This is a genomic window from Gluconobacter sp. GP1 (genome assembly GCF_032913585.1).
Classification (GTDB): domain Bacteria; phylum Pseudomonadota; class Alphaproteobacteria; order Acetobacterales; family Acetobacteraceae; genus Gluconobacter; species Gluconobacter cerinus.
The window spans coordinates 5,416-61,788 of sequence record NZ_JASGXC010000007.1 but is presented as its reverse complement, the minus strand read 5'-3'; the positions used below and the strand labels follow the sequence as shown (position 1 = coordinate 61,788).

Annotated in this window: 57 protein-coding genes, 1 tRNA gene and 1 pseudogene (1 of these 59 only partly in view); 38 read left to right on the top strand and 21 right to left on the bottom strand. The window is 57.0% G+C overall.

Going from position 1 to position 56,373, the window contains the following annotated elements:
- Nucleotides 1-1,252 carry the 5' end (the start) of a Hint domain-containing protein gene (locus tag R5H23_RS14200; RefSeq protein ID WP_317215840.1) on the bottom strand. 4,028 nt of this gene lie to the left of the window's left edge, so only the first 1,252 of its 5,280 coding nucleotides appear in the window; the start codon lies at nucleotides 1,250-1,252; its stop codon lies beyond the left edge, outside the window.
- Between the two features lie 240 nt (nucleotides 1,253-1,492).
- On the opposite strand from R5H23_RS14200, the gene tsaE reads away from it, so the two are divergent.
- The 6 genes from tsaE (at nucleotide 1,493) to R5H23_RS14170 (ending at nucleotide 11,008) form a co-directional block, all read left to right on the top strand.
- Entirely contained in the window at nucleotides 1,493-1,942 is a 450-nt protein-coding gene (gene tsaE / locus R5H23_RS14195) for a tRNA (adenosine(37)-N6)-threonylcarbamoyltransferase complex ATPase subunit type 1 TsaE (RefSeq protein WP_317215874.1), read from the top strand.
- Nucleotides 1,939-4,974 (top strand): double-strand break repair protein AddB, encoded by a 3,036-nt coding sequence (gene addB, locus R5H23_RS14190; protein WP_317215839.1) that lies wholly within the window; start codon nucleotides 1,939-1,941, stop codon nucleotides 4,972-4,974. Before tsaE ends, addB begins: the two co-directional genes overlap by 4 nt.
- On the top strand, nucleotides 4,971-8,528 hold the full coding sequence (gene addA, locus R5H23_RS14185) for a double-strand break repair helicase AddA (protein ID WP_317215838.1): 3,558 nt from the start codon (nucleotides 4,971-4,973) through the stop codon (nucleotides 8,526-8,528). Before addB ends, addA begins: the two co-directional genes overlap by 4 nt.
- 83 nt (nucleotides 8,529-8,611) lie before the next feature.
- Nucleotides 8,612-8,938, top strand: a complete 327-nt coding sequence (gene trxA / locus R5H23_RS14180) for a thioredoxin TrxA (protein WP_007283421.1) — start codon at nucleotides 8,612-8,614, stop codon at nucleotides 8,936-8,938.
- A gap of 86 nt (nucleotides 8,939-9,024) precedes the next feature.
- Nucleotides 9,025-10,227 carry a ribonuclease D gene (gene rnd / locus R5H23_RS14175; protein ID WP_202206233.1) on the top strand — a complete coding sequence of 401 codons (1,203 nt, stop codon included), beginning with the start codon at nucleotides 9,025-9,027 and terminating at the stop codon, nucleotides 10,225-10,227.
- Nucleotides 10,228-10,360: 133 nt separating this feature from the next.
- Nucleotides 10,361-11,008 (top strand): GcrA family cell cycle regulator, encoded by a 648-nt coding sequence (locus R5H23_RS14170; protein ID WP_211495828.1) that lies wholly within the window; start codon nucleotides 10,361-10,363, stop codon nucleotides 11,006-11,008.
- Between the two features lie 57 nt (nucleotides 11,009-11,065).
- Here the strand turns inward: R5H23_RS14170 and R5H23_RS14165 are convergent, their stop codons facing one another.
- From R5H23_RS14165 to R5H23_RS14150, 4 genes are all read right to left on the bottom strand, one after another.
- The gene (locus R5H23_RS14165; RefSeq protein WP_099210985.1) at nucleotides 11,066-12,694 is read right to left on the bottom strand and encodes an efflux transporter outer membrane subunit; all 1,629 of its coding nucleotides are present in this window, start codon (nucleotides 12,692-12,694) and stop codon (nucleotides 11,066-11,068) included.
- The gene (locus R5H23_RS14160; RefSeq protein ID WP_099210983.1) at nucleotides 12,691-13,872 is read right to left on the bottom strand and encodes an efflux RND transporter periplasmic adaptor subunit; all 1,182 of its coding nucleotides are present in this window, start codon (nucleotides 13,870-13,872) and stop codon (nucleotides 12,691-12,693) included. The genes R5H23_RS14165 and R5H23_RS14160 overlap by 4 nt, the downstream gene beginning before the upstream one ends.
- On the bottom strand, nucleotides 13,872-17,045 hold the full coding sequence (locus R5H23_RS14155; protein WP_317215837.1) for an efflux RND transporter permease subunit: 3,174 nt from the start codon (nucleotides 17,043-17,045) through the stop codon (nucleotides 13,872-13,874). The genes R5H23_RS14160 and R5H23_RS14155 overlap by 1 nt, the downstream gene beginning before the upstream one ends.
- A gap of 302 nt (nucleotides 17,046-17,347) precedes the next feature.
- Nucleotides 17,348-18,031: a polymer-forming cytoskeletal protein gene (locus R5H23_RS14150; protein WP_249211332.1), complete on the bottom strand. Its 684-nt coding sequence runs from the start codon at nucleotides 18,029-18,031 to the stop codon at nucleotides 17,348-17,350.
- On the opposite strand from R5H23_RS14150, the gene R5H23_RS14145 reads away from it, so the two are divergent.
- Both R5H23_RS14145 and R5H23_RS14140 read left to right on the top strand, forming a co-directional pair.
- Nucleotides 17,925-18,191: a hypothetical protein gene (locus tag R5H23_RS14145; protein ID WP_167386095.1), complete on the top strand. Its 267-nt coding sequence runs from the start codon at nucleotides 17,925-17,927 to the stop codon at nucleotides 18,189-18,191. The genes R5H23_RS14150 and R5H23_RS14145 overlap by 107 nt on opposite strands.
- Nucleotides 18,192-18,325: 134 nt before the next feature.
- Complete coding sequence (locus tag R5H23_RS14140) at nucleotides 18,326-19,306, top strand: adenosine kinase (protein ID WP_317215836.1); 981 nt, start codon at nucleotides 18,326-18,328, stop codon at nucleotides 19,304-19,306.
- Between the two features lie 54 nt (nucleotides 19,307-19,360).
- Here the strand turns inward: R5H23_RS14140 and R5H23_RS14135 are convergent, their stop codons facing one another.
- From R5H23_RS14135 to R5H23_RS14115, 5 genes are all read right to left on the bottom strand, one after another.
- Nucleotides 19,361-20,173 carry a cytochrome c gene (locus R5H23_RS14135; RefSeq protein ID WP_211499834.1) on the bottom strand — a complete coding sequence of 271 codons (813 nt, stop codon included), beginning with the start codon at nucleotides 20,171-20,173 and terminating at the stop codon, nucleotides 19,361-19,363.
- A 101-nt stretch (nucleotides 20,174-20,274) separates the two neighbouring features.
- A complete protein-coding gene (hpnK, locus tag R5H23_RS14130) occupies nucleotides 20,275-21,099 on the bottom strand; it encodes a hopanoid biosynthesis-associated protein HpnK (RefSeq protein WP_317215835.1) in 825 nt (274 codons plus the stop codon).
- A 97-nt stretch (nucleotides 21,100-21,196) separates the two neighbouring features.
- The gene (gene hpnJ, locus R5H23_RS14125; protein WP_317215834.1) at nucleotides 21,197-22,621 is read right to left on the bottom strand and encodes a hopanoid biosynthesis associated radical SAM protein HpnJ; all 1,425 of its coding nucleotides are present in this window, start codon (nucleotides 22,619-22,621) and stop codon (nucleotides 21,197-21,199) included.
- Nucleotides 22,618-23,832, bottom strand: coding sequence for a bacteriohopanetetrol glucosamine biosynthesis glycosyltransferase HpnI (hpnI, locus tag R5H23_RS14120; protein ID WP_317215833.1), 1,215 nt, complete (start codon nucleotides 23,830-23,832; stop codon nucleotides 22,618-22,620). Before hpnI ends, hpnJ begins: the two co-directional genes overlap by 4 nt.
- 58 nt (nucleotides 23,833-23,890) lie before the next feature.
- Nucleotides 23,891-24,547, bottom strand: coding sequence for an ABC transporter substrate-binding protein (locus R5H23_RS14115; RefSeq protein WP_086634240.1), 657 nt, complete (start codon nucleotides 24,545-24,547; stop codon nucleotides 23,891-23,893).
- Nucleotides 24,548-24,849: 302 nt separating this feature from the next.
- Here R5H23_RS14115 and hpnH point away from each other — a divergent pair, with 302 nt between their 5' ends.
- The gene (hpnH, locus tag R5H23_RS14110; protein ID WP_099210969.1) at nucleotides 24,850-26,046 is read left to right on the top strand and encodes an adenosyl-hopene transferase HpnH; all 1,197 of its coding nucleotides are present in this window, start codon (nucleotides 24,850-24,852) and stop codon (nucleotides 26,044-26,046) included.
- 154 nt (nucleotides 26,047-26,200) lie between these two features.
- Complete coding sequence (locus R5H23_RS14105) at nucleotides 26,201-27,493, top strand: hemolysin family protein (protein WP_064273570.1); 1,293 nt, start codon at nucleotides 26,201-26,203, stop codon at nucleotides 27,491-27,493.
- Between the two features lie 12 nt (nucleotides 27,494-27,505).
- Here R5H23_RS14105 and R5H23_RS14100 read toward each other — a convergent pair whose 3' ends face one another.
- From R5H23_RS14100 to R5H23_RS14090, 3 genes are read right to left on the bottom strand one after another with little or no spacing between them, the layout of a single operon-like run.
- On the bottom strand, nucleotides 27,506-27,913 hold the full coding sequence (locus R5H23_RS14100) for a flagellar protein FlgN (protein ID WP_317215832.1): 408 nt from the start codon (nucleotides 27,911-27,913) through the stop codon (nucleotides 27,506-27,508).
- Complete coding sequence (locus tag R5H23_RS14095) at nucleotides 27,910-28,209, bottom strand: rod-binding protein (RefSeq protein WP_211499838.1); 300 nt, start codon at nucleotides 28,207-28,209, stop codon at nucleotides 27,910-27,912. Before R5H23_RS14095 ends, R5H23_RS14100 begins: the two co-directional genes overlap by 4 nt.
- The gene (locus tag R5H23_RS14090) at nucleotides 28,209-29,339 is read right to left on the bottom strand and encodes a flagellar basal body P-ring protein FlgI (protein WP_211498773.1); all 1,131 of its coding nucleotides are present in this window, start codon (nucleotides 29,337-29,339) and stop codon (nucleotides 28,209-28,211) included. The genes R5H23_RS14095 and R5H23_RS14090 overlap by 1 nt, the downstream gene beginning before the upstream one ends.
- 231 nt (nucleotides 29,340-29,570) lie before the next feature.
- On the opposite strand from R5H23_RS14090, the gene dksA reads away from it, so the two are divergent.
- From dksA to R5H23_RS14075, 3 genes are all read left to right on the top strand, one after another.
- Nucleotides 29,571-29,984 (top strand): RNA polymerase-binding protein DksA, encoded by a 414-nt coding sequence (gene dksA / locus R5H23_RS14085; protein ID WP_046900902.1) that lies wholly within the window; start codon nucleotides 29,571-29,573, stop codon nucleotides 29,982-29,984.
- Between the two features lie 55 nt (nucleotides 29,985-30,039).
- Nucleotides 30,040-30,114 (top strand) — tRNA-Thr (locus tag R5H23_RS14080).
- Between the two features lie 689 nt (nucleotides 30,115-30,803).
- Nucleotides 30,804-31,442 (top strand): hypothetical protein, encoded by a 639-nt coding sequence (locus R5H23_RS14075; RefSeq protein WP_317215830.1) that lies wholly within the window; start codon nucleotides 30,804-30,806, stop codon nucleotides 31,440-31,442.
- Between the two features lie 23 nt (nucleotides 31,443-31,465).
- Here R5H23_RS14075 and R5H23_RS14070 read toward each other — a convergent pair whose 3' ends face one another.
- From R5H23_RS14070 to R5H23_RS14045, 7 genes and pseudogenes are all read right to left on the bottom strand, one after another.
- Nucleotides 31,466-32,503, bottom strand: a complete 1,038-nt coding sequence (locus tag R5H23_RS14070) for a tyrosine-type recombinase/integrase (RefSeq protein ID WP_317215829.1) — start codon at nucleotides 32,501-32,503, stop codon at nucleotides 31,466-31,468.
- Nucleotides 32,504-32,520: 17 nt separating this feature from the next.
- A pseudogene (locus R5H23_RS17120) lies at nucleotides 32,521-32,664 on the bottom strand (helix-turn-helix domain-containing protein); the annotation flags it as partial.
- Nucleotides 32,665-32,681: 17 nt separating this feature from the next.
- Nucleotides 32,682-33,239 (bottom strand): hypothetical protein, encoded by a 558-nt coding sequence (locus R5H23_RS14065; protein ID WP_317215828.1) that lies wholly within the window; start codon nucleotides 33,237-33,239, stop codon nucleotides 32,682-32,684.
- The gene (locus tag R5H23_RS14060; RefSeq protein WP_317215827.1) at nucleotides 33,236-33,928 is read right to left on the bottom strand and encodes a hypothetical protein; all 693 of its coding nucleotides are present in this window, start codon (nucleotides 33,926-33,928) and stop codon (nucleotides 33,236-33,238) included. Before R5H23_RS14060 ends, R5H23_RS14065 begins: the two co-directional genes overlap by 4 nt.
- The gene (locus R5H23_RS14055) at nucleotides 33,921-34,136 is read right to left on the bottom strand and encodes an Lrp/AsnC family transcriptional regulator (protein ID WP_211508591.1); all 216 of its coding nucleotides are present in this window, start codon (nucleotides 34,134-34,136) and stop codon (nucleotides 33,921-33,923) included. Before R5H23_RS14055 ends, R5H23_RS14060 begins: the two co-directional genes overlap by 8 nt.
- On the bottom strand, nucleotides 34,133-34,360 hold the full coding sequence (locus tag R5H23_RS14050) for a hypothetical protein (protein ID WP_211508592.1): 228 nt from the start codon (nucleotides 34,358-34,360) through the stop codon (nucleotides 34,133-34,135). Before R5H23_RS14050 ends, R5H23_RS14055 begins: the two co-directional genes overlap by 4 nt.
- Complete coding sequence (locus R5H23_RS14045; RefSeq protein ID WP_317215826.1) at nucleotides 34,357-34,770, bottom strand: hypothetical protein; 414 nt, start codon at nucleotides 34,768-34,770, stop codon at nucleotides 34,357-34,359. Before R5H23_RS14045 ends, R5H23_RS14050 begins: the two co-directional genes overlap by 4 nt.
- Before the next feature lie 206 nt (nucleotides 34,771-34,976).
- On the opposite strand from R5H23_RS14045, the gene R5H23_RS14040 reads away from it, so the two are divergent.
- Nucleotides 34,977-35,351 (top strand): hypothetical protein, encoded by a 375-nt coding sequence (locus R5H23_RS14040; RefSeq protein WP_317215825.1) that lies wholly within the window; start codon nucleotides 34,977-34,979, stop codon nucleotides 35,349-35,351.
- Here the strand turns inward: R5H23_RS14040 and R5H23_RS14035 are convergent, their stop codons facing one another.
- Nucleotides 35,352-36,050, bottom strand: a complete 699-nt coding sequence (locus R5H23_RS14035; protein WP_317215824.1) for a LexA family transcriptional regulator — start codon at nucleotides 36,048-36,050, stop codon at nucleotides 35,352-35,354.
- An 18-nt stretch (nucleotides 36,051-36,068) separates the two neighbouring features.
- On the opposite strand from R5H23_RS14035, the gene R5H23_RS14030 reads away from it, so the two are divergent.
- The 24 genes from R5H23_RS14030 to R5H23_RS13915 all read left to right on the top strand — a co-directional run.
- On the top strand, nucleotides 36,069-36,371 hold the full coding sequence (locus R5H23_RS14030; RefSeq protein WP_317215823.1) for a helix-turn-helix transcriptional regulator: 303 nt from the start codon (nucleotides 36,069-36,071) through the stop codon (nucleotides 36,369-36,371).
- A 64-nt stretch (nucleotides 36,372-36,435) separates the two neighbouring features.
- Nucleotides 36,436-36,879 carry a hypothetical protein gene (locus tag R5H23_RS14025; RefSeq protein WP_211497084.1) on the top strand — a complete coding sequence of 148 codons (444 nt, stop codon included), beginning with the start codon at nucleotides 36,436-36,438 and terminating at the stop codon, nucleotides 36,877-36,879.
- Nucleotides 36,879-37,112 (top strand): hypothetical protein, encoded by a 234-nt coding sequence (locus R5H23_RS14020; protein ID WP_317215822.1) that lies wholly within the window; start codon nucleotides 36,879-36,881, stop codon nucleotides 37,110-37,112. Before R5H23_RS14025 ends, R5H23_RS14020 begins: the two co-directional genes overlap by 1 nt.
- A complete protein-coding gene (locus tag R5H23_RS14015) occupies nucleotides 37,105-37,542 on the top strand; it encodes a hypothetical protein (protein ID WP_317215821.1) in 438 nt (145 codons plus the stop codon). Before R5H23_RS14020 ends, R5H23_RS14015 begins: the two co-directional genes overlap by 8 nt.
- Nucleotides 37,539-39,083, top strand: a complete 1,545-nt coding sequence (locus tag R5H23_RS14010) for a DnaB-like helicase C-terminal domain-containing protein (protein WP_317215820.1) — start codon at nucleotides 37,539-37,541, stop codon at nucleotides 39,081-39,083. The genes R5H23_RS14015 and R5H23_RS14010 overlap by 4 nt, the downstream gene beginning before the upstream one ends.
- Nucleotides 39,083-39,364 carry a hypothetical protein gene (locus tag R5H23_RS14005; protein WP_247648795.1) on the top strand — a complete coding sequence of 94 codons (282 nt, stop codon included), beginning with the start codon at nucleotides 39,083-39,085 and terminating at the stop codon, nucleotides 39,362-39,364. The genes R5H23_RS14010 and R5H23_RS14005 overlap by 1 nt, the downstream gene beginning before the upstream one ends.
- A 50-nt stretch (nucleotides 39,365-39,414) precedes the next feature.
- Nucleotides 39,415-40,356, top strand: a complete 942-nt coding sequence (locus R5H23_RS14000; RefSeq protein WP_317215819.1) for a hypothetical protein — start codon at nucleotides 39,415-39,417, stop codon at nucleotides 40,354-40,356.
- Nucleotides 40,353-40,847 (top strand): DUF6362 family protein, encoded by a 495-nt coding sequence (locus tag R5H23_RS13995; protein ID WP_317215818.1) that lies wholly within the window; start codon nucleotides 40,353-40,355, stop codon nucleotides 40,845-40,847. The genes R5H23_RS14000 and R5H23_RS13995 overlap by 4 nt, the downstream gene beginning before the upstream one ends.
- 62 nt (nucleotides 40,848-40,909) lie before the next feature.
- Nucleotides 40,910-41,239 carry an HNH endonuclease signature motif containing protein gene (locus R5H23_RS13990; protein ID WP_317215817.1) on the top strand — a complete coding sequence of 110 codons (330 nt, stop codon included), beginning with the start codon at nucleotides 40,910-40,912 and terminating at the stop codon, nucleotides 41,237-41,239.
- Between the two features lie 203 nt (nucleotides 41,240-41,442).
- Nucleotides 41,443-41,919: a phage terminase small subunit P27 family gene (locus tag R5H23_RS13985; RefSeq protein WP_211508602.1), complete on the top strand. Its 477-nt coding sequence runs from the start codon at nucleotides 41,443-41,445 to the stop codon at nucleotides 41,917-41,919.
- Between the two features lie 2 nt (nucleotides 41,920-41,921).
- Entirely contained in the window at nucleotides 41,922-43,646 is a 1,725-nt protein-coding gene (locus R5H23_RS13980; RefSeq protein ID WP_211508603.1) for a terminase TerL endonuclease subunit, read from the top strand.
- Between the two features lie 4 nt (nucleotides 43,647-43,650).
- Nucleotides 43,651-44,940 carry a phage portal protein gene (locus R5H23_RS13975; RefSeq protein WP_211508604.1) on the top strand — a complete coding sequence of 430 codons (1,290 nt, stop codon included), beginning with the start codon at nucleotides 43,651-43,653 and terminating at the stop codon, nucleotides 44,938-44,940.
- A gap of 1 nt (nucleotide 44,941) precedes the next feature.
- Complete coding sequence (locus tag R5H23_RS13970) at nucleotides 44,942-45,895, top strand: S49 family peptidase (protein ID WP_317215816.1); 954 nt, start codon at nucleotides 44,942-44,944, stop codon at nucleotides 45,893-45,895.
- Between the two features lie 2 nt (nucleotides 45,896-45,897).
- Nucleotides 45,898-47,241, top strand: a complete 1,344-nt coding sequence (locus tag R5H23_RS13965; RefSeq protein ID WP_317215815.1) for a phage major capsid protein — start codon at nucleotides 45,898-45,900, stop codon at nucleotides 47,239-47,241.
- 2 nt (nucleotides 47,242-47,243) lie between these two features.
- Complete coding sequence (locus R5H23_RS13960) at nucleotides 47,244-47,468, top strand: hypothetical protein (RefSeq protein WP_317215814.1); 225 nt, start codon at nucleotides 47,244-47,246, stop codon at nucleotides 47,466-47,468.
- 40 nt (nucleotides 47,469-47,508) lie between these two features.
- Nucleotides 47,509-48,183 (top strand): phage head-tail connector protein, encoded by a 675-nt coding sequence (locus R5H23_RS13955; RefSeq protein WP_317215813.1) that lies wholly within the window; start codon nucleotides 47,509-47,511, stop codon nucleotides 48,181-48,183.
- Nucleotides 48,183-48,509: a hypothetical protein gene (locus R5H23_RS13950; RefSeq protein WP_317215811.1), complete on the top strand. Its 327-nt coding sequence runs from the start codon at nucleotides 48,183-48,185 to the stop codon at nucleotides 48,507-48,509. The genes R5H23_RS13955 and R5H23_RS13950 overlap by 1 nt, the downstream gene beginning before the upstream one ends.
- Nucleotides 48,506-48,928 carry a hypothetical protein gene (locus R5H23_RS13945; protein ID WP_317215810.1) on the top strand — a complete coding sequence of 141 codons (423 nt, stop codon included), beginning with the start codon at nucleotides 48,506-48,508 and terminating at the stop codon, nucleotides 48,926-48,928. Before R5H23_RS13950 ends, R5H23_RS13945 begins: the two co-directional genes overlap by 4 nt.
- 11 nt (nucleotides 48,929-48,939) lie before the next feature.
- A complete protein-coding gene (locus R5H23_RS13940) occupies nucleotides 48,940-49,425 on the top strand; it encodes a hypothetical protein (protein WP_317215809.1) in 486 nt (161 codons plus the stop codon).
- Between the two features lie 61 nt (nucleotides 49,426-49,486).
- Nucleotides 49,487-50,734, top strand: coding sequence for a phage tail tube protein (locus R5H23_RS13935; protein ID WP_317215808.1), 1,248 nt, complete (start codon nucleotides 49,487-49,489; stop codon nucleotides 50,732-50,734).
- A 99-nt stretch (nucleotides 50,735-50,833) separates the two neighbouring features.
- Complete coding sequence (locus tag R5H23_RS13930; RefSeq protein ID WP_317215807.1) at nucleotides 50,834-51,271, top strand: hypothetical protein; 438 nt, start codon at nucleotides 50,834-50,836, stop codon at nucleotides 51,269-51,271.
- Between the two features lie 89 nt (nucleotides 51,272-51,360).
- Nucleotides 51,361-51,648, top strand: a complete 288-nt coding sequence (locus R5H23_RS13925) for a hypothetical protein (protein WP_317215806.1) — start codon at nucleotides 51,361-51,363, stop codon at nucleotides 51,646-51,648.
- 3 nt (nucleotides 51,649-51,651) lie between these two features.
- The gene (locus tag R5H23_RS13920) at nucleotides 51,652-52,293 is read left to right on the top strand and encodes a hypothetical protein (protein WP_317215805.1); all 642 of its coding nucleotides are present in this window, start codon (nucleotides 51,652-51,654) and stop codon (nucleotides 52,291-52,293) included.
- Nucleotides 52,294-52,302: 9 nt separating this feature from the next.
- A partial coding sequence (locus tag R5H23_RS13915) for a phage tail length tape measure family protein (protein WP_317215804.1) occupies nucleotides 52,303-56,373 on the top strand: 4,071 nt, incomplete at its 3' end.

The window sequence follows — 56,373 nt, the reverse complement described above, 5'->3', positions numbered from 1 at the left end:
TGGACGCGGTGGCGCCGGTCGCCACGACATCATGCAGGGTAATGACCTGACCGATGAGGTTACGATAGAAATCAAGAGCGTTCGTATCGGGGCTTAGAGACGCCGTGCTCTTGTTAAGATCGATCGCCTGCTCAAGGTCTCCGAGGTAAGATGCGGCTGGAACCGTCAGGCCACCCTGACCAATGACCGTCGGAGCAATCTCTGCGTAGGTCGCGCCCGTATCGGTGTAAGAGACCAGATTGATCTCCGGCAGCGTGAGGGACTTGCTCCAAGAGGTACCGGAGTAGTTCGTGACGGTGCCGGTAATGGTAACGGTTTCACCCACGGTCGGAAGGGTGGCTGTCTTACCCGCATAGACAAAGATGCCTGTGCTACCGATGCTGTCCTTGTCTTTGCTAGCCTGCTGAACCCAGAAGCCGATGCTGCCATTCGTATCGATTGCCGTGACGACGCCAGTGGTTGTGACGCTGGCACCCGCATACGGGCTGTAATAGCCGACGCCATTGATCTGCTGGATTGTCAGGGTCTGGGGCGTGGTGCTGGTTCCGCCAGACGAGCTTCCGCCTGTTTCCGATCCGGTGCCAGTACCCGTTCCACTCCCGGTATCGGAGCCCGAAGAGCCTCCCGTGCCGGTATCAGAGCCACCTGTGTTGGTGCCTGTTCCTGAACCGCCTGTAGCGCTCCCGTCATTGGCGGCTCCCGGTGTGACCAGAACCGTTCCCGCAGCGGCAGTGGTTCCGTAGCCTTCGATACCAGCCAGTGAGGGGTCATCAATTGCCCAGTCGGAGGCGCTGTTTGTGTCCGTTCCATCCGGAATGCGGGAGGCGCCGGCAATCAGCTTACCCGTCAGAACCGGAGCGCCAGCATAGGTCGGATCACCGCTGCCACCGTCTGAAACGGCAATGGTATCTCCAATCTCAGACCAGGGCGTGGAGGTGAACGTCCCACCATTGGCTGTATCGAGATCATCGCCAGCCTTGCCGGTGAAATTCTTGACCAAAAGGACAGTTTGCGTGCCGTTCTGCAAAGCATTCGTCTGGTATGGCGTCACCCAGTAGCCAGCGCTGTTTGTTGTTCCAAGCTGAAAAACGTTGTCAATTTTGCCCGCGACGCTGCCGTCACCATCAACAATGATCAGTGACCATTCACTGTAATCTGTGTCGGCATCCCCTTTGACTTCAATAAATTCGTTCGGATCTCCCGATGCACTTGGATTGAACATGAATTCATTGATCAGAAGGTTGGACGTCATCGGTAAATACCCTGATTGGAATGGTCTTGTTCAGAATGGTTACTGAAAAGTTAAAAACCATTTCTCTGTGTATGTAATAAAGAGTCAATAAGGATTGTTTGAATTTTTCAAATAATCACAAAACGTTCACTTTATTTCGTTTTGTGTCATGTTTTATGCTTGTGACGAGCAATGCCCTGTTGTCAGAAAGCAGAACATCCACCGCTTGATGGATGAGACGTGCGGCGTCACATTGTGGGGATGCAGATACGTCTTCTCGATCAGTCCTCGACCGAACATCTTGCCGCCCGAATCGCCGGGCTGTGCGCTCCGGGCGATTGCATTGCCCTGTCAGGCGGTCTGGGGGCCGGGAAAACTACCTTTGCGCGGGCATTTCTGCGGGTTCTGGCCCGTGATCCGCAGATGGAAGTTCCAAGCCCGAGCTTTGCACTGGTTCAGCCCTATGACACGTCTGCCGGGCCGGTTTTCCATTATGACCTATGGCGGCTGGATGGGCCGGATGCGCTGTATGAACTGGCTTGGGATGAAGCCTGTGAAGGCATCATGCTGGTGGAATGGCCAGAGCGCGCTGAAGATCTTCTCCCTACCAATGCCCTGCATCTGACGCTGACCTCTGGCGCGACAGAGGATGAACGGTTTGCAGAGCTGACCGGTTGGCCGGACGAGCGCCTGAGCGGGATTGCGCCATGACCGTTGTGACGATTGCCGGTACCGAACCGTTTCTGGATCGGGTCGCTCATGAATGGCTGAAGCAGGATCCTGCCGCAGGAACGGACGGTCCGGGCCTGCTGCTCGTGCCGAGCCGTCGTGCCGGCCGTGCGTTGATGGAAGCGTTCCTGCGCGTGCTGGATGGAAAGGCATCCCTTCTGCCGCGCATCGTTGCGATCAATGACGTAGATGAAGAGGCGCTGGCGTCCATCGGGATTGATGTCTCGTTGCCCCCGGCTGTTGAACCACAAAGACGGCTGGCTGTTCTGTCCATGCTGATTCTGCAAACGCCCATTGTCAGTGTCGGAGTGGACAAAACCAAAGGCATTGATCGGGCATGGCCTCTCGCCAAGGCGCTGGCGGACCTGATGGATGAGGCCGAGCGCAGTGGTATCGATCTGGCGAAAAGCCTGCCGGACGCTGTGGAGGAACGCTTTTCAGAACACTGGCAGCAGACGCTGAAATTTCTGGAAATCGTCACGACGATCTGGCCGAAATGGCTGGAAGAAGAAGGTCTGTCGAACCCCGTAGCCCGTCAGGTCGCACGTCTGAAAGCGCAGGCGGCGGCGTGGCAGCATGTCCCACCCCACACGCCCGTTTGGGCGGTCGGGTTCGCAGATGGGTCTGCAGCGGTTTCAGATGTGCTGGCGGCGGTTGCGACGTTACCCGCCGGGCTGGTGATCCTGCCGGGTGTTGATCTGGACCTGCCTCAGGCGATGTGGGACGCGCTTCCTGCGTCACACCCACAGGCTGGTCTTAAGGAAATTCTTACGGATCTGGGGCTGACACGCGACGATCTGACGGATTGGGACGGCGGCAGGGATCGGGCCAGAGAGCGCCTGATGCGTGGCGTCATGCTGCCGGAACAGGGGATTACGGCCTGGGGGCGGGATCTGAACCCGCGTAATATTTCCGGCCTGTCTCTGCTTCCCGCACAGGATCAGCAGCAGGAAGCGCAGTCCATCGCGCTGATCCTTCGGAATGTGGTGTCTGTTCCCGGCCAGACCTGCGCGCTTGTGACGCCGGATCGCAGTCTGGCTCAGCGTGTTGGGACCGAGCTTTTGCGGTTCGGGATTTATGCTGATGACAGTGCCGGTGAGCCTCTGGCGCAGACGCCAGCCGCCGTGTTCCTGCGCCTGATCGCCACGGCAGCCGAGGCCCAGCTTTCCCCGGTGGCTCTGCTTTCCGTTCTGAAACACCCTTTGGCGTCTCTTGGTCGGACACCGGGTAGCTGTCATGCCTCGGCCCGTCGGCTGGAGCGTCTGTTGTTGCGTGGACCTGCACCTGCACCTGGGATCGCGGGCCTCAAAGCGGCGCTTGAGACGTATATCCAGAACCAGCGTGACCCGGACAATGGTGCCAGCGCAGATGCTCCTGATGAGCCGGAAGGACCAGCGGCATTCATCGCCCGGATTGAAGCCGCTTTCGAGCCTTTGCTTGGCCTGTCTGGCGCGGTTCCACTCCCTGAATTGCTGGAAGCCTTGATTCATACCGCCGAAGCCTTGGCCGCGACCGAAACAGAACTGACCGCAGAGCCTGAAGAAGGCCTGCATCCGGGCGGGCGTCTCTGGATGGGAGATGATGGTGAGGCGCTATCCCGCCATTTGGCCGCTTTGATTCAGCACACTGGCATCCTGCCACCGCAAAGGTTGGCGCATCTGGATTCCTTTTTGAATACATCCATGGCAGGGCAGATGCTGACGGGCTTGCGCGCGCATCGGGGCGGTGTGGAACTGGCCCATCCGCGTGTCACCATTCTAGGTGTGCTCGAAGCGCGTCTGCTGGCGTTCGATGTGGTGGTTCTGGGTGGATTAAACGAAACGGTCTGGCCGCCTGCGACTGATCCGGGGCCATGGTTGAGCCGACCTATGCGAACGCGTGTTGGTCTGCCGTCTCCTGAGCGGCAGATCGGCATCAGCGCTCATGATTTCGTCTCAACGGCTCTGGCCGCTGGGGAGGTCGTGTTCTCCAGTTCCGCCCGGCGTGACGGTGCACCGGGTGTGCCCGCGCGCTGGATGGTGCGAATGGAAGCGTTTCTGGGTGGCCGTGGGCAGAAACTGCCTGTGCATCCCGCGCTCGAATGGCAAAAGGCGATGGATCAGCCGCTGGATGGTGCAGAAACCGTGGCTCCCCCAGAGCCAAGGCCTCCTGTGGCACTCCGGCCGCGTCGTCTGAGCATCACGGAGATCGAGACGTGGATGCAGGACCCGTATGCCATTTACGCCAAGCATGTCCTGAAGCTGAAGGCGCTTAAGCCGCTTGAAGAAGGTGCGGAACACGCGGATTTCGGCATGATTGTGCATGAGGCCATGGATCGCGTTCTCAAAGATTATCCGGATCGCTGGCCGCAGAATGTGGCCGCATCCCTAAAGCGCGCGTTCGCAGAAGAACTGGCCAAGGCCAATATGCGACCTGCGCTGGTCAGTTGGTGGGCCCCAAGGCTGGAGCGTATTGCGGACTGGGTCGCCATACAGGAGCGGACCCGGCGAGAACAGGAACACGCCGTCGCGCGGCATATGGAAGTGTCTGCGTCGTTCAAGATCGAAGCTGCACGTGCACCGTTCGAACTGCGCGGTAGGGCGGACCGCATTGATGTTGATGAAGACGGCAAGGCGACGATCTTCGATTACAAGACCGGCTCTCCGCCAACAGGCAAAGCGGTAGAGGGCGGATGGTCCGTTCAGCTTGTTCTGGAAGGGGCATTGCTGGCTAAGGGCGCTTTCGAAGGCGTTCCGGCTGCCGAAACGAAACAGCTTCTGTACTGGCATCTGACAGGCGGCGATGATCCGGGGAAAGAAAGCGAAGTCCCAAGCCGGAAGTCCAGCCTTGATGCGGCGGCCCTGATTGGTGAGGCCATGGAAAAACTGCGTAGCCTCATCGACGAGTACGACCAGCCCGATCAACCCTATCGCTCCCAGCCCTGGGCCGGACATGTGCCGCGCTACACGGATTACGCGCAGTTGGCGCGGGTGGATGAATGGCGCGCGGCCTATGCGGAAGGAGACGATTCATGAGCGAGATCCGCAACCGCGCTGACGTTATTGCTGAAGCTGATCGCACGCAGCTTGCCGCGTCTGACCCGATGGCGTCCGTCTTCGTGTCCGCGTCTGCCGGATCGGGCAAGACCAAGCTGCTGATTGATCGTCTGCTTCGTCTGATGCTGCCACTTGAAGTGGACGCGGATGATGGATCGATTGTGTTGACCGAAGGGGCAAACCCGTCCCGCATCCTGTGCCTGACCTACACAAAGGCCGCCGCCGCCGAGATGGCCAACCGTCTCCAGTCCCGGCTTGGTGAATGGGTGTCGCTCCCGGATGAGCGTCTGGGCCGGGAACTTGAGAAACTGCGTGTCCCCAATACGGATGAGACACGTCGTGCGGCCCGTGCGCTGTTCCTGAAGGTTCTGGACCTGCCGGGCGGTCTGCGGATCGAAACGATCCATGCGTTCTGTCAGTCGCTTCTGCGCCGTTTCCCACTTGAAGCCTCAGTCGATCCGCATTTCACCCTGATGGAAGATACGGACACGACGCTCGCTTTGCGGGAAGCCATGGAAGACGAGCTCGCCAAAGCTCCGAAAATCGTGGCGGAAGTGGCGGGGACCATCGGGATCGACCGGTTCTTCCAGAGGATTCGCGCTCTGAACATGGAAGAAAGCCGCGTCCGTCCCCTGCTGGATCGTTGGCAGATGCTGCCGGACGCTGTGCTGAGCGCCTATCGGGGTGCTCTGAAGGCAGGGCAGGAGGCCGCGTCTGATCTGGAAGGGTTGATCTGTAAGCCTCGCAAGGAAGCGGAATTGCGGGCCGGACTTCAGGCGGCGCTCGGCGTTGTCACGGCTGCTGCGAAGCCCACTGTGGAGCAGATGCTTCTGTGGCTTGGGACACAGTTGGAAGACCGTTCGGCCCCCGTCTGGAGCAAATGTCTGCTGACGGACAAGGGCACCGTGCGGCAGATGAACCGCATCATCAGCAAAAAAGCACAGGACGTCGTTCCTGAAATCGTGCCGCTGCTGGAAGAGGAAGGCCAGCGCCTCCTCGATCTGACAGAAAGCATCAAGCGTGCCGTGCTTCTCTCACTGAATCGCGCACTTCTGTCCCTTGCCGCGCCGATGCTATCCAGCTTCCGTGAGGGCAAGGCCGCGCGTGGACTGGTAGACTACAACGATCTCATTCAGGAAACGCGGAATCTGCTGGAAGATCCAGGGGCGGCCTGGGTGCTCTACAAACTGGATGGCGGTATCGACCATCTTCTGCTGGATGAGGTGCAGGATAATTCCGGCCTTCAGTGGGAGATTGCCGGGGCTCTGACATCCGAGTTCTTTTCCGGTGAGGGCGCATGGGAGCAGGGACCGAGACCCCGCACCGTGTTCGCGGTCGGTGACTACAAACAGTCCATTTACGGATTTCAGGGCGCTGATCCTGAACAGTTTCATAGCTGGAGAGCCGAATTTGCCCGCCGCGTTCAGAATGCGGGTCTGCCGTGGCGTGATCCGGATCTGAACGTTTCGTTCCGCTCCGTCACACCTGTTCTGTCTTTCGTAGATGCGGTCTTTTCCCAGCCGAATGCGGCACACGGACTGTTAGAACAGGGGCAGGAGGCACTGCTTTCCCATGTCTCCGCGCGTCCGGGGCAGGGTGGGCGCGTTGAACTCTGGCCGCTCGTTCCGGTGCTGGAAGGCGAGGACGACGATGAAGGTCTGACGCCCTGGCAGGCTCCAAAAGCCAATACTGGCCAGCGCAGTGCACCACAGCGTCTGGCGGAGGCCCTTGCCGGGTGGATCGATCAACAGATTGGCCGTTCGCCGCAACCGGGTCAGGCGCCGTTGAAAGCCGGTGATGTCCTGATTCTCGTCCCGCGTCGTTCGTCATTCCTGCGCTCCCTGATCCGGGCGTTGAAGTCGCGGAATGTGCCGGTGGCAACACTGGTGCGCGTTGGTCTGACACAGCAGGTCGCTGTGCGCGACCTCATGACGCTCTGTGCGGCACTGCTTTTGCCACAAGACGATCTGACACTGGCGGCGGTTCTGACCTCACCCCTCGGTGGACTGAGCGATGACTCCCTGATGGCGCTGGCGACAAAAGACGGCCGCGCCCACGCCCTTGGCCCGAAAGGTCAGCCGCTCTGGACTGTCCTGCGGGAACGTCATCGGGAGCGTGCGGAGTGGCAGGCGGCATGGACGATGCTGTCCGCGCTTTATGCACGGGTGGATTATGCCACGCCGTATCGTCTGCTGGCCGAAGCCCTTGGCCCGCATGGCGGGCGCACAAGACTGCTGCGTCGTCTAGGGCCGGAAGCGGCTGAACCGGTGGACGAATTGCTGACGGCCGCCTTGCGCTATGAGGGACTGCACCCCCCTTCGCTTCAGGGGTTCCTGCATTGGCTGGAAGCCAGCGAAATCACCAGTAAGCGTGAAGCGGAAAGCGAGACCGGGGCTGTCCGCGTCATGACTGTGCATGGATCGAAGGGATTGCAGGCCCGTTTGGTCGTGATGCCGGATACGTTGTCCCGTGCGCCAGCCAGTGGAGACTTCCTGTGGGAAGAAGCCGCCGGGCTGGACCTTCCGATCTGGGTCCCGAAGAAAGATGCTGGCACGGATGTCACGACCGCTTTGTCTGCCCGGGATGCAGAGAAGGCGCGGGCGGAAAACAACCGTTTGCTCTATGTGGCCCTGACGCGCGCCAGTGACTGGCTGGTGATTTGCGGAGCATCCACGAAACGCCAGCCGGAAGACACAAGCTGGTATCGTCAATGTCAAGCAGGGTTTGAAACGCTCATCAATGCACGATCCGAACCGCTGGGACTGGGGTGGGACGGAGACCGTCTGGTTCTGGAAGAAGAGCGAAGTGTGGCTCCTGCGCCCGATGCCGCGCCGCAGATCGTCACGCCCATGCTGGACTTGCCGGTCTGGCTAGGCCGTGCGCCCGAGTGGCGCGCGGATGTTGCGCCAATAGAAGACGCCATGACCCGGCCTCTGGCGCCAAGCCGGCCGGATGGCGCGGAGTTTGGCGAAGTGCCCGCAGCCCGCTCCCCGCTGGAACTTCTGGCGGGGAGGCCAAAGCCAGTTCGGGAACAGGCCATGCGGCGCGGCACGATGATCCATCGCCTGCTTCAGCTTCTGCCGGAAACGCCTTCCGAAGATCGGCTGGCACTCGCAACCCGTTGGCTTTCCAGACCTGCGCTTGGGCTAACAGAGAACGAGGTCGGGCGTCTGACGGATCAGGTCATGGGCGTCCTGCATCATCCGGATCTCGCACCTCTGTTTCAGGCAGGTAGTCGGGCCGAGCAGCCAATATCGGGCATCAGTGAGGGGCGCGTGGTTCTGGGGCAGGTGGACCGTCTCTGGATCGGGGACGGAGAAATCTGGATCTGCGATTACAAAACGAACCGTACTCCACCGATTCGCGTTGAGCGTACACCCGTGGCCTATGTGCGGCAGATGGCGGCCTATCGGGCTGTTCTCCAGCAACTGCACCCCGATTTTGCCATTCACTGCTCGCTGGTCTGGACGGAGGGGCCCTCTGTGATGGTTCTTCCAGATGAGCTTCTGGATCGTGTACTGGAGGGGTCTTGATTTAATGGGCAGGCTCTTGCAGTCCTGACCAGAGAAGCCGATATCGGTTTACAGAAACACGTTTCATCACAAGGAACACGTCCATGAGCGCAAATACGGTTGCCGTTACGGATAGCAGCTTTGAAACAGACGTCCTGAAGTCTGACGGACCGGTTCTGGTCGATTTCTGGGCAGAATGGTGCGGTCCGTGCAAGATGATTGCCCCGGCGCTCGAGGAAATCGGCGCTGAGTATCAGGGTCGCCTGAAGGTCGCCAAGGTCAACATCGACTCCAACCCGGAAGCCCCGACGCAGTATGGCGTTCGCAGCATCCCGACGCTGATCGTCTTCAAGGACGGCAAGCCGGTTGCACAGCAGATGGGTGCGATGCCAAAGAGCCAGCTCAAGGCTTGGATCGAGAAGTCCATCTGATCTGACAGCGATGCGCTGTTCACTGTCCTTCATTCGAGGGCAGTGGGGGCGTGGTCAGAGGCGATTCCTTTGTGTAGGATCGGGCCATGCGTCCGAAAGCCTCTGATTTCCCGTCCCCCGTCATCGTAACCTCCAGTGAGGAGGTTGCACGGCTCTGCAACAAGCTGAAGCAGGAGCCGTTCGTTACCATCGATACGGAATTCGTTCGGGAAAAAACCTACTGGCCCGAGCTCTGCCTCGTGCAGCTTGCTGGCGCCGAAGACGTCGCCGTTATCGATACGCTGGCACCGGGCATTGATCTGGCACCACTGGGCGAACTCCTGGATGAGCCCGGATGCATAAAGGTTTTCCATGCCGCACGGCAGGACCTTGAAATCTTCCTTCATATTTTCGACCGGCTCCCGCAGTCCCTGTTCGATACACAGGTCGCAGCAATGGTGGCCGGATTTGGCGATCAGGTCGGCTATGACAGCCTCGTAGGGGCTATCACTGGCAATGCGATCGACAAAGCTCATCGGTTCAGTGACTGGTCAGCCCGTCCGCTGACGAAGGCCCAGATCGCTTACGCAGCAGCGGATGTGACGCATCTTCGCACAGTCTATCTTGCGCTTCGCAAGCAGCTTGAAGATGAAGGTCGCCTACGCTGGGCTGATGCGGAACAGGCTGTTCTGACGTCCGAAGAGACATTCCGCCCTGATCCGCGCCGTCTTTGGGAAAAGCTGAAAGCCCGCACGAATAATCGCAGAATGCTAGGTATCCTGCGTGAGATAGCAGCATGGCGTGAAAAAGAGGCGCAGAACGCCGATATTCCCCGGCAGCGGGTTATTCGGGATGAAAGTCTGCTCGAAATTGCTGCGATCAAGCCGGAAAACGTTGAGACGCTAGCGCGTGTCCGTGGTGTAACGCGTGGCTTTGCCGAAGGGCGCATGGGGCAGGGACTTCTGGAAGTCGTTCGTGTCGGTGAAAACCTTCCGGAGTCCGAACTGCCCAAGCCACCGTCCAAGTCTGATCGTGGACGGCCATCAGCGGCACTGGTTGCGCTTCTTCGGGTGCTTCAGACAGCCAAGTGTGAAATGCACAAAGTTGCGCCGCGTCTGGTGGCGTCTTCTGAAGATCTGGACCGGATTGCACTTGGTGAGACAGATGTCGGTGCTCTCAAGGGCTGGCGTCGTGAAGTTTTTGGGCTGGATGCGCTGGCGCTCGTACGTGGTGAGATCGCACTGGCTGTCGTAAAGGGATGTGTTGAGCTTCAGCGGGTTGCACCAGACGGTGAACCTGCGGACGCGTGACAAGCACCTTCGACGCGGGCATGACTTTCTGGTAAGGAACGTCACCCAAAAGATTCCGGTCCTGTAAAAAGGGTCGGCGGGTAACAGGATAGTGGGCCAAGACAGGCCCGGATGCGCGACAGAGGAACGATATATGGACTGGACGGACGAGACGATCGCCAGACTTCGCGAGTTGTGGAGTCAGGGACTTTCGACCGCCGAAATCGGCCGCCAGCTTTCCATCACGAAGAATGCTGTTGTTGGCAAGGCGCATCGCCTTGGCCTGCCGCCCCGCCCGTCACCCATCCGGAACCGCAAGGTCAAGGATGGCGAAACGCCGTCAACGGAAGTGCCACGGCGCAAGCCCCCCACCCGGAAGGCTGCGGCACCTGCCGAAGCAACTGCTGACCTTTTGGGTGACAAGGTAGACGCCAAGGCCACCCCAGCCAAGGTGGATGCGCCCAAGGCCGCTCCTGCAAAAGCGGCAGAGACTGTGGCGGCCCGTCCTGTGGTTGCACCAGTTGCACGCGCAGCTGCGGTTCCACCTCTGAAGGCTGAAGCGCCCGCCAAGCCTCCTGCTCCGGAACCTCGTGTGGCTCCGCCGGTCCGTCCGGCTCCGCCGCCGCGTTTTACGGCCAGCATTGATCGTCCGACGCGCCGTGGGCCGTCCTGCTGTTGGCCGATCGGTGATCCAGGCACCCCGGGGTTCCATTTCTGTGGTGCAACCCCTCTGCCGGGTAAGCCCTACTGTGCGGAACATGCGGCCATCGCCTACGTCAAAATCCGCGACCGTCGCGATTAAAAAAAAGCCGTCCATTTGGACGGCTTTTTTATTGGCTATTTCTGGCCATTTGTCTGTTCAGGGATGGTTTGCCAGATCTCCCATTGGCAGGGAGGGGAGTTGCCTGTCATGGCCGAGGCCAGGCGTCGAAGGTGCGGTGCCCGTGAGGTTCTCGAACTGCTCCGGATGCTGTGATGCCGTGACATCCCCAACAGCCTTCGGGTGGTGCAGATTGTCATACTGGAGCGGCGCGATAGACAGCGTCTGGTCCATGGTTGGAAGGGCCTTGACGGACCATCCGCCACCCAGACTGCGGATCAGGTCCACATCTGCCGTATAAAGGCGCGTGGCGACTTCCACCTGATGGATGCGGCTTTCCAGTGTGTTTTCCTGACTGAAAATCGCTTCCAGGTATGTGCCAACGCCACCTTGATAAAGGGTCATGGTCATATTCTGGGTGTCGAGATTGGCTTTGACGGCCTGCTCCAGGGCTGTGTTTTCTTTGGAGAGGCGCTCAGTCCGGGACAAGCCATCTTCGACTTCGCGGAAGGCATCAAGAACCTTCATGCGGTATTCGTCGCGCGTTTCCCGGTATGCAGACCACGTTCTCTGGAGTTCCGCCCGACGCAGGCCACCATCAAAGAGCGGCATGTCGAGGCTGGCACCATACGTCCAGAGTGAATTGGCCAGATTGGCCAGATCGAAGCCATTGGATGCGAAGCCGCCGCCGAGCTTCAAAGCGATATGTGGGTAGAATGCCGCACGGGCAATGCCGATTTCCCGGTTGGCCTGCGCCATTTCGCGTTCGGCCGACGCAATGTCGGGCCGACGTTGCAGCAGTTCGGAAGGCACGGTGGTTGGGATGCTTGGCTGGATGAAGCTGAACGTTTGAACCTGCGGAATATGGAACGCCGATGGAGACGAGTTGGTCAGAACGGCAATGGCATGCTCCGTGACCTGACGGGCCGCCTGAATATCCAGCTGAGCGGCCTGTGTGGTGTAGAGCTGTGCCTGAGCACGGGCCAGATCCAGACGTGGGGCTGCCTGGTTCTGAACCTGATTTTCAGTTATGGTGACAGCCCGCTTATAGAAGGCGATGGACTGTGAGTAGATCGCATCCTGTGCGTCATAACCGCGCAGTTCAATATAATCGCGCGCCAGTTCAGCCTGGGTGCTCAGGCGCGCCATGGCGAAGTCTGCCGCGCGTTGCTGGGCAAACTGCTTCTGGGACCGTACGCGGTTCCGGATCGACGACCAGAAATCCGGCTCCCAGGACACGAGCCCGCCGTAATCCTCTTCCGTTTGCGTGAGGGTGGCACCATTGCGGAACAGGCGGTCAGCAGACTGTTTATTGTCTGACGCACCGGCTTCCAGGCTGGCATGGGGAAGCAGTTCGGACCGCGCCGCGGCTACGAGGGACCGTGCCTGAATGAAGCGTTCTGCTGCTGCCTGAATGTCTCCGTTGTCTGCCGTTGCGCGCTCTTCCAGCTCGTTCAGGAGTGGATCATGCAGCATGATCCACCAGTTTTCCGGAAGGAGCGTATCAGCAGGCGTGGCGACAGCGAACGGTGCCTGACCCTGCCAGCTCGCCGGGACAACGAAGCTGGGGGCCTTGTAGGTCGGGGCGAGATCGCAGGCTGACAGTCCCAGAAGAGAGAGAGCTGAACCGCAGGCGAGTGAAAAACGGCGAAGGATGGGGCTGATCATTGGTCTTTCCCATAGCCTGACTGGTTATAGCCGCGCTGACCTTCCACGATATTGACCTTGTCGCCTTCCAGCACATCGGCTGGCGGGTTGGAGATGATGCGGTCTGTCGGGGAAATGCCATTCTGGATTTCGGTCGACGTGTCGGCCATGCGACCGACGGTGACGTTCCGATAATGGACGCGGCTGTTTTCATCGACGACGGCGACCTGCATGCCCTTTTCTTCGAAGACGAGAGCACTGGTCGGGATTTCGTAGAGATGTGCGTCTTCATTGTGGGATTTCAGCGCTGCAGAGGCGAAGGTGCCCGGCCACAGCACTTCATCCTTGTTTTCAAGCGTAAACTCGGCAACGGCCGTACGGGTGGTCGGATCGAAGCCGCGTGATGTCGTCAGGTAATGGGCTTCAAACGTGCGGCCACGATACTGGGGCACACTGATGGTTGCGGTCAGATCTGGTTGCAGAACATAGGAGAATGTTTCTGGCACGGACACGAACAGACGCAGCTTCTGTACATCGGCAACCGTGAAGAGTTCGGATGCGCCACCCGTTGAGTTCAGGCCGCCGCCGCCATTGTTGACGTAATCACCGACGTTGATGTTACGCGCGGTCACGACGCCATCAAACGGTGCAACGATGGTCTTGAACTTCTCAAGAGCTTCGAAGTGATCGACGTTACGTTGTGCTGCATCCACTTCTGCATGGGCAGACTGTTCGTTTGCGTTGGACACCGAGACGGACTGCCCGGAAACGGACTGAGACCGCCCCATGGCGCGCCAGCGCTCGGCCGTCACGGTGGCGAGGTGGTACTTCGCCATCACAGAGTCCAGATCTGCCTTGGCCTGCGCATACTGTGCATCAAGGGCAGGGGCATTGATCTCGGCCAGAGCATCGCCAGCCTTCACGTGTGCACCGTAGTCCTTGTACCACATCTTCACGTAGCCAGAGACCTGCGGGTAGATCGGCGCCTGATACCAGGCATCAATCGTGCCGGGGAGCGTCAGGGCGACCTTCTCAGGGGATTGCTTGGGCGTGACGACCGCAACGTTCTGGATCGCGCCAGCTTCAGTGTCAGCCTTCAGTTCCGTTGCCGCATGGGTTTTTTCGACAACGATGAAGCCCACGTAAAGCGCGAGAACGCAGCTTCCCGCAATGGCGAAGATTTTCGGAGAGCTGGCCATTAGACAGTTTCCTTCTGACGCGAAGAACGATTGTGGAGGATGGCGTAAACGCAGGGGACAAAAAGCAGCGTAGAGATCGTTGCGACCAGCAGACCGCCGATGACAGCCTTGCCCAGTGGCGCGTTCGTGGAGTTCGATATAGCCATCGGGATCATGCCAACAATCATGGCGAGTGCGGTCATGAGCACGGGGCGGATACGGCCAAAGCCGGCTTCCAGTGCGGCCTTGAGGGCGTCACCATGGATTTCGAGGCGTTCACGGGCGAACGAGACCACGAGGATGGAGTTGGCCGTGGCCGTTCCCATGCACATGATGGCGCCCGTGAGAGCCGGAACGGACAGACGCGTATTTGTCAGGAACAGAGCCCAGGCAATACCGCCCAGAGCACCCGGCAGAGCCGTGATGATGATGAACGGGTCCAGCCAGGACTGGAAGTTCACAACGATCAGCAGATAGATCAGCACCACGGAAACGCAGAGCCCGAAGACAAGCTGTGAATAGGCACCATGCATGGTGGTGGCTTGTCCGTGGACGTCGATTTCAGCCGAGCGCGGGACGTTATGTGCGTCGGCCGCCAGTACCTTTTTCACGCCGTCCAGAACGGAACCCATGTCCGTGCCCTCAACGTTTACGTAAATGTCCATCTCGGACATCGAGTTGTAGTGAGACACTTCGCCCGGTGTTCCGGCTGCGATCACGTTGGCAACGGCACCCAGAAGCTGCGGGTCGATGTTCTCCGTGTTGCCTTCACCCTTGTCCACCGGAATGGTCAGCAGATCGCTCAGATGCGTCATCTGATCCTGTGAGGTGTAAAGGTTCAGCGGGAAGGTGACGTTGTCTTCCGGGTCAAGCCAGAACTGCGGGTCCACAACGGCTGAACCCGAGAGCGTATACAGTTCGTTCTGGGCAATATCGGCTTCCGTCACACCTGTTGCCTGACCGAAGGTCCGATCCCCGTTAACCATTAGCGTCGGCGTGGACATGGTTTGCTGGATGGTGACGTCCGCAGCACCTGGAACCTGACGGATCTTGCCGATGATGTGACGGGCATAATCGTAGTTCAGCAGGGCATCCGGACCGGAGATCTGAACGTCAATCGGAGCAGAAGATCCAAAGTTCAGGATTTTCTGGGTCAGATCAGCAGGCTGGAATGTGAAGACCGTGCCGGGGAAACGCTGTGACAGATCCTTGCGGAGCAGCTTGCGATAGTCCCAGACAGGGGAGGCATCATTTTTCAGGGCAATCGTCAGGTCGCAGTCCTGCGTTCCGACGCTTGGTGTCGGCATGAACGCCTGATTGTGAGGGCCTTCTGGCAGGCCGCAATCAGAAATGATGCTTTCAACCTTGCCTGCCAGATCCTGATGAATGCGATCATCCACGAGGGCAGCGATACGGCCAGCAACCTCGATACGCGTTCCCAAAGGTGCACGCATATGCATCTGGAGAGTGCCGGATTTTACTTCAGGGAAGAAGTCTCGCCCTGCAAAGGCATAGAGTCCGGTTGAGGCAATGGAGATCAGCATGAAGATGCCGACGAAAGCGCCACGGCGGCTGATGCAGCGCTCCAGCAGGCTACCATAGCCATCGCGGAACCGATTGAAGCGGGTTTCAAATCCGGCCTGGAACCGGCCAAAGAAGCCTTTGGGTTCAGGGTGGCCATGATCGGTTTCACCATGCGCGCCATGGTGAACCTGTCCTGCGAGAAGATACTTGGCCATGGTGGGCACGAGCGTACGGGACAGGATGAAGGACGCGATCATCGCGAAGATGATGGCTTCTGCCATTGGCATGAAGAGGTAGCCTGACACGCCATCCAGTTCGAAGAGTGGCAGCCAGACAATGCAGATGCAGGTTGTGGAAACGAAGGTCGGGATGACGATCTGGTTTGCCGCATCAATGATGGCGAGTTCCAGATCCTTGCCCATTTCAAGATGGGTATCGATGTTCTCGATCATGACGGTAGCGTCATCCACGAGAATACCGACAGCCAGCGCGAGGCCACCCAGCGTCATCACGTTGATGGACTGACCCGCCCAGCCCAACCCGATAAGCGCGCAAAGAATGGCCAGCGGGATGGAGGTTGCGATAATGACGGTTGAGCGCCAGGAGCCAAGGAACAGCAGGACCACGATTCCTGTCAGGAACGCGGCAGTGATCATTTCCTGCACGACGTCCTTGATCTGGTCTTTCACCATCACGGAGGCGTCTTCGAGGATCGAGACATGCACATCAGGTGGCAGGATTTTGCGCAGACGCGGGAGGAGCGCCTTGGTCGCGGCCACAACATCCAGAGTGGAGGCCGTACCGCCCTTCTGGGTAATGACTTCCACGGCCTGACGGCCCTTCACCAGCACCAGGTTCGTCTGAGGATGCCCGCCGCGATAGACGTCCGCGACGTCCCTCACATAGATGACCGCATTGCCAACCCGTTTAACGGGAATATTGGCGATGTCTTCCATGCTCTGCGGGGCGGCGTTGGTCTGCACCATCCAGTCGGTTGCGTCGATCTTCTGGTCACCGGCCGGCAGAACGATGTTCTGCTTGCGCAGGGCAGCCTGAACGTCAGCAGCAGCAAGATGATGAGCCCGGAGTTCCGCCTGGTTCATGGAGACCATGACAAAGCTGTCCATGCCGCCATTCGGGTGAGCCACGACGGCACCCGGAACGGTTGCGAGCAGTGGACGAACTGTAATCACGCCCAGTTTGAACAGATCCGAAGGTGTCTGCTTGTCAGATGTGATCTGTAGGGCAATGACCGGAACCTGAGACGGGTTCAGGGCCATGATCATTGGTGCAGGCACCATGGGCGGAAGGCCCAGGAGCACTGTCTGCGAAATTGCCGTCACTTCTGCTTCGGCTTCCCCTATGGGCGTGCCGGGCTGGAAGTAAATATCTACAATCGATCGACCATAATAGGAGTTGGACTCCATATGTTCGATGTTCTGAACTGTTGTCGTAACAGCCAGTTCGAAGTTGTAGGTAATACGGCCAGCAAATTCCTGTGGCAGAAGACCTGGATAGGTCCAGACCGCTGCGACGACCGGAATCTTGATATTGGGGAATACGTCCGTTGGCGTCCTGAGGATCGAGAGGATGCCAAGCATCACAATCAGAATCGACAGGACGACGAACGTTAAGGGTCGTCTTAGCGCGGTGACAACAATGGCATTCATTGGTTGGCGCGTCCTGATGCGGTTTAGGTAGATGCGCCGATATACACATTATGTTGTAAAGCTGGATTTAAACTCCCATTTAATACAGAGATTTAATTAAATGCAGATTTAATCTGTTGTTTGGTGCCGTAAATTCTATACGGCGTGTAATGAATATATATTTATTAAAAGCAAATTTATTATAGAAAAAACGGATTTGTATCGGAAGTTTTCTTTTCTGGTCATTGTGTATACGAAAAAGCCCGCTCCCCAGTCATGGGAAGCGGGCTTTTCGATACCTTCAGAAAAAGATGGAGGCTGAATCAGCCTTCAGCTTTTTCCTCAGCAGCTTCCGGAGCAGCCTTCGCAGGTTCCACGATCGGGGAGCGTGGGGCGACGCCATCCGTGATCATTTCGAGCTGACCGGTGATCTGGCCACCATCTTCAACCTGCAGACGACGGCACTTTGCCTTGCCGATCAGACGACCGCTGCCACGGATCGTAAGGCTGCCGTTGACGGTCAGGGTGCCATCAATCGTGCCGGCAACTTCTGCATCTTCAACTTCGATCGCACCACGGAAAACACCGCCCTGTGCAACAACGACTTCCGCCGCCTGAATCATGCTGGACTCGACAGTCCCTTCAACGACCAGACGCTCGGCATCCTGAACCGAACCCTGGACGCTGATACCACGGCCGACGACCAGCGTGCGACGCTCCGGACCCGTCTGGCGCGGTGCTCCCGGTACGCCTGCTGCACCCGGACGGGGCGCAGTTGCCGGCGTTGCGCCCGGCAGGTTGTTCGGGGATGGCGGCGCCGGGAAAGGGGTACGACCCATAGATGCGGGGTCCTTCTGCTGGTTGGGCTGAGGGCTGGCTGTTCCGGATCCGGACGCAGGAGTGGTCTGGCTGGAAGCATCCGGCCGGTTGGGAAAGATGGGCTGCCCGGCGAGCTTGCTTGTCTCGGCAGGCTTTGCGTCTTCTTCCGGTTTGCGTCTTCTGAACAAGGAAACCCCGCTACGGATCTGGAAAGAACAAGGACTATGTCTCGGCCGCTCGACACCGGACCTGCTGGTGCAGGGTTCGTCAGGAACGGCCTCTGACAAGGCTTACACGGTCACGCCCCGAACGGACAACCCGCGCTTGCGTGCAAATGTCATAATCTGACATGCGCAGAACAGGAGAGTGCATTCGTCCCGGGTGTTGGCGTGTTCCCAGAGGGCACCTATGATCGTGTTGATTTAATGGCGCAGATGGCGTCTTGAACGATTTTTTGCCTTTTTTTGAACTCTGGAGCCTTAATGTCAGCCCCCAAGCACGATCTCCTCTGCATCGGCAACGCGATTGTCGATGTTCTTGCCTCTGTTGACCCGGCTGTTATTGCCGATCTTGGTGCAACTCCAGGCAGCATGACGCTCATTGATGCGGCAACCGCGCAGGACATTGAAAACCGTATTGCTGTTGAACGTGTTGCCGGTGGCGGCTCTGGTGCCAATACGGCGGTGGTTGCGGCTCGTATGGGCGCAAAAGTCTCTTATCTCGGCAAGGTTGCTGAAGATCAGGCCGGGACGCATTTTACGCAGGATATCCATGATCAGGGCCTGACTTTCCCGTCCCAGCCACTCGCTGCGTCTGAAAAAATTCCGACCGCGCGCTGCATCGTGCTCGTGACGCCCGATGGACAACGCACCATGTTCACCTATCTCGGGGCCTGTACGGAATTTACACCGGCAGACGTTCATGAAGAGACAGTCACGGATGCTGCCATCACGTACATGGAAGGCTATCTGTACGATAAGCCCCATGCTCAGGCAGCTTTCGAACATGCCGCCACGCTGGCCCGCAAGGCTGGCCGTCAGGTCGCTCTGACGCTGTCAGACACGTTCTGCGTCGGCCGTCATCACGCGGCATTCCGTGGGCTCGTTGCCGGTCACGTCGATATTCTCTTTGCCAACGAAGCCGAGCTTCTGGCGCTGTACGAAACGACTGATTTCGAAGACGCTCTGCGTCAGGTTGCTGCAGAAACTCAGCTGGCTATCGTCACGCGGAGCGAAAAGGGCGCTGTCGTTATCAGCAAGGGCGAGCGTCACGATGTTCCGACTACGCCGGTCAAGGTTGTGGATACGACCGGCGCTGGTGATGCATTTGCGGCCGGATTCCTTGCTGGCCTGAGCAAGCAGCATGACCTTGTGACGTGCGCGAAGCTCGGCAATCAGGCTGCTGGCGCCATCATCACGCGCTTTGGCGCGCGGCCGCAGGAAGATTTTGCTCTGCGCGCCTGATACACCACGGGATGATCCGGGAAGTTATCCCGGATCATCCCGCAGCTCTGCGCTTCAAAGATGTTTCTGGGCCAATCCTGACTGGCCGACTTCCTGAAGATAGGTCCAGAGTGCATCCAGATCGCTTTCCGAGATGGCGCTTTCCGGAAAAGACTCCATGTGTTCGCTTGGCCACTTCCTGACCTGCTTCGGGTTGCGGATGATGGCCCGGAAGCCTTTGGGCGTTATGTACTCTGTTACCGGGATGGGCCGCCCGAGATCCGGTCCCATGCTTCCCTCGCCAACGCCCATGAGCTGATGGCAGGGCAGGCAGTTTTCCGCAAAAATGACCTGGCCTTTTGCGGCGGGTTCACTTGTGCCCGCCGGCAACTCATTACTTGAGGATGGGGTTATCGCAGCGAGTTGGTCGACCCATTGTTCCTGCTTGATGATGCCAACTTCCTCACCGGTCCACACAAGGGCAAACGGTCCAAGGTCATGGCCGTGAGGACGGCGTTTAGGCCATTCCTTGTCTTCAATGGCGATCCACGCAGTGACGTGATGTTTGCGAGCCTGCTCAAAGACACTCCTGGGAATTTCCGCCGTAAAAAGATCTGTGGCCTGAAAAGCCAGCGCATCATCCTGATGGATCAGCGCTGAAAGCGGGATCGCGGGAACGTCTGGTCCAAGAGGCTGCTTGATATGGGACAGATCGAGCCTCTGGGTTTCCGGGCGGTGCAGAAGCTCTTCAACGCTGAATTTATGAACGGTATCGCCGTCTTTGACGCTCAGAACTGTGGATGGATTAGCCCAGGCTGGTGAGGCTACAAGCCCGACGAGAAAAAACAGTCGTTTGAAAACATGCCGTCCGTTCATTCTTGCCTTCACCCCTCTAAATCCTTGTTAATTCAAAAGTCTACAGTTCCCTGATATCATAATGATCTCGGAACGGAGTGAGTAAACAGCAAAAAAACGAGCGGTCCGACGCCTTAAAGATCCGACCAGCTAATCTGTCTCACGTTTTCACGTGTGAAAGCATCTCGAACACCGGGATCGAGAAGCGCCGCGAGTTCGCCCTCCTGATCGTAGGTGGGCATGAAGCGATGCATCATGGTGTTTTGAGCTGTGGCAGGGTGGAAATAAATCTCACTGACGCCTTGGGGAAGCTTCGGAATGAGGGCTTGAATGCGGTCAGGGGTCATGTGGCCAGACCAGCGCAGCCCGAAGCACCAGTCATTGGTCTTTAGGCCCGCTTTGTGGATCTGATGGCGAAGGACCCCAATCCAGCGACGCAAGGCGCGATCACCGATGCTATCTTTTGCGTCCACAGGCTCAGGTGGCTCAAACGGAGAGCGCACAGCTGTCAGGCCATGCTCCAGCCCCGATTCAATCAGGAAGCGCCCGACAGTGGGGTGGAGATGCATATGCTTGTGGGCATTCGCGTGATCCAGCGGAAGGCCTGTACGGGCAAAGACGCGGTACTGCGCTTCAATTTCACGACGGATGGCGCTTCGGGCATGGGGACTGAAGAAATATTCGACACCCAGCCGAAGCTGGTTGCGGCCAAACCAGCCCTGTTCATCCGTAATGGCCGGAAGGTCGAGTACGGATTTCCCTTCGATCGCGACGACGTGCAAGCCGACTTTCAGGTCAGGCATGGTTTTCGCCCGACGGACAGCGTCCGCTGCGGCATCTCCGGCGACCATCAGGCTTGCCGTTGAAAGGACGCCCTTGCGATGGGCTGCCTCGATGGCTTCGTTGACTTCCAGGCTCATGCCGAAATCATCGGCGGAAACAATGGCGCGACGGGTCATGATGAAGCTCCGGAACAGGGGGCGAAGGTCATAAAAAAAGGGGCATGGCCGTCAAGCCATGCCCCTTTTCGAGAAAACGAGGCCGTCAGGGACGGTCTCAGGCCGCGTGACGGTCCTTGAGGAACTGGAAGAATTCCACACCTTCGCGCAGACGACGCTTCATCATTTGCGGGCTGCGGATCATCTCGTTCAGGATGGAAGCGATCTTGGAGCCGCGGAAATAGAACTTCCGGTAGAATTCCTCGACGCTTTCGAAGATTTCCGTGTGTGACAGGTGCGGGTAGTGCAGGGGAGCAATCTGCACACCGTTCTCGTCAATCAGCTCGGCCGCATCGACGTTCAGCCAGCCATTCTCGGTTGCCTGCTTGTGGAGTGCCGTGCCCGGATAAGGAGCGGCCAGGGAAACCTGCAGCGTGTGCGGGTTGATTTCCTTGGCGAAAGCGATGGTTTCCTGAATGGTTTCCTTCGTTTCGCCCGGCAGGCCGACAATGAACGTGCCATGGATCTTGATGCCCAGCTTGTGGCAGTTCTTCGTGAATTCCTTGGCGACTTCGACGCGCATGCCCTTCTTGATGTTGTGAAGGATCTGCTGGTTGCCGCTCTCATAACCCACGAGGAGAAGACGCAGGCCGTTTTCCTTCATGATCTTCAGCGTGTCGTAAGGGACGTTCGCCTTGGCATTGCAGGACCACGTAACGCCCAGCTTGCCCATTTCACGGGCAATCGCTTCGGCGCGCGGCAGATCGTCCGTGAAGGTGTCATCATCGAACATGAATTCCTGCACGTCCGGGAAGTACTGCTTGGCGAGACGGATCTCGGCAGCAACATGCTCCGGGCTACGCGTGCGGTAGCGATGGCCGCCAACCGTCTGCGGCCACAGGCAGAACGTGCAGCGGGATTTGCAGCCACGACCCGTGTAGATGGAAATGTACGGGTGCTTCAGGTAGCCGATGAAGTAGTCATTGATGTTGAGATCACGCTTGTAGACTTCTGTCACGAACGGGAGGCTGTCCATGTCCTCGATCATCGCGCGTTCTTTGTTCGCGATGATCTCGCCGTCAGCGTTACGCCAGGTGATGCCGTCCACTTCCGCCAGCGGCTTACCCTCGGCGATTTCCTTGATCGTGAAATCGAACTCGTTGCGCGCCACGAAGTCGATCGGGCCACCCTGCTTCATGCTCTCGTCAGGCTGCACGGCAACCTTGGCGCCGACCATGCCGATCATGATCTTCGGGTTGGCATCCTTGATCATCTGCGCCACGCGGACGTCCGATGCGAAGGACGGCGTGGAGGTGTGCATGACGACGAGGTCGCGATTCTTCACGTCCTCAAGGATCGGATCCATGCCCATCTTTGCCGGGGGGGCGTCGATCAGGCGGGAGCCGGGCACCAGAGCTGCCGGTTGAGCCAGCCATGTTGGAAACCAGAAAGACTTGATTTCACGCTTGGCCTGATAACGGGAACCAGCACCACCATCGAAGCCGTCGAAGGAAGGAGGCTGGAGAAAAAGGGTTCTCATCATGATCGGACACTCCTGTGGGTGGTGGCGCCAGACTGGAACGCTGTGGCGCGCGCCGAAGATTTACGTTTTCTTCGGGCGATATGGACCGTTCTGCCGCGCCATGCAACGCGAGACCCTCTTGCACTGCCCACCATGATGGCTGCGGAGAGCCAGTCACGGATGACCAGAAGAGGGATTGCAGCGGGCAAAGGACACTCCGTTGCACGGTCTATAATGCGGCTTCCAAGGCCACGAATGGCCCAGGTCAGCCCCAGCAGAAGCCAGGTCCACCATGTATTGGGACGAAAAAGAACGGCTGTGACGGCCCAGAACAGCGGAAGCTGAATGGAAGACAGGCCATAGCCGACGGGTTCAACATTCTTGACGGTTCTGCCCCAGCGTAACTCGTGAGAGAGCAACTCGCTGAGGGTGTGTTCGCCAACAGTGGTATGGGTGAGGGACGGCGCAATGGCGATGCCCTGACCACGCTGACGGACGAGCTGACCAAGTTCAGCATCATCTGCCACGTGATCGACAAGAGCTTCAAGGCCGCCAATTTCAGCCAGTGTCTGTCGTGTGAGAGCCATGGTGGCGCCCAGACAGTCCTGACGACCCAGCAGGCGTGACATCATCACGCCTGGCAGGAAATTGTGGTTGATCTGACAGGCACCAAGTTGCTGGACCAGCGTTCCACCAGCTGTGCGCCCGGCATAAAGAGTCGTCACAAGTCCGACACCTGGAGCTTCAAGGCTGGAAACGACGTGCTTCAGGTAAGTCGGAGCGCAGTGAATGTCAGAGTCTGAAATGACCAGAACATCGTGGCGCCCCTCATCGAACATGTTGATGAGGTTGCTGACTTTCCGGTTCGGACCGTGTTCGGCGGCATTGATCACAATGCTGACTGGGATCTGAGGATATTTCTGACGAAGATCCTGCACGACAGACAGGGCCGTATCGGCTTCGTCGTGAACGCCAAAGACAATCTGGAAGTCGGGATAGTCCTGCGCGAAGACACTCTCAAGCGCTTCGCGGAGCAAAGGCTCATTGCCGTGAAGGGGCTTGAGTACTGTAACAGCTGGCCAACGCCTGCCCGACATGCGGACGGCCTCGTCCTCTCGACGTTCCCGCGTGCGGAAACGTGCAAGAAGGGTCGCCCCCGTAAGGGCCTGAATATTTCCAGCTACAGATACGAGTGTACAGAAGCCAGCTGCAATGGAGAGAGGTGAAGGCACGGCGGTCTTTTATCTCCCCTTCACATCAGGAAGGAAGAGCTTCGTAGCCGCGCGGGACTCAATCATGCAGGAATTTGGTCGTTTTCCGGTCCAGCAGATCTGCAAGACCGCTTGCACCGCCCTGAGACAGAGCGCCGCCGAAATCGGCACGTTGTGCGGCAACCTGACTGATATGGGCATCCAGAAGAATGTCTGTGATGCGCCAGCCTGAGGGGCCACTCGTCATGATGTAATCAATTGGCGTGCCACCATCAGAACCGCCGCCAATGGTCGTATCCACAATCTGGCCACCCGTTGGGTTAGGGCGGGTCTGCGGCAGGATAGTGAAGACAGCGTTGCTTCCCGGTTTGAAAGAAGATGCATATCGCGCGATTGTGAACTGACGGAACGATCCGAGCAGACGGGTGCGATCAGCTGCGCTCAGATTATTATAGCGCACCCCCACAGAGCGACGCAGAATGGCCTCAAGATCAAATGCATGGTCAACGGCCGGCGCAATCATTGTGGCGCGTTGCTGTGCAGTCTTGCCCGTCGTCTGCGCAGTTTTCAGAGCATCATACAAACCCTGAATTGGCGCGGCTGGCGCGGATGCAGAGCTTTCGCTGGCTGCTGGGGCGGTCTGGGCTTGCGCTGCTGCCACCGGGACGCCTGCGAAGAGGCTGGTCACAAGAAGGGACAGAGTCGCGTTCTGGGCAAATCGGGAATTCATGGTCATGCTTTCGTCCTCTGAGACGTTTTATGCAAGAGGTCATGCTCTTGCTGCACGGTATCAACCGCCGGATGCGGAAATCGTTCTGTGGTCGAATGGCCACATCACTACATAGAATTGCAACCAACGACATTGAGGCCCACATGGCAATGAGGCTATAGCCAGTCAATCAAGAGTCCGATGCGCCTTCTCGGTGCCGGTTAACACAAACCGACATTGCCTAGGCCATACGGGCCTCATTCAGATGTTTAGGGCCCCGGCGCGCTGTCACGGCGCACACTGTCGGTGGCTAGAACCAGAGGATTATAATGGCCGTTCCTTTGATGCAGGCTGTCCGAGTCGGACGGTACGTTGTCAAGCAGCACCTCACGGGCCGCAAGCGATATCCGCTGGTCCTGATGCTCGAACCGCTGTTCCGCTGCAATCTGGCGTGTGCCGGTTGTGGTAAGATCGACTACCCGGCACAGATCCTGAACCAGCGTATGAGCTTGCAGGAATGTCTGGATGCCGACACGGAAGCAGACGCCCCCGTCATTGCCGTTGCAGGTGGTGAACCCCTTCTGCACAAGGAAATGCCTCAGATCATCAAGGGTCTGATTGCGCGCAAGAAGTACGTTTACCTTTGCACAAACGGTCTTCTCCTTGAGAAGAAGCTCGACGATTACGAGCCATCCCACTTTTTCTCCTGGGACGTGCATCTGGACGGCGACAAGCTGATGCATGACTCGTCTGTCTGTCAGGACGGAGTGTTCGAGAAGGCGACCGCAGCAATCCGGGCCGCCAAGGCTCGTGGCTTCCGCGTTTCCATTAACTGCACGGTCTTTGATGGTGCGGTTCCTGAGCGTCTGGCTGCGTTCTTCGATGAAGTCATGGCTCTGGGCGTTGATGGCATCATGACAGCTCCGGGCTATGCTTACGAGCGCGCTCCGGATCAGGCTCACTTCCTGAACCGCCAGAAGACCAAGCAGCTTTTCCGCGATGTCTTCCGTCTGGGTAAGGGCAAGAAGTGGCGCTTCACACAGTCGCCGCTGTTCCTGAACTTCCTGGCTGGCAACGAGAACTACCACTGCACGCCATGGGGCAAGCCGCTCCGTACCGTGTTTGGCTGGCAGCGTCCCTGCTATCTGCTGGGTGAAGGCTATGCCAAAACCTTCAAAGAGCTCATGGACGACACTGAGTGGGAGAAGTATGGCACAGGCGCATATGAGAAATGCGCTGACTGCATGGTTCACTCAGGCTACGAATCCACAGCTGTGATGGATGCCGTTCGTCGTCCCTGGCACATCGCCAAGGTCGCACTGTTCGGACCGGAAACTGAAAAGCCGATGGTTCCGGAAATCTCGCTCGCCAACCAGCGCCCTGCCGAATACGGCTATGAAGCGCAGGTTGAGCAGCAGATGGAAAAGATCACGACAGGTGGCAAGCCGGCGCGTGGTCCGCGTGTCCGTGTAAATGGCCGTCCGGCAGCCAATACTGTGACTGCGGCGGCTGACGCTGCTGACTGACACAGTCTTTTTGGGGCTGGATTATGCAGAAAGACCGGCCTTTGAGGCCGGTTTTTTTGTATTCTGTCATACAGAACTACGAGTGTGGCATGAATGTCATGGTGTCGAACGGCAGTCCTGACTATCATCAGGGTCTCATTACTCCGGCCGGACCATGTTGACCCCGATCTTTGTTATTTGCCTGCTTATTCTTCTGAACGCTGTTTTTGCCATGGGAGAGCTGGCACTTATTTCAGCCAAGCGCCCCCGGCTGGAAGTCCTTGCAAAGCAGGGTTTCCGCGGCGCGCCCGCAGCACTCCGTCTTGCGGAAGACCCGCATGCGTTTCTTCCTACCGTTCAGATCGGCATGACGCTGGTTTCGATTCTGGAAGGTACGTTTGGTGGTAGCCAGATTGAAGCCAACATCCGGGACTGGATAGCAACCGTTCCCGCTCTGCACCCCTTTGCGGGTGAGCTCTCGATTGTTCTGGTCGTCGCGATCATAACTTTTGCGATGCTGGTATTTGGTGAACTGGTTCCCAAACAGATTGCCTTGCAGCAGCCTGAGATCATCGCGTCTCGCCTGTCCTGGCTCCTGGTGGTCGTTGCTCGCGTCGCTCAGCCAGTCGTGTGGCTTCTGAGCGGCACGTCATCGCTTGTACTGCGCCTGCTTCGTGTCGGGCCTCTGACCCGTGCCGCTGTGACGGAGGAAGAACTCCGAGCGGTTCTGGCTGAAGGCGCACGCGCGGGCGTTCTGGAAACGGACGAACAGGCCATGATCGAACGCTTGCTTCGACTGGCTGACCGGCCCGTCCGTGCCATCATGACACCTCGTAATGAGCTGTTCTGGGTGGACCGGCACGCTGATCAGGAGACGCTCGTGCGCAAGCTCAGGCAGTCATCCTACGCGCGTATCGTGGTGTGTGAGGGGGATGTCGATCATCCGGTAGGTGTCATTCTTGCCAAAGACATCATGGATCGTCTGTTGCTGGGAATGCCGGTGTCCATTGAGGCAGCATTGCGGGAGCCACCTGTCATTCCTGACAGTCTGAGCGCTCAGGACATGATTGAACGCCTGCGCGGCGTGAATATCGGCATAACTTTCGTTCTGGACGAATACGGCTCTTTCGAAGGTATCGTGACGCCGTCTGATGTTTTCGAGGCCATCGTCGGCGAAGAGAAAACCGAAGCCAATTCCTTCGAGCTTCAGGCCGCTGAGGGGGGAGATGAATACCTGTTTGAGGGTTTCATGCCGGCCGATGAACTGCGCTCGCGCCTTGATCTACCCGAGCTCCCAGGAGGCGGCAGCTATCATACCTTGGGTGGGGTGATACTGGCCTTGTTGCGCCGTGTTCCGGCCAGAGGCGATAAGGTTGCTTTCGAAGGATGGCTTTTCGAAGTGCTCGAAATGGATCGTCGTCGTGTTGCCAAGGTCAAGGTTAGTCGGCAGGTCCTGGCGGAAGACTGATTCCAGTCTCGATCAGGCGCGGCTCACAAACAGTGCCTGACGTTTTCCCTCTTCATGGGCGTAAGCCCCTTTATGCCCGTAGCTCTGCACCATTTCTGACGATGGAAAAGTCGTCAGCAGCTCTATGACGCGTTTCTGCGAGGCAATTGCGTGCTGGAGCAACTCGCCATTACGCTTGCCCAGCGTAATCATTTTTTTCAGAAGACTACTGTGCTCGGGGAGGAGAGGTGTGCCAGTAAAGGCGCAGGCATCCTTTTCAGAGGCGGTTGCGATTGCCGTCTCCAGTTTTGTCGCGGCAGCCTGTTTCTGAGGGATAAGCTTCAAAGCGTCAGGAAGTCGTGCTTCTGACAGAGCATTGTTTTCAAGTGCCAGAATCGCAATGAGCTCTTCCATTGCCGTAATGATGGACGTGGTCATCATTTCTGCTCCTGCATAGCCAGCATTTGCCGATTGATGGCGTCCGTCATGCCCAGGCCGCCGTTATTTTCCATCTGCTTCGCAATTTGCTCGACCAGCATGGGACGGAATTGCTGCTCTCCCGCTCCTCCACTGAACATATTCTGACTGTCATCGCTGGATTGGAACATGGGTTGAAGCATCTGGTTGATGGTCATGGATTCAAAATCCCTCGCTGCCTTAAGGGTCTTGGCAGCATCTAGGGCATTATCGTGAAGGGCATAGCCCTGCGATAACGACGGTAGATCTGAGACAGTCATCAGCGCATCTCCAGCTCTGCCTGCAGGGCTCCATCCGCTTTGATAGCCTGCAAAATACTGATCATGTCACGAGGGCCAACGCCGAGTGCATTCAGGCCCGACACCAGTTCCCTTAAAGTCGTTCCACCCGGAAGAACGGCTAAATGGTTGTTCTTGCCCGTATCAACTTTGACATTGGTACGAGGGACAACAGCAGTCTGGCCGTTTGAAAACGGCCCAGGCTGAGAAACCTGTGGGGTTTCCGTGATCTGAACGGTCAGATTGCCCTGCGCAACCGCCACTGTGCTGATACGTACGTCAGCGCCCATGATGATTGTTCCGCTGGCTTCGTCCACGATAACCTTGGCGGGGTTGTCGGGCGTCACCAGCAGGTCTCCGATGCGAGAGAGTGTGGGAACCGGGTCACGGGAACTGAGGTCCAGCAGGACTGTTCGAGGGTCTTCGACAACAGCGATGGGACCTATTGTGCGGTTGATAACGGCTGCCATCCGGCTTGCTGTCGTCAGATCAGGGTTCCGTAGGCTGAGATGCAAGTTTTTGCGGTGACTGAGATCGAACGGAACCTCACGCTCCACAACCGCACCATTTGCGATATGGCCACTGGTTGGAACGTTGCGGGTCACGGAAGCAGCAGCACCGCGGGCACTGAAGGCATTTGTCGCCAGGCTACCCTGCGCCACGGCGTAAACTTCGCCATCAGCTGCCATGAGTGGGGTAACGAGGAGTGTTCCCCCTGTGAGCGATGAGGAATCTCCGGCTGCAGAGACTGTGACGTCAATCCGATTTCCGCCATGAGCAAACGCCGGTAGGTCCGCCGTGACCATGACCGCTGCGACGTCATGAGTCTGTAACTGTGTCTCCTGATCCCGAATGTTGACACCGAGCCGGTTGAGCATGGAAATCAGAGTCTCTCGGGTAAAAATGGAATTTGTCAGCCGGTCCCCCGTGCCGTTGAGACCGACCACGAGGCCATAGCCAATCAACTGGTTGGTTCTGACGCCTTCCATGTCCGTGATGTCCTTGATGCGGACGGTGGCAGCCAGCGTCAGAGACGGGATGCACAGGATAAAAGCGCAGAAAATAGCGGTTAGGCGCCGAAAAATTGGATGAGAGCTGAAGAGGACAGACATGAAAGTTCAGTGAAATCCTGACGGGTTAAACTGTAACAAAGACCCTTTGACACTCAGGATGACGCGGTATCGTAAAGAAACACCTAACACGGGCGCGGAATTCTGCGGTTGAAGGAGAGATGGAATAAAGATCTACGGGGTTGGCGAAATGATCTGTGATGGCTATAAGCCGCGCGTTATCGCCCGCGGCTATCGATCGGACGTTGGCGGATTAGCTGGGATTGGATGCGCATGATTACGCTACCGCCGGATTATACCCCTTCCGACGAAGAAGAATTCATGAACCCCCTCCAGGTGGAGTACTTCAGGCAGAAGCTTCTGCGCTGGCGTGCGGACCTGCTGAAAGAGGCTGACGGCACACTCGCCAGCCTCTCAGAAGGCGGGATTCATGAATCTGACATTACAGACCGTGCAAGCGTCGAAACGGATCGTGCTTTCGAGCTGAGAACCCGTGACCGTGCGCGTAAGCTTATTGCCAAGATCAATATGGCTCTGCTCCGGATCGAAGACGGAAGCTACGGTTTCTGTGAGGAAACCGGCGAGCCTATTGGTCTGAAGCGCCTGGAAGCACGTCCGATTGCTACACTTTCCATTGACGCTCAGGAACGTCACGAGCGCATGGAAAAGGTACATCGCGACGATTAAGGGGGTTGCACTTGGCGCGCTGAAGCGATACGAAGCGCGCCAAGGCACCGGTACTGCTGCTGTAGCTCAGTGGTAGAGCACTCCCTTGGTAAGGGAGAGGTCGACAGTTCAATCCTGTCCAGCAGCACCAGCCTTTTCCCAGAAAAAATTATCGTAGTTTTCTAATTATCTGTGCCAATTGGCACAGGAAATTCCTGTTTTGAAAAATGGTGCTACCGTTCATGTGCATCGTCACGCATGGATCGGTGACATTGTTGCCGCTTGTGCGCGCAGATGTTTTTTGCATACGTTTATGGTGATGACGTAAATATTTTACGTTTCAAATTGCGCGTCGTTGTGTTGGCTAACTCATTAAACTGTTTGCATAATTCAATGTGCTAACTGTTGTGCATAAAAAAAAGCTTGACCCGTGCCGTGCGGTGCTCTTGAAACCCAATATATAATGAACTGTTATATGCATCACCGTTCCAAAGGAATCGCTTCTTTGGAACGGATCTGTCTTACGCATATGCAAGAAGGCACTTTTGAAGTTTTATGGAGGCTAGAATGAGGGAAATGGATCGCTTAGTGGCTAATCTGTTCCCCAAGGAAGGTCCGAGGTTGCTCGATCTCAAGTTCTTCCCGGGCGAACAGCCGGTAACGGTTGAAGAATTCTGTAAGGACGTACATGCGGCTTTTGTTCAGATCGATGCTGGGCAAACCGATGCTATGACCGAATACAGTGAGACACTTCGAGTAGCCTCACTAGATAGGTTTCTAGCCACAGCTTAAGTAAAAAACTCTCTTAACAAAGAGAGATAAGTTGGGTAAGGGCGGTGTATGAGCTACGCCGCCCTTGTTTCAGATTTTGCTGATCGTGATGCTTTTCCGATTGCAATCAATGAGGTGATCAACTGGATTAGAACCAGAACAGATCACGATATCATCAAGCTACATCCGGTTGATAGGGAACATAAATCCTATCGCGGGGCATTTCGCAGGCGTGCAATCTCCATTGGTGGGCCGTATAGCGATGACATTGAGATCCGTGTCGATATAGTTTTCGGCGCGGAACTTCATCCGCACATGAAGCGGTTAGTTATATGCAAAGAGCTTCTTCATGTATTCGATGCGCCTAAGGCATGTGTCAATACAGCAGAAAAAGTCCGTAGTTTGATCCCCGCTATGAATGTACCGGGAGAGATCCCGATTGATCTTCCGTTTATTATGGATAAGCTGGGAGTTTACCGTGCTCTGGCTGTGCTAATGCCAACTAAAGCTCGGAAACGACTAGCAGAGGCAGTTTCTAGCGGAGCGCGGACTGTAGAAGAGGTTGCAACACATGTAGCGCTTCCTACAGCTGATGTTGATTTATGGCTGCGCTTGGGTGATGCTTTCGAAATCATAATTGGTGTTGCTCATAGTGTTTCGGAGGAAGCTGATCCTATAGCAGGTGAAAAGGGCCTAGCGGTCGAGTAAGATTTTCGCGTAAAATTAGTCAATCATAGTCCAGATAGTGCATGGGCGGCGTGCTTAAGCCATTCTGGACTATGGTGACCGTAAACGCGCTCAATCATATCCAAGCTATTACCTAAAAATTTGGCTACCATCTCAAACGGTACGCCACTCATGACCATCCAGGTGGCGCAGGTGTGTCGCAGTGTATGGGGCGTGACGTTCTTCAGGCCTGCTGCAACAGTGCAATCCCTGAAAGCATGGCGCACTGATGCGATCTTCTTTCCGTTGAACTCCACCACATAATCCGTACACCGGATCTGGACTGCTCCCTGAAGGGCTTCCTTCAGTTGAGGCACCATTGGGACGATTGAGCGCCTTTTGTTGCTCTCGCCGGCACCGAAATTGATAATCCCCGACACGAAATCGACCCGATCCCATTTGAGATCCAGAATGGCTCCTGTTCTTGCTCCGGTATAGAGGCCGATCAGAATGAAAAGGTGGACGTGGGGCGTCTTCGCTTCCGCAAGCAGTCGCTTTGCCTCTTCCCTGGTTAGCCATCGCTCGCGAGCTGGTGGAGCGGGCGGTGCTTCAATCTGAGGTGCTTCCGATATCCACTTTTCACTAACCGCCCATCGTAATGCAGCGCGCAGCGTCACGATCTCTCGGATGATTGTTCCATTCGATAGCGGCCTCTTTGTTTTGCGTGACGGGGTTCGCGCTCCTTCTTCACGGCGTTGATCTGCATACTTTCGGCAAACCTGACGTGTGAGATGCTCGGGCTTCAGATCTCCCAGGTGAGAGACCAAAGCGGCGCTGGCATATTCGATACTGGCGATGCTTCTGACGCGCGGTCTGCGATCTTCAACATATCCGGCAAGGATCATGCGAACAGTTGGGCTTTCTGGCGGAAGAGGAGAATCCAGTCCCGCCATGAACTGCCTCAGTTTGCGTTTTGCTTCCTCGCGATCTGCCGTGCCGAGAGAAATACGTCTCTTTTCCTTTCCATCCCACCATTGGACATAGAAACGACCGTTCCGTTCTGCGAGGCTGTATGATGGGTCTGTGCTTCTGGGGCGTGCCACGTCAGGTTCTCTCGTTCGTATGCTGCTACTGCGTCTGGGTGAATGCGTTTTGCTGATCCAATCTGGATGGATGGCAGTCGACCAGAGCGGATTAAATTGTGAACTGACTGCTTCGACACGTTCCATCTGTCTGCCAGATTGGCAACGCGTAAGAGCTTCACTGGGTGAAGCGCTCCACTCACGACAGATCCTCCGTGAACGTGGCAAAGCTGGTGGGACGCCAGTTCGGCATTTTCCCGATCATTGCTTCTCGCAGCTTGGTGGCGGAATACTTCGCAGGTTTTGCTTCGTCGCTAATCGGATCGGACACCAGTCTCTGATCAATGGCGATTTTCCAGAGCTCATTGCCGTTGAAATGCTCAAGCACTGACGCGGTATCGATCCGATCGATATAGTCGTCCGCTCCAAGTATTCGCCCGATCATCTCGCCAATCTGATAGCTCTGATCGTTTCTGGAGGTACTGGTGCGACGATATGGGGCCGTAACCACCGCATGTCTCGCAATGACCTGGAGCGCTAGGTCCGTAATTTCGCAGGTTTCCAGCACACACCCATGCTTCAGGATGGGCGCGTACAGATCCCGATCCGTGTACCTTCCTCCAATCAGAAGCGCGATCAGACAGATGATGATCAGGTCCTGGTCTACATCTCCCTCCAGCGCCGCTTTCTGGACTGCTTTGGTCATGATGTCGGCAAGCACGCTTTGGCCTGCTTTAGTAACAGGGATCTTGCTCATGCTGCGTCCTCCGCAACGGTTGGCATCGCCCATTCCGGGATTTGATAAGAGTGTTCACCACCTGGGTTGCGACCGTGGTTAGGCATGATGATGCCGCCCACGTCCACGTGGCCCGGGATCTCCAGTACTGTAGGAAGTCCGTCTGGCTGGGCAGTCATCCAGAATGGGAAATTGCCCTCTTTCGTGTACGAACGGACGGCATGTGATGCCCTCGCGAGCAAATTGGTGGCAATTTCCAGTGTCGGGCAGACCTCGGCGCGCGTCTTGTCAGCAAGAACGTCTCTCCATTTTGGAAATTCGCGCTCGGACGAAAGGGCAGAGACAAAACCCCTTTCGATAGACGTGCCGGTGCGGTCCAGTGCTTCCCAAACAAACCAGCGCATTCCAGGTGCTCGATCACAAGCTGGATCTGCTTCAAACGAAACAGAGCGAATGTCCCATTCCCGACAAATGTGGATCAGGCGTGCAGTCTTCGACCAATCCAACGTGAAGGCCTCAAAGGGCGGATCACAGAGGAAGCTGGACCGGGCATAGAGCATCATCGCGCCATCAGTGGCAACGCAGACGGCGCGGCCCTGGTGGTACTCAACGCGTATGCCGCGCAAGTAGTCACGGGAGCACCTACGGTCAACGCCATAAGACACGAAAGCCAAGGCGCGGCCTTCAATATGAACTGCTTTGTCAGCCATTTTTCTTGCCTCGGTGAGAGGTTGAAATAGGTGGGAGTAGGCCCTGCTTGATGAACTGATCTCGACGCCAGCCCACTGTCGTTGGGCAGAGGCCTAACCGCTGTCCGATCGCCGTTAAGGGCATGTCCTGCCTGAGCAGTTTCAGCACGCGCTCCGGGTCCACTTTGGGCTTGCGGCCTGCGTTGCTTGCGGAAGAGCGGGCGGTCACAGCGGCAGATCCGGCGTGAACCCTTCGTCGAGGGTGGCGTGACTAGATCCGTGGGGAGTGGCTCTGGCGATGACCTTCCGGCCATGCTTGATTGACACGGGGCCGCGCTTGCACTGAGCCCAGCTCAGGGCCGCCACGTTTGCGCCCTGGCGCGTGGCATAGCGCACGACGACGCGCCCCTTTCTGTCGCAGATCCCGAAAGGAGGGCGCTTTGCCTTGGTCATGGCTGCCTCCGAACTGGGGCGCCCATGGTGATTTCGCGCAGGCTTTGAACCTGCTTCCAGCAATGCGCGGAAAGCCGCGCGTCATCGATTTCGATTGTGGGCGCAACTGTGACGGGGCGACAGTCTATTGCGACTGGTTCGGGAAAGTCGGGAATGCTCTCAGGAAGCAGATTTAGGGTCAGAAGGCGAGAAAGCTGAATTTCCAGATCAGACGCGCAGCTATCCCATGTCTGAGCCATGCGTTCATCGCCAGCGGCGGCATTGCGCTTGGCAAGGTTACGGACACTGACGGCGCGATCGCGCAGATCTCGTGCCTGGTGGTGAATGTCTGGTTCAATGCTGTCCTGCAGGAAGCGGTCAAAGCCGCTCTGGGTCCGTGTGTGCTGCAGGAGTGGTTGTCTGGACGACATGTGTTCTCTCCGTCGCATGGGGCGATGGGAAGAACGTAGCCATAATGGCTATTATCGGTCAATAACATATAGCCGATATGGCTAGTTTTAGATGGGTTACAATATGTTATCCCTTGAAAATGAAGAGAATTATTTTTTTTCCTCTCCTGATAATGGCGTTGGCGCCACCAGGTCGGGGGCAAATCTCATCAGAGCATAAAGTAAACATGGCTGAATTTGTCTATGGGCGGAGCTTGGCAAAGCAGTGCGCGCGTGGTGATTACGGCACCAAAGAGCATGAAAACTGTCTCATTAGGCATCTATGGCAATGTGATGGATTGCTGTCAGGTACATGTGCGGCGCATGTCTCGTTACCAAGGCAGCAAGGTGCCTATTTTGAAGAGTTTGAAGAGGCTTATTCTAAGGATGGACGTCAGCCCCCGAACGATAACTTAGATCTTGATATATTTAAGTTTTTCTCTGGTAGTTACGATAAATTTTGTTGGTACTACGGCGTCAAGTGCGGCGATATGGACCATTCATATGTGACGTATAGAAAAACCGCGCTTGGTAAAATTATTCCTATGAAGTCACATAGATAATTAAAGAATATCTTCAGGCTCGAGAACTTTATGGATGGAAACTATTGAACGTGCGGGCCATTCGATAACTTTATCTGGGTTATATTGCTTGAGAACAAGTTTCCCGTCGTCTCGCTTGATATATTCCTTGATGTAGGCCTGTTCGTAGTCGCTATTGTCCGGTTTGACGACTACTACGACTCTGTCATGTTTGTTTGGTCTTCTTATGGGGTCCACATAGACAAGCTGCCCTGGGCGCTTCCATGGTTCCATGCTGTCGCCTTCTACATAGAGGGCATAAATATCTTTGCGATATTCTATCTTGGGGCCGCGTGGAGCTAGATCGATAACTTCGCCTGCGTGCAGTATAAACGCGCCTTCATTTAGGCTGCATGCAGCGGTTCCGAAGACGGGAATATCTCGCGTCATCGGAATCAGGGTTGTTCGGTCAGTCGGGCTTGTTTCAACAACCCGGCTAGGGGGATCTAGTTCAGTGGGGGGTGGAATTGGACTGCCTACGACAGCGTAAAGATCCTCTACTCGCACCTGCAGCGCCTTAGCGATCGCGTTAGCAAAGGTTTTTGTGACGCCTCGTTGGCCTAATTCAATCTTGCTGAGAGTAGGCGGCTGGATATTTGCAGCTCGCGCTAGTTCTGCGGATGAAATATCCCGCGCAACACGGATTTCGCGTACTCGTGAGGGTGCGGCGTTGTCGGTCATATAGCCGGAATGGCTAAAATGTTGACAAGTGTCTATCGCCGTTTTGGCGTTGACCGAGTAGCCATTATGGCTACATATGGGGTTATGACCCTTGCTGAATATAAATCCCTGCACGGCCTTACCTACCAGCACCTAGCAGAATTGCTGGATGTTCATGGGCGAGCAGCAGCACGAACGGTCCAAAGATACGCTGAGGGAGAGCGTTTTCCGGACCCAAGGATGTTGCTGAAAATTGCTGAGGTAACAGCAGGGGAAGTTACGCCAGATGATTGCGTCCGTGCGTATATCGCAAATAATTCGTCTCCGGAGAAAGCAGCATGAAAATCGTCCATGCCGTCATCCGTAAATCGCACTCGCGTGTCTGTCATCCGGATGGTGTCCGGAGATGAGCGTTCTGGCAATCAAGACCGCCACGCAGGCTGCAATCCGTGAAGTTGGAAGCCTAGACGCTGCGGCATCAATCGCGCGTGTGGGTCGTTCGCAGCTCTCCGAATATCAGAGCCGCAATTATCCGGCTGTTGTTCCGGTAGATGTGGCAATCGTTCTGGATGAGTTCGCGCAAGCGCCGCTAATCCTGTCCGCCATGGCGCAGGCAGAAGGCTACTCCATCGCCCCGATCCATCTTGGAAAAGGCGACGTTGCCGAGATCATGGAAAGTGTAGCGATCAAATCCGGTTCCACGATGGCGACAACGGTACGCGTGCTGGCGGACGGTATCGTGACGGTGGATGAGGCGCATGACCTGATCGCGGATCTGATCGATCTTCAGCGTGTCGTCGCTCATGCCCTGCACATCGTTCAGGGACACGCGAAAGGAGGGCCGCGATAATGGCGCGTCCTTCTCTTGATAGTGCCCGGATCGAGCCTGCCGTGCGTCGGATGCACGTCAGCGGATCCAGCGTTCGCGAGATTGCACGTCATGTCGGCGTCTCTGTCGGAAGCGTGCATGCAATGATTGGTCGGCTTGGCCTGTCACGGACATCGGCTCGCACGACGGCTACACGTCGCATGCGTCGTCATGCGCTTCCGGTCGGTGCTGGACTGGAGATCGCCCGTGTCTGATCTGCTCGATCCCTTCCAGTTTTTTACAGAATTGAAAAAAGATATTGCCGCCACTGGCAATCAGAGCCGTTACGCAGCGAAAATCGGTGTGGCTCACACGACCGTTTCTGCTGTCCTGCATTCCGAGCGTAACCCATCGCCGGAATTCCTGTCCGGCGCGGGTTTTGATCGCCTGGTGCGCTATCGCCTTCTACGTGGCGGCATCCATGCGCCGCTGATCAACGGAATGGATTTTTTTACAGAAGTGAAAAAACAGATCCGCGAAGCCGGATCTCTGACAGCCTTCTGTGCTCGCCATAAACTGCCGCTTGGCAGTGTTTCCAATTATCTGAATGACAGCCGTCGTGCGTCCGATGCCCTTGTGAAGGCTGTCGGTTATGCGCGCCTGACGCGGTACCGCAGACGCGCTGTCCGGAGTGCTGCGGCATGAGTTCTGACTTTAATCCCGGTCTGTTTGGCGGGGCCATGCGGTCGGTTCCGAACAACTTGTCCTGTGAATGTGCACTTCTTGGCTCTGTTCTCATGCATTCCAAGAAGACCATGGAAGCCGTGGAGGAAATCCTGCGGCCAGAGCATTTCTATGATCGCCTGAATGGCGTGATCTATGAAAAGGCTCTGATGATTTACAATGAAGGGCGAACCGTCGATCCCTTCACGATCATCCGCCATTTCGAGCATCCTGATCTCGATCTCTGGGGCGAGGTCGATCCCAAGGTTTATATCAGCAAGCTGGCGACCGCTTATGTCAGTGACCGGCTTGCTTATGACTACGCGCGGGAAATCCGTGAAACGGCGATGCGTCGTGACCTGATGGCGCTTTGTCAACAGACGTCTGATGCGTGCTGCAAACCGGAAGACCAGAAGGCAGAAGAAATTCTTGAAGGGCATGAAGCGGCCCTGATGCATCTGGCTTCGGGTAATACAGAAACCCAACCGAACGTCACCTTTCATGAGGCTCTTTGCACGGCTGTCACAAAAGCAAAGGAAGCCGTTGCGCGTGGCTCTGCGCTTGCAGGTCTGTCCTGGGGATACAAGTCGCTTGATCGTCTGACGAACGGTCTTGTCGGCGGAAATATGTACGTCCTCGGCGCGCGTCCTGCCATGGGCAAGACCTCTCTTGGGTTAGGGATCGGGCTCCGGATCGCGTCCAACGGTGCCCGGGTCCTGTTCTGGTCAGGCGAAATGACGGCTGACCAGCTTGGTGCCCGTGGTGGTGCGGCCAAGAGTGGGCTGAACCTGCGATCGGTCTTTTCAGGGCGCCGTTGGGATGTTCCTGAGGAAGCCATGACGGGTGAGCAGCCACCGCTGGAAGACTGGCAGTGGGCCGCGCTCAATCGTGCCTGTGACGCAGCCTATCATCTGGCTCTGGAAACAGACACGCGCGGCGGCCTGTCGGTTGCGATGTTGCGGTCACGCGCGCGGCGTATGAAGCGCTCCAAGAAAGGGCTCGATGCCATCGTTCTGGATTACGTCCAGCTGATGCGCGGATCGCCTCGCGTGCGTGGTCGCCTGCGGTACGAAGAAATGACCGAAATCAGCAATGAGCTGAAAGTTCTGGCCAAGGAGCTGGATGTGCCGGTCATTGTTCTGGCGCAGCTCAACCGTGAATCAGAGAAGCGCGAAAATAAGCGTCCGCAAATGCAGGATCTTCGGGATACCGGCGCCCTGGAGCAGGATGCTGATGTCATCGGCCTCATTCATCGTGAGCATTACTATCTCAAGAAAGAGGCCTCGTCCGGTGAGCTGACGCGGCGTGATCGTGAAAGTCCGGAGCAGTTCAGTCTGCGGTGTCAGGAATTCAATGATCGCCTGGATAAGGCGCGGGGCAGGGGTGACGTGCACATCGTCAAGAACCGTCATGGCCCGGAAGGCCGCTGCCGGATGCTATTCGATGATGAGACCACCTGGTTCCGTGACGAAAGCGAAGATCCGCGCAGCCCTGCATGGGGCCGTGAACTGGCAGACGCCTGATGAGCAGTCGCCAGCGTCCCGGAAAGCATGCGCGGTCGGTGATGTCCGATCGTCGCTGGCCGCTTCTGTCGCTGGCGGCGCGCGCTTTGTGGCTTGGCAGTACGGATGTCGGGGATGTTGTCCCGGCTGTTCGTGCGCCTGGTCGTACAGGCGTCTCTGTCGAGGATTATGCCCGCTACCTGGCCACGGATACGGATGTCGTCCGTCTGGCTGTCCGTGAGTTGGTCCAGTGCGACGTCATGGAGCCCGTCGGTTCCGGTTTCCGTCTCAAATCCTACTGAGTTTCTAGGTTTTTTATCCCGCCCCTGCTGCGGGTTCAGGAGTTTCTGACGTGAAGGTCAGCGCAACACATCGCACGCAGCTCGCAAAGATCGCCCTGATGCAGGTCGAGAACCTTGCGCTGAATGCCCTTGATGCCGTGATGGTTCTGTCATGGGTGCGGCTGTGCACCTATCTGATACTGAACTGCCCGGACGGCGTCCTGAACGTGTCGTTCCCTGGTGCATTGTCTGCACTCGCCCGCACCAAGGTTTTCTGCGACGAAAACCTAATCGAAACCTACCTGAAAACCTACGCGGAAACCCAACTGATAACCTGGGATCAGCAGGCGAAAACCATCAGTCTTCCGTCTGATCTGGGGGCCACGGCTCGCCAGATCGCATCCCGTGAGAATGGAAGAAAGGGCGGAAGACCGCCGGGAAAATCCAAGAAAGGAAAGGTTCAGGACAATCGTCAGAGCAGCATCATGCTGCCTATTTCAGGAGGCAAAGACGTGGCGCAAGAAAACCTAGAAAAAACCCACCCTACACGTACGCGCGCGGAAGCTAAGCTTAGCTTTAAATCTTCTTCAGAAGATAAGCTTAAGCTTGATGCAGCATTCAATCGCATTGGACCCAAGGCCTATGAGGCGGCTGACCTCGATCCGGCTCGCGACATGGGAAATTACGGCATTGCCCGGCAGTGGTGTGCGGATGGTCTGGCCAAGGGACTGACGGAAGCGGAGATTGAGCGGCTGGTCCTGTTCGTGGTTCGCGAGGTCTCAGCGCGTGAACGGGCCAAGGGCAACGGCATCAGCTTCGGGTATTTCCACAAGGCCGTCACGCAGGCGATTGCTCGTGGCGATGTGCCGGAAGAGCCAAAGACATTGGATCAGCTCAAGGGTGAGCGTGCCTGGGAAGAGGCTATGGCGGACTACAATCAGCGTCGTGCCTGTGGTGAAACTGGGTTGCGTCGTCCTGAGCTAACTGACTTCGTGGGGCAGGTGGCGGCATGAAGCGTCGGCATCGCATGGACCTGTCGCATGACGTTCCGAAACAGGTTGCTGAATGGATGGATGAGGCCGCTCTGACACTGGCTGCTTTGCCTGCTCATGGGCTGCGTCCATCTGGGGCTCGCGGCTTCTGGCCCGACATTGTTCCAGATGAAGAGGATCTGAAATGGACGCGTGACAGTGACATCCTGCCACCACGGCCAACGCCGGATGACGTGTCGAGAATGGACCTCGTGTTCTCCTGGCTGACGTTCCTCGGCGAGCGGAATGAGAATCGCGAGTTGCGGCTTGTCGTGCAGCTTTACATGCGTGTGCATCCGATCTCAGGGAAACACCTGCTGTCATGGGAGAAAATCGGCAGAAAACTCGGCATTGGACGCAATACAGCGCAGCGCCGCTATCTAACGGCCTGCTGCCTGATTGCAGAAAAAATACGGACCGGACAATTTCCGCTTGACCGTTTGGACCAAATTGAACACTTTCCAACGTCATAATTGCGAGGCGTGCATCCGAAAGGGTTCACGTCTTTTTTTATGCTCTGAATGAGGACGCTGCCATGCCAGTAAGATCGCCGGTTTTTCGGCCTCGCTGGCACAAAGATGGTGTTCAGAAGCGCAGGGATTTCGATCTGAAACGCGGCTCTGCTCGCAAGCGTGGCTACGATGCAGACTGGGAAAAAGTTCGAGCCCGCCATCTGGCGATCCATCCCTGCTGTTGTGTGCCAGGATGTCGTACTCCAAGGGACAGATTGAACGTCGATCACATCGAAAGTGTCCGGGAATCACCCGAAAGACGCCTCGATCCGACAAATTTGCGCACTTTGTGTCAGTCTCATCATTCAGCCCGGACCAGCCGGGATCATTCCTGGAACCAGAAAAAATCTTGAGAAATGGCTGAAAACTGCCATTTCTTAATGAAAACGCCCCTCGATCCGAGGTCTGAGGGGGTGGGGGGTGTCAAATCCCTGCCCCCTCGGGCGCCTGGACCGCGCCAGGGGCAAATTTTCACACCCGCGAAATTGAGGGAAAAAGTTACCAGGACGGTTGATGGGCACCTTCCTGCGATTTCGCATGAAGAAAGGTCATCATCATGAAAGGACGAAAGCCTAATCCCCGACATCTTCGCGTGGTAAATGGAAATGCTGGAAAAAGGCCGCTACCGGAAGACGGATATCGTCTTTCTTCCGAGCGCGCTGATGCTCCAGAGCACTTGGACGATACTGCGCAGGATGCTTGGAACCGGCTTATGCCGGAATTGGTCGGCGTCGGGTCATTCACATCGCTCGATCACGATGCGCTTGCGCAATACTGCCAAGTCTATAGCCGCTGGCGTCGCGCTGAAGACGCTCTGAAAACGGCTGAGGAAGACACCTACGAGACCCATGGCAAGCAGGGGAAAATGCTGCGGGCGCGTCCAGAGGTCGCCATCATTGCAGAGTGCATCCGCCTGATGCGTTCCATCGGATCCGAGTTTGGGTTCTCGCCTGTGGCTCGACTTCGCCTGAAGGACATCGGGCAAGGCGACATGTTCAACGCGTTTGATGTCATGGATAGAAAAGCGAGATAGACGTGGCCAGATATCCTTATGTGCAGCGTGCGCAGCGCTACATCCGGGATGTCCTATCTGGGAAAACGCCGGCCTGTCAGTGGGTCGTAGCGGCCTGTATTCGCCATCAGCAGGATCTGGAAAGGTCTAAGCAGAAGAACTTCCCCTATCGCTTCGATAAGATCCAGGCAGAGCATGTCTGCGTTTTTCTGGAGCTGATGCCTCATATCAAAGGGCCGAAAGCCCGGAACGGCGAACTGATCGAACTGGAGAACTGGCAGTGCTTTATTCTGACCACGGCCTTTGGTTGGGTCTCGAAGAAGACAGGCTTCCGCCGCTTCCGGCGCGTCTACATTGAAGTCCCGCGCGGTAATGCCAAAAGTACCCTGTCATCTGGTGTCGCCTTGTACATGCTTACGGCAGATGGCGAGGCTGGCCCTGAAGTCTACTCCGCGGCGACAACGCGCGATCAGGCCAAGATTGTTTTTGGCGACGCGCGGAAGATGGTCCGTAAGCGTCGTGATTTGGTTCGGAAATACGCTCTGGATAACCAGACGCGCTTCATGCTGTGCGGCGCGAATGACGGTGAGTTTCGGCCTCTCTCGCGTGACGGCGAAACGCAGGACGGTCTGAATATTCACTTCGCCTGCCTCGACGAATTGCATGCCCATAAAACGCGTGAGGTTTTCGAGGTTGTTGAGACTGGCGCGGGCAAGCGAGATCAATCCCTGATCTGGGCCATCACGACGGCTGGTTTTAACCGCTCCGGGATCTGTTTTGAGACGCGATCCTATGTGGTTCAGGTGCTCCGCAAGGCGCTCGCAAGTTGGGATGCTAACCCTTACGCTTTGAAAGGCGACTTGGCAGACGACGAGCAGCAGTTTGGGATCATTTATACGCTTGATGATCAAGACGACTGGACTGATCCATCTGTCTGGCAGAAGGCCAACCCGAACTGGGGCATTTCTGTCATGCCTGACTACGTGGGCGGCCTTGCTCATAAGGCTATGCAGCTTGTCAGCGCTCAGAACGGCTTCAAGACGAAGCATCTGAATCTATGGGTCAATGCCGACCAGGCGTGGATGGATATGCGCGCGTGGGACGCCTGCGCAGATTATGACCTATCAGTTGATGATTTTGAGGCGGAAGAGTGCATTCTCTCGCTTGATTTGGCCAGTAAGATCGATCTTGCCGTCAGGCTCCGTCTGTTCCGGAGGGTGATTGACGGGAAAGCTCATTACTTTGTCTTCCCCGTTTTTTACCTGCCTCAAAAGCAGGTCGAAGAGTCGGGGAATGCTCAGTATGAAGGTTGGACAGTAGATGGATGGATCAAGGTCTCTGAGGGAGACGTCATCGACTTCGGAATGATCGAGGATGACATTCTGGACGACAATGCCTCTTTCAACCTGTCCGGTGTTCCCTACGATCCCTGGCAGGCAACACAACTCTCTCAGAGAATGAGGGATAAGGGTCTACCCATGCGGGAGTATGGGCAGACCGTTGCCAATATGTCTGAGCCCATGAAGGAATTAGAGGCATTGGTGCTCCTGCGTCGGTTGCATCATGACGGTAATCCTGTCCTGGCGTGGTGTATCGCAAACGTTGTCTGTCACACGGACGCGAAAGAGAACATTTATCCCCGCAAGGAACGTCCGGAAAATAAGATTGACGGGGCTGTGGCCCTGATCATGGCGCTTGGTAGCGCGCTTTCAGAAGAAAGCGACGAACTGGCTTACGAAGGAATGTAAAATCATGGGTCTTCTGGATTATCTGCGCGGGAGCCGTGGCGCATCGGCCTTCGTGCGCCAGGAGCCCGTTTTGACCAGTTCTATACCGGTTTCAGGGTTGAACGCATCTGCCGAAAATTTTCAGACTGGCGGATCCTGGACATCTTTCGGGATCGGTAGTCCAACCCGGTCGGGTGTCCAGGTCAACGAACGCACAACTATGGCTCTACCAGCTGTGATGCAGGCTTTGCGGATCCTGACAGGTGTTTTTGCCATGGTTCCGATGCACTATGTGCGACGGGATGCCAAAGGTATTCATCGGCTTGAAAAAGACCCGCTTTACAAGCTGATGAATGAGCGTCCGAATGACGTGCAGAGTCAGTATGATTTCCGGGAAATTCTTCTCGGTGACATCCTGATGACTGGCAATTTCTATGCCTACGTGTCGCGCGATGCCCTGATGCGTCCGTCTGTGCTGACCAGACTAGATCCTCTTGCGGTTCAGGATCTTCAGTCATTTGACCGACAGACAGGTCAGCAGATGTTCTATGATGCAACGCTGCCGGACGGCTCCAGTGGACGGTTTGCAGCGCGGGATATCTGGCATGTACGCGGCATGAGCCGAAACGGTCTTCAGGGGCTTAATCCAATTAAGTTCATGAAAGAAGCGTTCGGCGAGAGTATTGCGACAGCTGCTTACGTTCAGAACTACTGGCGCAATAATGGCCAGCCTCCCGTGATACTGACCTCAGATCAGAAGATTGGTAGTGATATCAGGGGGCAGATCAAGGAGGATTGGAAGGAAAAATTCTCCGGCGTAGATAATGCTGGTGAGCCTGCCGTGCTCGGTAGCGGCCTGAAGGCAAATTATATGCCCATCAACAACAAGGATGGGCAGCTGGTCGAGACCAGAACTATGCAGGTCCTCGACATTGCCCGCGCATGGGGCGTGCCTCCGCATCTGCTGTTTGAACTGTCAAAGGCCACTTTCGGCAATATCGAACAGCAGTCCCTGGAATTCGTGATCTATCACCTGGGGCCGCATTTCTCCCGTGTTTCGTCCAAGGCGGCCCATGCTTTTGCCGCAAGCGGATGCACGTTCATCCATGACCCGTCTGACCTTGTGAAGGGCGGCTTCCTGGACCGTGCCCAGGGCATCGCAGCTCTCCGGAACGGCGGCGTCATGAGTACCGATGAAGGGCGTGCCGAATTCAACCTGAACCCGGTCGGCGGTGATGCTGGCGGTGAGATCTGGCGTCCCATCAACATGGGAATCAGCGGACAGCCTAACCCGGATCCTGCAACAGGAAACTGACATGACAAGACTGTATGCGCTGGATGCCATCAGGGCGATGCCTTGGGCCATCCAGCCGGAATGGCTGGCCGCGATCGAAGCGGTTGCAGAGCGGACGATGCTGTCTCCAGATCTGGAGAAATTGCGGGAGAACGGATCTGCGGCCCGATATCAGGGCATGATGGCGGCTATTTCCAACGGCGGGACGCGGCTGGAGGGATCGAAAACAGCCACATTGAATAATGGTGTGGCCATGATCCCCGTGATGGGGCCGATCATGCCCTATGCCAATCTGATGGCAGATATCTGCGGCTACACGACGCTGGAGACACTGTCTTCTGACCTTCAGGTGGCTGCCGGCAATCCTAACGTCAGCCAGATCCTGATGATCATGGATAGTCCAGGCGGGGCCACCGTCCAGCTGAGTGACGTGGCAGGCCAGATCGCGGCCCTGGACAAGCCAGTGACTGTTTTCGTGACGGGAATGGCAGCATCGGCAGCTTACTGGCTCGCCAGTCAGGCAGATGAGATCATCATGGATAGCCTGGCTGTGGCGGGTTCGATCGGCATTGTCTGTTCGACCTCAACGCAGGTTGGTCCTGACGCAAATGGACGGAAAAGCGTGGATATCGTCAGTTCCAACGCTCCGAACAAGCGCCTGGACCCGGCCTCTGATGACGGACAGGCGCAGATCCGCGCCGTTCTGGACGATATGGAAGCCGTTTTCATGGCGGATGTCGCGCGTGGACGGAAAACCACGGTCGCGAACGTCCAGCAGAATTTCGGTCAGGGCGGCATGAAATCAGCGAAAAGCGCAGTTTCATCCGGCATGGCCGATGGAATTGGGACCCTGAGCGGCACTGTTGCCCGTCTGGGTGGCCAAAAAACCCCGAAAAACACAGCAAAGACGACGCCTCGACGGACTGCCGCCATGCAGGACCTGACGACGCGGCGCATGAGAGCACAGGAAGGCTGAAAATGGCTGATCGCATTACTCCACTCCGCGCCCGTCAGGGCGCAGTCCTTGCGGAGATGGAAACCATCGTCAACGCGGCTGTCAGCGATGGCAACCGTGAAATGACCGCTGAAGAGGCGGCGAGTTATGACGCGCTTCGGGCAGAAGATGACCGACTGACGGCGAATATCGCTCGTGAAGTCGATCTGGAGCGTCGTCAGGCTGCTGCGGCCCGTCCGATCGCAGCGCTTCCTGGCAATCCCGGAACTGCTCCTGGCACGGTTCCGGCGCAGGCTGCTGAAAAGCTGGATCCAGGGGTGAAATTCTCCCGTTTCGTGCGTGCTGTCGCTGCTACAAAGGGCCATGGCGGTATGCGGGCCGTGTCCGACTATGCAGAAAAGACCTGGGGCAGTGCGTTTGCTCTTCAGGCAGCGGACAACATGCAGGAATCAGTGGATGTGCAGGGTGGTTTCCTCGTGAATGAGGATTACAGCACTGATCTGATCGATGCGCTGCGGCCGGCTGTTGCGGTTCGTCGCATGGGGGCCGTGTCCATGCCGATGCCGAACGGCAACATGACGCATCGCAAGAAGACAGCCACGACAAGTGCCCAGTGGGTCGGTGAGCGTGATCCAATTATGCCTTCGGCTCCGTCTGTCGGCGTCCTGAAGCTCTCTGCCAAGAAGCTGGCAGCTTTGGTGCCCATCACCAACGATCTGCTGCGCTTCAATTCGATCCGCTCGGATGCCCTCGTTCGTGACGACGTGGTGCGGGAAGTCGGTATTGCAGAAGATCAGACGTTCATCCGTGGCGCAGGGTCTGCCTTTGCGCCGGCTGGTCTGCGGTATATGGCATCTGCCGCCAACGTCTTTGCTGCAACGGCAACTGTTTCCGTCCAGGGCGTGCGAAGCGATCTGAGTAAGCTCCGTCTTGGCCTGTCCCGTAACAATGTTCCGATGACGCGTTGTGGCTACATTATCAATCCGACGCTGAAGGAATTTTTGGAGCAGCTCCAGACTTCAACGGGCGCGTTGGCCTTCCCGGAAATTGCCCAGGGCCGGATCGGTTCTTATCCTTTCGCGGAAACCACGTCCGTTCCGGACAACCTCGGTGATGCCGGCAACCAGTCTGAGGTCTATTTCGCGGATTTCAGCCAGATCATGATCGGCGACGCCATGCAGACCACGCTCGCGGTCAGCACGGAAGCCTCTTACGTCGATAATGAAGGCAAGACCCGTTCAGCCTTCCAGAATGATGAAACGCTGGTTCGTGTCATCGAGCAGGTCGATATCGGGACACGCTATGACGCGGCCATTTCCGTTCTGACGGGTGCGGCCTGGTTCCCTGGTGCAGTAGCAGGACAGTAATCATGAAGCGCGTGACATTCACCGACCGCTGTGACGGGATCGGCTCTGTCTATAACAAGGGCGATGTTGCCGTTTTCCCGGACGCCGTGGCTGACGCCATTGTGGCGGCCAAGAAGGGCACTGCCGAGGCGATGTCTGATCCAGTGCCTGAACAGGGATCCGGCAAGAAGGATGATGTTGATCCTCCTGCCGATCCGAAAACTACGCCAGAAAATGGCAAATCCTGACGGCTCCCTTTTGGGAGCCGTTTTTGTTTGGAGGTGACGCATGCCTGTTGTTGTGACAGCAGCTGCAAAAACCGCCGCCCTGGTCGATCTGGAGAGTGTAAAAGCATATCTCCAGATCACGGGAGACGACCAGGACGCGACGCTCGCCAAATTGATTTCTCAGGCGTCCAGTTCGCTCTCAGCTTATCTCCAGCGCCCGTTAGCTCTGCAAGAGTATCGTGAGCGGCTTCGAATTCGTGGCCGATCAACAGCGATCAACCTGAGTGTTGGGCCAATCGCCACCATCCGGTCCATTTTGGTGGACGGTCAGCCTCTCACGGTGCTGGACGAGATGTCTGTGGACCGTGAGCATGCCAGAATTGAAGAGGTTGGGGGGCTGCCGTCTGCTGGATGCTGGGCAAGTCATATTCGTCAGGTCGAGATTGTCTATCTGGCGGGTTTCCTTTTGCCTGGGATGGATGAGCCAGAAAAACAGGTCGCTGATTTACTTCCATTAGAGTTCGAAAATCTTCCGGAAGACGTTGGGGGTGGCTGTCTGACAACAATCCAGATGCTGAAGTATGGGCAGGGCAGGGATGCGCTCCTGAAAACGGAAAGTGTTCAGGGGGTTGGGTCATCAACCTGGCAGGCCATGGATACCTCCATCGGGGCGATTTCGCCTGAAGCTGTTGCTTCCCTTGGGCGCCTGACGCTTGCCGCAGATTGGATGGCATAATGGGCCAGATTACTGAAAGTCGGCGTCGGCAGATCCAGCGCAAAGGCCGTATTATGCGGCTTATGACGCAAGATAAATCTAAGAGTGTTTCTCTTATGGGCTATGCCCCGCCGCCTACGGTCGCCACGATCGATGCGACATTGCCGGTCCAGGCCTTCATTACCCAGATCCTGAACGATGAACTGTCAGCAGCCGGCTACGGACCTCCCCTCAAGGGAGACCGCCTCTTCGACGGTGTGCGCGAATACACGCTGACGGATGCGTCCCCAGTCTATGACGGGGCAGACCTCTGTGGCTGGACCCTTATGACAGCAGGTGGAACATGACCTCTCCCGTCGTCTGGCAAGACGCCTTTGACCGCGCCAAGGCTGCGGGGGTTGCCCTCGGGCTGACGGTTCTGGATGCTTTGGAGCAACAACGCACAACGCCTGATGGACCTTTCGTCCTGTTTGAAGTGGCAAGCGCTTCTGCCGATCGCTTCGGCGCTGGTGAGATTGTCGATGAAGAAACCGGCCAGATCTGGCTGCACCTGATGGTGGAAAGCGGATCCGGGGCGCTGTCGGCCATCACCATGCGCAAAGCGCTTTCGGTGGCCTTCCGTGTCCCGGTCTCCCCGCTGCCAGAAGGCCTCTACTACGACGGCCAAGGTTTTGACCCTCCAGATGCTGATGACAAAGGCAACTGGTTCCGGTTCTCGCTGATGGTGGACTACCGCTACCAGGACCGCGTCCTAACAACGCCCTGAAAGGGATTTTCATGAAATACTTTGCTCTTCTTGAAACCGCTGCGGGCTCGAACGCCTATCGCCTGGGCGCATCAGAGATCGAGGCAGACAGCACATCTGACGCTATCGCCATTGCCACTAAAAGTGCGGAACCGGGCTGTCGTGCAGGTGTGTGGCCCTATCAGGCCGTGTCTGGTCAGGCGGCACCCGTGACGCCTGATGAAGCTGAATCCGGCAAGCTCTACAATGTTCTAGCGCAGCCTGGTGGCGCTGCGGGCAACTTTACGCTCGATGGCCAGACGCTCGGGTCTTTTGGCGCTGATGCCGCTGGCATGTGCCTCTCTCTGCAGCGGTTTTTCAATTACCGCCTGGGCCTCATCCCGACGGATGCCCAGCCTGCTCCGCAGCCGGCCACACCACCTGTCACGTCCGGCACTGGTGGCACGGTTTCGTCCGGGACTACGCCCGTCAGTTCGGGCTCCACGGTCAGCTCTGGCGGGACCGTCTCCGGGGGCTGATCTGTCCTGGCCTTCGATCCATTTCACAGTCGCCTCGGGCGGCTTTTTTTATGAGGGAAGCATGCCTTATACAGGGGCGACGGCCGGTTATGCCGCCGGCGAACAAACCAATACCAGCAAGCTGGATTATGCGCTGGAGACCACCTTCAACGTGGCACCAGGCGGGGCATACCAGCGCCTCCGGATGACAGGCGAAAGCCTTGCTGTTCAGGACGGTGTCGCCACGCCGGATGAGATCAACGACATCCCGGAAGATGCTGAAACCGTTCTGACCTCCCGTTCGACCCGAGGCAGTATCAACGGCGTCGTGTCTTACGGCACCTATGACGATCTTGTGGCCGGCGTGCTGGGCGCTGACTGGGTCTCAGTGGAGCGATCTCCCAACAGCGATGCGTGGGTCGCTGCGGTCAATGACGTCACGGCTGCAAACCTTGTGGGCTATAGCTGCGACAGCATCCTGATGAACAACTTTGACGTCTCCGGCATTCAAAAGGCCGGTGTCGTTCAGATTATTGATCAGACCAAAAATTTCAGCGTTTCTCTACCCTATCGCCTGCTGCTGCGTGGGGGGCTGGGGCCAACGCTTGTTGTTCCTCTGCACAGTTTTGACGCGCTCGTGGGATCCGGCACGACTTACGCCCTGAATAAAGACGCGCAGGTCACGTTCAACAGTCTGGTCAATGACAAGCTGGGGAAGACCTTCACGTTCCGCAAAGCCCTGGCGGGACAGTGGCAGCATTTTACCGGCAACATGGTCAGCCAGGTGCAGATTTCTCTGCAGCAGGGGCAGGCCCCGACCATCCAGATCGATGTCGTGGGCTCTGACATGAAGGTGTCCACTGTCGATGTTTCAGGATCCGTCACGCCAGCCACGTCTTCGCCCATCATGAATACCGTGGACAACTTTCTCGGCTGCAAGATCTTCGGAACAGCGCCTGCCGGCTGCATCCGCAGTGCCTCCATTACCCTGTCGCGCAATGGCAATGCCCAGGACACGGGCATGGGTCATGTGGGCGCGTGTGGCGTCCAGTTCGGTTCGCTCCAGGCGCGGATGGAGATCCAGTATTTCTTCAAGGACTACACACAGTTCCTGGCCTGGCAGGCTGGCCAGAAAGGCGTGGTGTCCGTTTCGATCCAGGACGCCTCTGGTAACGGCTATGAGTTCATGATGCTCAACGGGCGGATCTTCAATCCGACCAATCCGATCAACCAGAAGAACAGCACGATCGTGACCACCGTTTCCGTGACCGGAAACCCGCTGCCGGGTGGTGGCACCTTTGGCATTCGCCGGATCGTCGCAGGCGTCTGATCCCCGCCGCCTGACTGAGTTTTCGCGCCGCCTTCGGGTGGCTTTTTTTATGCCCAGAGGGTCGAAGCCCGGCCCTCATTTCTGACTGGAAAAATGAACATGGCAAAGCTGTCTGCCTTTTCTCGTGACCGTAACCGGGTTTCTCAAGGAGAAGAAATCGAAGTTGGCCCAGAGAACAATACTTTCTTCATCACGACGCGAGGCTTCACAACGTCCTATCGTGACACACTTTATGCACTCCGCCTGGAAGCTGCACGTGATCTGAATCGATCCCAGCGTGTAGGAGCTGGTTTTTACACACCAGAATCACTGCCACCAACCACTGATGATCTTTGCCAAGGTAAGGCGCTGGCTCGGGAATGTGTTCTGGGGGTCCGTGGGCTCGACGGTGATGATGGTCAGGAAGTCACGATTGATGACTTCAAATCCATGCTCGAAGGCGGTGATTTTCCTGCCATCGTTGCTCTTTCTGCTATGGCAGCGGGCCGCGTCGGTAGCGACCGGGAAGATCAGGTCAAGGCGTCCGAGGGAAACTGATCGAGGCACTTCAGTGGGAACTGGAGTGGGGTGCTTACGATCGGGACGGTGAGGCGAAAGAGTTGCGGGAACATGCCCGCAGCCTCCGTGTGTTACCGAACCCTTCCAATCAGACACCATGGCGCGCCTGGCATGATCTCCAGCATGACAGGCAGTGGATCTGCGACGGGATTGGCGCCCCAATGGGTGTTACACGGATCGTTTCCCGGCCACAGCCCATTCTCTGGCAGTCCATTGATCTGTGGTGTGCCACGAATGGCGTCTGTGAAGATGAGCGGCCTTATCTGCACATCCTTGTCCGCTCCATGGATGCGATTTTTCTGCAATTTAAAAACGATGAAATTACGCAGGGGCTGCAGAACGCTCTTCGGGGGTAATGTATGGCGTCGCCACGCAGTGTTGCCCGGAATATCCGTCTATTTCGGGATCAGGCTTTGTCTCCGGCTGCCCAGTCGGCACGGCTTGCTGCTGTTGCCATCCAGTTCCGGGATCAAGCGGTCCGGAGTGGTGATGCTCCTCCGCACTGGACTACGAACGTGGATGGCCGTCAGGACGCGCCAGAAAGCTCTGTCCGCCCAGACGGGTTCATTCTCTACAAATTCAACGTCATGGGATTGGCGGCCAAGGCTGCGCTGCAACTTTGCAAAGAGCGCTCTCCGGTTCGCTCCGGACGATACTGTGACAGCTGGGTCGTTGTGGTCGATGGCAGGCCCTGGACAACCGATGTGGCGGACGTCCCTGACGGGGCGGAAATCATGATTGTTAATCCGCAACCTTATGCGCGCAAGATCGATACGGGCGCCATGAAGAAAATGAGCGTCCCTCCTGGAATTGTCGAGGCTGTACGCCAGTCCGTTCAACGGAAATTTCCAACCGTGAATGCAGCGCGTGCCTTTGTCACGGTGCCCTCCGGCCTTCTGGAAAACGCACCTTACATCCTGCGTCGAAATGGACGTGCAAAAGATCGAACAGCCGGAAAAGCTATCACTTATCCGGCTCTGATACTCACCCGAAGATCCTGAGGTTTTGTCATGCCGACAGTCGAGCAGATCGAGGTTTCCTATCGTGGCCAGATCGCGGCTGCGGCGCAGGCTGATGCTGATGCCCTGGATAAGGTTGCGGACGGTTTAGACCGGGTCGGTGATTCAGCTGAGGTCACAGACACTAAAATTACCCGGACGTCCAAGACCGCTGAGGGCTGGGTTAAAAGCCTGGATGCAGTCACGAAATCTGCAACGGCTCTGCAAAAGGCGCAGGACAAGCTGAATGAGGTGACCGACACGGTCAATGAAGGCGTCCGCAAGGGTGAAGTCACTCAGGCTGAAGCCGCCCGGACGATCGATGCCCAGACCGCCAAGGTGAAGAAGCTTTCGGACGCCCATGACGCGGCGGTGAAATCGGCCAAGGGTGCCAGCGATGCGCTCCAGGACACGACCGACAAGGTCAAGCTGTCTGGCTATCAGTTCGGTATTGTGGCTGATGAGGCTCACAAGTTTTTTGATCAGGTCATGTCTGGCGGCTCTGCCATGAAGGCAGCCTTCTACCAGGTGCCGAATATCGTCCAGACCATGGGCGGTTTCGGAAGTGCCGTGAAGGTCGTGGGCGGATTTCTGTCTGGCCCGGGCGGTCTTGCTGTCGCTGCTGCTGCGGGTGCTGCTGCCATCTATAAAGTGGGCTCGGCAGCCGAGGCGGAACAGGAAACACTGGCCACCCTGTCACAGCATCTGCGAGCAACACGCGATGACTACACGGCCATGGCCTCATCGGCCGAGGCAGCAGCACGCCAGCTTTCGTCCGGAAGTGGTCTGTCTCTTGATGACAGCCGGTCTGTCACCACGACATTTGCAGCTGTGCCTACAATTGACGGCTCCAGCCTTCGGGCACTCTCAGCAGAAGCGCGGGATCTGGCAGAAGTCATGGGTGAGACGGTTCCTGATGCCGCCAAGACCATGGCGGATGCCTATGCCGATCCGGCCAAGGCTGCCCAAGACTTTGCCGACAAGGGTTTGCTTGGGGTCCATCAGGGCCTAGTCAGTCAAATTGAAGATCTTCAGAATTCTGGCAACCGTCTTCAGGCCTGGCAGCTGCTGATGCAGAAGGTCGGGACGGCGACGTCTGGCGCAGCACGTCAGGGCCTGACGCCGTTCCAGCAGGCCTTGCATGACCTGAAAGATGCCTGGGCAGCTCCGCTTGCGAGCGCCAAAACGTTTGTGGACGAGATCGGTGATGGCATTGTAGCGGGTGCCACAAAGGGCGTTCAGGCTCTGGCCTCTCTGGGCAATGAACTCCAGTCAGCTAAAAAATGGATGGACAGCTTTCAGCCTGCGCACGTCGCCTATGAGACGCAGCAGGCCACGCTTCAGAGTGGGTCCGCTTCTGGGGTCTCGGGACTGATTGACAGTGTTGGTTCCCAGATCGGGGCCAGCTCTGATGTCATATCACTAGCGCACCGGATCCAGCCAGTGGAAAGTGCCACGGGCCAGTACAAGAATGGTCAGGTCGTCACGTCCTCTGCTGGTGCGATCGGGGCCATGCAGGTCATGCCGTCCAATGCGGCCGGGAATGACCTGACGGACCCGACCGGCAATGTCACGGCCGCCGAACGGCTCCTGGTGCATCTGTATGACAAGTACAGCGGCAATCAGCAGCTGGTCGCCATGGCGTATAACTGGGGTGAAGGAAACGTCGATCAATATCTGAAGGGCGAAAAATCAGCTCCTCAGTCTGTCATGGACTACGCGCAGACCGTCACGGGCGGGGAGGTTTACGGGGCCACGAAGACAGCTAGCCTCCAGAACAGCGTTGACGATGCTCTGAAGACATCAGACGGGTCCACGGCTTCGCAGGTCACGGATCAGACAAACGCCATCAAGATGCTGACGTCTGCCCAGCAGGCACTGGATGACCTGCACAAGGCCGGGAAAGTTACAGACGCAGATTATGCGGCATCGACGCAGGATCTGACGAACCGCCTGATGACTCACAAGGGCGCGTTAAACGAACTGAGAGATCCGCTCCAGGCTCTGGCGCATCAGCAGGAACAGGCCACGGATGCGGCCTGGGCCGGTACGGCTGCACAGAAAGCTATGGTGCAGGTTGATCAGCAGGTTGAGGAAGCCGCCCGCAAAATGGGGCAAGCCCATGCGTCCACGGCGGACATTCTCGTCGCAGAAGCGCGGGAACAACAGATCCTCACGGGAGAGTTTAACAGCTCTATCGACGCGATGGATCGCAAGACGGCTGCCCAGAATTCGCTGCTGTCCTCCTATGATGCCAGCAAGGGCAGATTGGACGATTATCTGCGGTCTGTGGAAGCCTCGGACACGGTCCAGGCTACCTCTACGACCAACACGCAGGAACAGGCGCGCCAGACGGCAGTTCTCACGGATGCTCTGAAGCGCCAGGCAGAGGCGCAGGCTGATATCACCACGGCGCGCAAGGCCTACGGGCAGTCTTTGGATCTCCAGTATATTCAGGCTGAGACAGCATCACTCGGGCAGAATTCTGATGCGGTGTCTGTCCAGATGGCCGTTCTAAAAGAGCGGAATGCCTTGCTGCAAAGTGGCTCTGATCTAACCTCCAAGGCCTCGCAGACCGATCTGGATAACGTTGCGGCGATCCAGTCAGCCACAAATGCCTACCAGCATCAGCAGGACACGCTGAATGAGCTGACCAGTGATATCTCATCCGCAGCGGATACGCTGTCGAGCAGCTTCACACAGGCCCTGGTCAACGCCTCAAATGGTGGGGTTACGTTCAAGTCTGCCATGCAGGGGGTGGAAAGCCAGCTGATCTCGATGATTGCCAAGCTGGCGTTAATCAATCCGCTCCTGAGTGCGATCGATGGTAAAAGCAGGACAACACTGGGGGATGTCTCTTCCATTCTGTCCGGTGGAAGTTCTTCCAGTTATACGGCGCAGGATGATGCGGATGCTCTCGGCGGTCTTGGATCGGCGGGATCGGCTTCGAGTTCTCTGAGTAGCGCGGGCGCTTCAACGTCCTGGCTCTCTTCCGGGCTTAAAACCAATCTGTTTGGAACTGCCACCGTCGGAAACCTGCTCGGTGGTGTTGGTGGCGGGTTCGGGATCGGCTCCGCCCTGTCCGGGATTGGCGGTGGCCTCAAGAGTAACGGCACAATCGGGAGTGCCGTGGGCGCAGCGGCTGGGGCGGCGGCCGGATCCTTCATTCCGGTGATCGGCACCATGCTGGGCGGCCTGATTGGCGGTGGCTTGGGCGGCCTTTTCGGTGGCCTGTTTGGCCACAAGAAAAATCCGTACACGATCGACCAGGTCATGACGACGGATGGTCAGTTGTCCCTTGGTAAGACCTGGAACCAAGCCCAGACCGACCAGATCACGGAGCAGCTGAAAAGCGACATTGCGTCTTTCAATTCAGTTCTGTCCTCTACCGGGGTGACGATCGGCGGCGGTGATGGTGGCCTGCTCGGAACGGTTCGTGACGACAAGAACAACAAGGACAAGTCCTTGCAGTCCGTGTCGCTAACGGATCTTCTGAAACAGGCGACCTACAGCACGTCAGATGCGACTTTCAATCAGGCGCTTCAGCAGGGGCTGCCAAGTAATGCGACCTCTGTGTCGGATTACACGACAGCCATTCAGAACCTGAAGACCATGGCTGATACTGTTGACCAGCTGGGCGTTGCCGTCTCGAAGTTCAATTCGGATGGTACCGTCACGGTCAGCAATTTCACTCAGGCGACCGGGGAGCTGAAAACAGCTCTGGACACGGCATTGGATGGGAAGACCCTGTCCACGTCCGATCTCCAGACGCAGATCTCCACTGTGACCACCTTCGTCAATTCGACCATGCCGGATCTGCTCAAGGCGACTGTCTCCGGACAGCAGTCCTGGGTGGACCAGATGGCGACCTTGCGACAGACCTATGAAGCGGCGGGGTCTCAGGCCGTCGCCTATGGTCTGGATGGAACGCAGCTCAATGCCAAATTCAGTGCGCTGTATGAGACGGGTTATGCCCAGCAGCTGGGGGCGTTGCGTGATTCAGACACGGCTGTGAACGCGCGGTATCTGACGGCCACGGGCGATGATCAGGGGGCAGCCCTTCTGACGTTCGACACCAGTGCC

Bases quoted from the DNA above. Each gene is read 5' to 3' on its own strand.
- tsaE (WP_317215874.1), top strand. From the start codon at position 1,493: ATGCAGATACGTCTTCTCGATCAGTCCTCGACCGAACATCTTGCCGCC.
- addB (WP_317215839.1), top strand. From the start codon at position 1,939: ATGACCGTTGTGACGATTGCCGGTACCGAACCGTTTCTGGATCGGGTC.
- addA (WP_317215838.1), top strand. From the start codon at position 4,971: ATGAGCGAGATCCGCAACCGCGCTGACGTTATTGCTGAAGCTGATCGC.
- trxA (WP_007283421.1), top strand. From the start codon at position 8,612: ATGAGCGCAAATACGGTTGCCGTTACGGATAGCAGCTTTGAAACAGAC.
- rnd (WP_202206233.1), top strand. From the start codon at position 9,025: ATGCGTCCGAAAGCCTCTGATTTCCCGTCCCCCGTCATCGTAACCTCC.
- R5H23_RS14170 (WP_211495828.1), top strand. From the start codon at position 10,361: ATGGACTGGACGGACGAGACGATCGCCAGACTTCGCGAGTTGTGGAGT.
- R5H23_RS14165 (WP_099210985.1), bottom strand. From the start codon at position 12,694: ATGATCAGCCCCATCCTTCGCCGTTTTTCACTCGCCTGCGGTTCAGCT.
- R5H23_RS14160 (WP_099210983.1), bottom strand. From the start codon at position 13,872: ATGGCCAGCTCTCCGAAAATCTTCGCCATTGCGGGAAGCTGCGTTCTC.
- R5H23_RS14155 (WP_317215837.1), bottom strand. From the start codon at position 17,045: ATGAATGCCATTGTTGTCACCGCGCTAAGACGACCCTTAACGTTCGTC.
- R5H23_RS14140 (WP_317215836.1), top strand. From the start codon at position 18,326: ATGTCAGCCCCCAAGCACGATCTCCTCTGCATCGGCAACGCGATTGTC.
- hpnK (WP_317215835.1), bottom strand. From the start codon at position 21,099: ATGACCCGTCGCGCCATTGTTTCCGCCGATGATTTCGGCATGAGCCTG.
- hpnJ (WP_317215834.1), bottom strand. From the start codon at position 22,621: ATGATGAGAACCCTTTTTCTCCAGCCTCCTTCCTTCGACGGCTTCGAT.
- R5H23_RS14115 (WP_086634240.1), bottom strand. From the start codon at position 24,547: ATGACCATGAATTCCCGATTTGCCCAGAACGCGACTCTGTCCCTTCTT.
- hpnH (WP_099210969.1), top strand. From the start codon at position 24,850: ATGGCCGTTCCTTTGATGCAGGCTGTCCGAGTCGGACGGTACGTTGTC.
- R5H23_RS14105 (WP_064273570.1), top strand. From the start codon at position 26,201: ATGTTGACCCCGATCTTTGTTATTTGCCTGCTTATTCTTCTGAACGCT.
- R5H23_RS14100 (WP_317215832.1), bottom strand. From the start codon at position 27,913: ATGATGACCACGTCCATCATTACGGCAATGGAAGAGCTCATTGCGATT.
- R5H23_RS14095 (WP_211499838.1), bottom strand. From the start codon at position 28,209: ATGACTGTCTCAGATCTACCGTCGTTATCGCAGGGCTATGCCCTTCAC.
- R5H23_RS14090 (WP_211498773.1), bottom strand. From the start codon at position 29,339: ATGTCTGTCCTCTTCAGCTCTCATCCAATTTTTCGGCGCCTAACCGCT.
- dksA (WP_046900902.1), top strand. From the start codon at position 29,571: ATGATTACGCTACCGCCGGATTATACCCCTTCCGACGAAGAAGAATTC.
- R5H23_RS14075 (WP_317215830.1), top strand. From the start codon at position 30,804: ATGAGCTACGCCGCCCTTGTTTCAGATTTTGCTGATCGTGATGCTTTT.
- R5H23_RS14065 (WP_317215828.1), bottom strand. From the start codon at position 33,239: ATGAGCAAGATCCCTGTTACTAAAGCAGGCCAAAGCGTGCTTGCCGAC.
- R5H23_RS14060 (WP_317215827.1), bottom strand. From the start codon at position 33,928: ATGGCTGACAAAGCAGTTCATATTGAAGGCCGCGCCTTGGCTTTCGTG.
- R5H23_RS14050 (WP_211508592.1), bottom strand. From the start codon at position 34,360: ATGACCAAGGCAAAGCGCCCTCCTTTCGGGATCTGCGACAGAAAGGGG.
- R5H23_RS14045 (WP_317215826.1), bottom strand. From the start codon at position 34,770: ATGTCGTCCAGACAACCACTCCTGCAGCACACACGGACCCAGAGCGGC.
- R5H23_RS14040 (WP_317215825.1), top strand. From the start codon at position 34,977: ATGGCTGAATTTGTCTATGGGCGGAGCTTGGCAAAGCAGTGCGCGCGT.
- R5H23_RS14035 (WP_317215824.1), bottom strand. From the start codon at position 36,050: ATGACCGACAACGCCGCACCCTCACGAGTACGCGAAATCCGTGTTGCG.
- R5H23_RS14030 (WP_317215823.1), top strand. From the start codon at position 36,069: ATGTTGACAAGTGTCTATCGCCGTTTTGGCGTTGACCGAGTAGCCATT.
- R5H23_RS14025 (WP_211497084.1), top strand. From the start codon at position 36,436: ATGAGCGTTCTGGCAATCAAGACCGCCACGCAGGCTGCAATCCGTGAA.
- R5H23_RS14020 (WP_317215822.1), top strand. From the start codon at position 36,879: ATGGCGCGTCCTTCTCTTGATAGTGCCCGGATCGAGCCTGCCGTGCGT.
- R5H23_RS14010 (WP_317215820.1), top strand. From the start codon at position 37,539: ATGAGTTCTGACTTTAATCCCGGTCTGTTTGGCGGGGCCATGCGGTCG.
- R5H23_RS14005 (WP_247648795.1), top strand. From the start codon at position 39,083: ATGAGCAGTCGCCAGCGTCCCGGAAAGCATGCGCGGTCGGTGATGTCC.
- R5H23_RS13995 (WP_317215818.1), top strand. From the start codon at position 40,353: ATGAAGCGTCGGCATCGCATGGACCTGTCGCATGACGTTCCGAAACAG.
- R5H23_RS13990 (WP_317215817.1), top strand. From the start codon at position 40,910: ATGCCAGTAAGATCGCCGGTTTTTCGGCCTCGCTGGCACAAAGATGGT.
- R5H23_RS13985 (WP_211508602.1), top strand. From the start codon at position 41,443: ATGAAAGGACGAAAGCCTAATCCCCGACATCTTCGCGTGGTAAATGGA.
- R5H23_RS13975 (WP_211508604.1), top strand. From the start codon at position 43,651: ATGGGTCTTCTGGATTATCTGCGCGGGAGCCGTGGCGCATCGGCCTTC.
- R5H23_RS13970 (WP_317215816.1), top strand. From the start codon at position 44,942: ATGACAAGACTGTATGCGCTGGATGCCATCAGGGCGATGCCTTGGGCC.
- R5H23_RS13965 (WP_317215815.1), top strand. From the start codon at position 45,898: ATGGCTGATCGCATTACTCCACTCCGCGCCCGTCAGGGCGCAGTCCTT.
- R5H23_RS13960 (WP_317215814.1), top strand. From the start codon at position 47,244: ATGAAGCGCGTGACATTCACCGACCGCTGTGACGGGATCGGCTCTGTC.
- R5H23_RS13955 (WP_317215813.1), top strand. From the start codon at position 47,509: ATGCCTGTTGTTGTGACAGCAGCTGCAAAAACCGCCGCCCTGGTCGAT.
- R5H23_RS13950 (WP_317215811.1), top strand. From the start codon at position 48,183: ATGGGCCAGATTACTGAAAGTCGGCGTCGGCAGATCCAGCGCAAAGGC.
- R5H23_RS13945 (WP_317215810.1), top strand. From the start codon at position 48,506: ATGACCTCTCCCGTCGTCTGGCAAGACGCCTTTGACCGCGCCAAGGCT.
- R5H23_RS13940 (WP_317215809.1), top strand. From the start codon at position 48,940: ATGAAATACTTTGCTCTTCTTGAAACCGCTGCGGGCTCGAACGCCTAT.
- R5H23_RS13935 (WP_317215808.1), top strand. From the start codon at position 49,487: ATGCCTTATACAGGGGCGACGGCCGGTTATGCCGCCGGCGAACAAACC.
- R5H23_RS13930 (WP_317215807.1), top strand. From the start codon at position 50,834: ATGGCAAAGCTGTCTGCCTTTTCTCGTGACCGTAACCGGGTTTCTCAA.
- R5H23_RS13920 (WP_317215805.1), top strand. From the start codon at position 51,652: ATGGCGTCGCCACGCAGTGTTGCCCGGAATATCCGTCTATTTCGGGAT.